59 protein-coding genes and 1 other annotated feature (2 of these 60 cut by a window edge) are annotated in these 57,671 nt (G+C 38.0%); of the genes, 5 read left to right on the top strand and 54 right to left on the bottom strand.

The window, feature by feature from the left end:
- Nucleotides 1–1,194: the 5' portion of a hypothetical protein gene (locus tag EJN67_RS05175; RefSeq protein ID WP_129723250.1), read on the bottom strand. It extends 1,011 nt beyond the left edge of the window; the window shows 1,194 of its 2,205 coding nt (coding positions 1–1,194); its start codon is at nucleotides 1,192–1,194; its stop codon lies off the left edge, out of view.
- A gap of 139 nt (nucleotides 1,195–1,333) precedes the next feature.
- On the opposite strand from EJN67_RS05175, the gene EJN67_RS05170 reads away from it, so the two are divergent.
- A complete protein-coding gene (locus EJN67_RS05170) occupies nucleotides 1,334–1,966 on the top strand; it encodes a CPBP family intramembrane glutamic endopeptidase (RefSeq protein ID WP_129723248.1) in 633 nt (210 codons plus the stop codon).
- Between the two features lie 117 nt (nucleotides 1,967–2,083).
- Here the strand turns inward: EJN67_RS05170 and EJN67_RS05165 are convergent, their stop codons facing one another.
- From EJN67_RS05165 to EJN67_RS05145, 5 genes are all read right to left on the bottom strand, one after another.
- The gene (locus EJN67_RS05165) at nucleotides 2,084–3,262 is read right to left on the bottom strand and encodes a ComEC/Rec2 family competence protein (protein WP_165000743.1); all 1,179 of its coding nucleotides are present in this window, start codon (nucleotides 3,260–3,262) and stop codon (nucleotides 2,084–2,086) included.
- A gap of 86 nt (nucleotides 3,263–3,348) precedes the next feature.
- Entirely contained in the window at nucleotides 3,349–4,002 is a 654-nt protein-coding gene (locus EJN67_RS05160; RefSeq protein ID WP_129723244.1) for an HAD family hydrolase, read from the bottom strand.
- Nucleotides 4,003–4,136: 134 nt separating this feature from the next.
- Entirely contained in the window at nucleotides 4,137–5,306 is a 1,170-nt protein-coding gene (locus tag EJN67_RS05155) for an iron-containing alcohol dehydrogenase (protein ID WP_129723242.1), read from the bottom strand.
- Between the two features lie 67 nt (nucleotides 5,307–5,373).
- Nucleotides 5,374–5,706 carry a GNAT family N-acetyltransferase gene (locus EJN67_RS05150; protein ID WP_279387715.1) on the bottom strand — a complete coding sequence of 111 codons (333 nt, stop codon included), beginning with the start codon at nucleotides 5,704–5,706 and terminating at the stop codon, nucleotides 5,374–5,376.
- Between the two features lie 230 nt (nucleotides 5,707–5,936).
- Nucleotides 5,937–7,346 carry a beta/alpha barrel domain-containing protein gene (locus EJN67_RS05145; protein ID WP_129723238.1) on the bottom strand — a complete coding sequence of 470 codons (1,410 nt, stop codon included), beginning with the start codon at nucleotides 7,344–7,346 and terminating at the stop codon, nucleotides 5,937–5,939.
- 310 nt (nucleotides 7,347–7,656) lie between these two features.
- On the opposite strand from EJN67_RS05145, the gene EJN67_RS13990 reads away from it, so the two are divergent.
- A complete protein-coding gene (locus EJN67_RS13990; RefSeq protein WP_165000742.1) occupies nucleotides 7,657–7,821 on the top strand; it encodes a hypothetical protein in 165 nt (54 codons plus the stop codon).
- Here EJN67_RS13990 and EJN67_RS05140 read toward each other — a convergent pair.
- From EJN67_RS05140 to EJN67_RS05110, 7 genes are all read right to left on the bottom strand, one after another.
- Nucleotides 7,818–9,587 (bottom strand): B12-binding domain-containing radical SAM protein, encoded by a 1,770-nt coding sequence (locus EJN67_RS05140; RefSeq protein WP_129723235.1) that lies wholly within the window; start codon nucleotides 9,585–9,587, stop codon nucleotides 7,818–7,820. The genes EJN67_RS13990 and EJN67_RS05140 overlap by 4 nt on opposite strands.
- Before the next feature lie 6 nt (nucleotides 9,588–9,593).
- A complete protein-coding gene (locus EJN67_RS05135; RefSeq protein ID WP_129723233.1) occupies nucleotides 9,594–10,649 on the bottom strand; it encodes a lysylphosphatidylglycerol synthase transmembrane domain-containing protein in 1,056 nt (351 codons plus the stop codon).
- Nucleotides 10,650–10,928: 279 nt separating this feature from the next.
- On the bottom strand, nucleotides 10,929–11,285 hold the full coding sequence (locus tag EJN67_RS05130) for a hypothetical protein (protein ID WP_129723231.1): 357 nt from the start codon (nucleotides 11,283–11,285) through the stop codon (nucleotides 10,929–10,931).
- A 65-nt stretch (nucleotides 11,286–11,350) separates the two neighbouring features.
- Nucleotides 11,351–11,500, bottom strand: coding sequence for an OadG family protein (locus EJN67_RS05125; RefSeq protein ID WP_129723229.1), 150 nt, complete (start codon nucleotides 11,498–11,500; stop codon nucleotides 11,351–11,353).
- Between the two features lie 15 nt (nucleotides 11,501–11,515).
- Nucleotides 11,516–12,622, bottom strand: a complete 1,107-nt coding sequence (locus tag EJN67_RS05120; protein WP_129723227.1) for a sodium ion-translocating decarboxylase subunit beta — start codon at nucleotides 12,620–12,622, stop codon at nucleotides 11,516–11,518.
- A gap of 238 nt (nucleotides 12,623–12,860) precedes the next feature.
- The gene (locus EJN67_RS05115; protein ID WP_207207971.1) at nucleotides 12,861–13,379 is read right to left on the bottom strand and encodes a tryptophan transporter; all 519 of its coding nucleotides are present in this window, start codon (nucleotides 13,377–13,379) and stop codon (nucleotides 12,861–12,863) included.
- Nucleotides 13,380–13,430: 51 nt separating this feature from the next.
- Nucleotides 13,431–13,678 (bottom strand) — a binding site (T-box leader).
- A gap of 84 nt (nucleotides 13,679–13,762) precedes the next feature.
- Nucleotides 13,763–14,701 (bottom strand): AEC family transporter, encoded by a 939-nt coding sequence (locus EJN67_RS05110; protein ID WP_129723223.1) that lies wholly within the window; start codon nucleotides 14,699–14,701, stop codon nucleotides 13,763–13,765.
- 250 nt (nucleotides 14,702–14,951) lie between these two features.
- Here EJN67_RS05110 and EJN67_RS05105 point away from each other — a divergent pair, with 250 nt between their 5' ends.
- Entirely contained in the window at nucleotides 14,952–15,506 is a 555-nt protein-coding gene (locus EJN67_RS05105) for a helix-turn-helix domain-containing protein (RefSeq protein WP_129723221.1), read from the top strand.
- A gap of 16 nt (nucleotides 15,507–15,522) precedes the next feature.
- Nucleotides 15,523–17,181 (top strand): AMP-binding protein, encoded by a 1,659-nt coding sequence (locus EJN67_RS05100; protein ID WP_129723219.1) that lies wholly within the window; start codon nucleotides 15,523–15,525, stop codon nucleotides 17,179–17,181.
- A gap of 36 nt (nucleotides 17,182–17,217) precedes the next feature.
- On the opposite strand, the gene EJN67_RS05095 is transcribed toward EJN67_RS05100, so the two are convergent.
- The 19 genes from EJN67_RS05095 to EJN67_RS05005 all read right to left on the bottom strand — a co-directional run bounded on the left by EJN67_RS05095 (nucleotide 17,218) and on the right by EJN67_RS05005 (nucleotide 34,634).
- Nucleotides 17,218–18,315, bottom strand: coding sequence for a DUF4855 domain-containing protein (locus EJN67_RS05095; protein ID WP_129723217.1), 1,098 nt, complete (start codon nucleotides 18,313–18,315; stop codon nucleotides 17,218–17,220).
- Between the two features lie 28 nt (nucleotides 18,316–18,343).
- Nucleotides 18,344–19,189 (bottom strand): carbohydrate ABC transporter permease, encoded by an 846-nt coding sequence (locus EJN67_RS05090; RefSeq protein ID WP_129723215.1) that lies wholly within the window; start codon nucleotides 19,187–19,189, stop codon nucleotides 18,344–18,346.
- Between the two features lie 12 nt (nucleotides 19,190–19,201).
- Nucleotides 19,202–20,059: a carbohydrate ABC transporter permease gene (locus EJN67_RS05085; RefSeq protein WP_129723213.1), complete on the bottom strand. Its 858-nt coding sequence runs from the start codon at nucleotides 20,057–20,059 to the stop codon at nucleotides 19,202–19,204.
- A gap of 98 nt (nucleotides 20,060–20,157) precedes the next feature.
- On the bottom strand, nucleotides 20,158–21,462 hold the full coding sequence (locus tag EJN67_RS05080) for an ABC transporter substrate-binding protein (RefSeq protein WP_129723211.1): 1,305 nt from the start codon (nucleotides 21,460–21,462) through the stop codon (nucleotides 20,158–20,160).
- Nucleotides 21,463–21,893: 431 nt separating this feature from the next.
- Nucleotides 21,894–23,372: a stage IV sporulation protein A gene (spoIVA, locus tag EJN67_RS05075; protein WP_129723209.1), complete on the bottom strand. Its 1,479-nt coding sequence runs from the start codon at nucleotides 23,370–23,372 to the stop codon at nucleotides 21,894–21,896.
- 100 nt (nucleotides 23,373–23,472) lie between these two features.
- Nucleotides 23,473–24,060 carry a glycerol-3-phosphate 1-O-acyltransferase PlsY gene (plsY, locus tag EJN67_RS05070; protein WP_129723207.1) on the bottom strand — a complete coding sequence of 196 codons (588 nt, stop codon included), beginning with the start codon at nucleotides 24,058–24,060 and terminating at the stop codon, nucleotides 23,473–23,475.
- 21 nt (nucleotides 24,061–24,081) lie between these two features.
- A complete protein-coding gene (gene der / locus EJN67_RS05065) occupies nucleotides 24,082–25,398 on the bottom strand; it encodes a ribosome biogenesis GTPase Der (protein WP_129723205.1) in 1,317 nt (438 codons plus the stop codon).
- Between the two features lie 14 nt (nucleotides 25,399–25,412).
- Complete coding sequence (locus EJN67_RS05060; protein ID WP_129723203.1) at nucleotides 25,413–26,732, bottom strand: DUF512 domain-containing protein; 1,320 nt, start codon at nucleotides 26,730–26,732, stop codon at nucleotides 25,413–25,415.
- Nucleotides 26,716–27,192 carry a DUF3189 family protein gene (locus EJN67_RS05055; protein ID WP_129723201.1) on the bottom strand — a complete coding sequence of 159 codons (477 nt, stop codon included), beginning with the start codon at nucleotides 27,190–27,192 and terminating at the stop codon, nucleotides 26,716–26,718. The genes EJN67_RS05060 and EJN67_RS05055 overlap by 17 nt, the downstream gene beginning before the upstream one ends.
- Complete coding sequence (locus tag EJN67_RS05050; RefSeq protein ID WP_129723199.1) at nucleotides 27,189–27,638, bottom strand: DUF3189 family protein; 450 nt, start codon at nucleotides 27,636–27,638, stop codon at nucleotides 27,189–27,191. Before EJN67_RS05050 ends, EJN67_RS05055 begins: the two co-directional genes overlap by 4 nt.
- 13 nt (nucleotides 27,639–27,651) lie before the next feature.
- Entirely contained in the window at nucleotides 27,652–27,846 is a 195-nt protein-coding gene (locus EJN67_RS05045; protein WP_129723197.1) for a capping complex subunit for YIEGIA, read from the bottom strand.
- A 1-nt stretch (nucleotide 27,847) separates the two neighbouring features.
- A complete protein-coding gene (locus EJN67_RS05040) occupies nucleotides 27,848–28,741 on the bottom strand; it encodes a YIEGIA family protein (protein WP_129723195.1) in 894 nt (297 codons plus the stop codon).
- 13 nt (nucleotides 28,742–28,754) lie between these two features.
- On the bottom strand, nucleotides 28,755–29,909 hold the full coding sequence (spoIIP, locus tag EJN67_RS05035) for a stage II sporulation protein P (protein WP_129723193.1): 1,155 nt from the start codon (nucleotides 29,907–29,909) through the stop codon (nucleotides 28,755–28,757).
- Complete coding sequence (locus tag EJN67_RS05030) at nucleotides 29,863–30,585, bottom strand: DUF1614 domain-containing protein (protein WP_129723191.1); 723 nt, start codon at nucleotides 30,583–30,585, stop codon at nucleotides 29,863–29,865. The genes spoIIP and EJN67_RS05030 overlap by 47 nt, the downstream gene beginning before the upstream one ends.
- A gap of 73 nt (nucleotides 30,586–30,658) precedes the next feature.
- Nucleotides 30,659–31,315, bottom strand: a complete 657-nt coding sequence (phoU, locus tag EJN67_RS05025) for a phosphate signaling complex protein PhoU (protein ID WP_279387714.1) — start codon at nucleotides 31,313–31,315, stop codon at nucleotides 30,659–30,661.
- A 19-nt stretch (nucleotides 31,316–31,334) separates the two neighbouring features.
- On the bottom strand, nucleotides 31,335–32,093 hold the full coding sequence (gene pstB, locus EJN67_RS05020) for a phosphate ABC transporter ATP-binding protein PstB (protein ID WP_129723189.1): 759 nt from the start codon (nucleotides 32,091–32,093) through the stop codon (nucleotides 31,335–31,337).
- Entirely contained in the window at nucleotides 32,086–32,913 is an 828-nt protein-coding gene (pstA, locus tag EJN67_RS05015; RefSeq protein ID WP_129723187.1) for a phosphate ABC transporter permease PstA, read from the bottom strand. Before pstA ends, pstB begins: the two co-directional genes overlap by 8 nt.
- Complete coding sequence (gene pstC / locus EJN67_RS05010; protein ID WP_129723282.1) at nucleotides 32,910–33,752, bottom strand: phosphate ABC transporter permease subunit PstC; 843 nt, start codon at nucleotides 33,750–33,752, stop codon at nucleotides 32,910–32,912. Before pstC ends, pstA begins: the two co-directional genes overlap by 4 nt.
- A gap of 36 nt (nucleotides 33,753–33,788) precedes the next feature.
- Nucleotides 33,789–34,634: a phosphate ABC transporter substrate-binding protein gene (locus EJN67_RS05005; RefSeq protein ID WP_129723185.1), complete on the bottom strand. Its 846-nt coding sequence runs from the start codon at nucleotides 34,632–34,634 to the stop codon at nucleotides 33,789–33,791.
- 169 nt (nucleotides 34,635–34,803) lie between these two features.
- Between EJN67_RS05005 and ytaF the strand changes: the two genes are divergently transcribed.
- Nucleotides 34,804–35,427 (top strand): sporulation membrane protein YtaF, encoded by a 624-nt coding sequence (gene ytaF, locus EJN67_RS05000; protein WP_129723183.1) that lies wholly within the window; start codon nucleotides 34,804–34,806, stop codon nucleotides 35,425–35,427.
- 67 nt (nucleotides 35,428–35,494) lie between these two features.
- On the opposite strand, the gene EJN67_RS04995 is transcribed toward ytaF, so the two are convergent.
- The 22 genes from EJN67_RS04995 to EJN67_RS04890 form a co-directional block, all read right to left on the bottom strand.
- Nucleotides 35,495–36,769 carry a uracil-xanthine permease family protein gene (locus EJN67_RS04995; RefSeq protein ID WP_129723181.1) on the bottom strand — a complete coding sequence of 425 codons (1,275 nt, stop codon included), beginning with the start codon at nucleotides 36,767–36,769 and terminating at the stop codon, nucleotides 35,495–35,497.
- Between the two features lie 252 nt (nucleotides 36,770–37,021).
- Nucleotides 37,022–38,773: a two-component system histidine kinase PnpS gene (gene pnpS, locus EJN67_RS04990; protein ID WP_165000741.1), complete on the bottom strand. Its 1,752-nt coding sequence runs from the start codon at nucleotides 38,771–38,773 to the stop codon at nucleotides 37,022–37,024.
- Nucleotides 38,773–39,474 (bottom strand): response regulator transcription factor, encoded by a 702-nt coding sequence (locus EJN67_RS04985; RefSeq protein WP_129723177.1) that lies wholly within the window; start codon nucleotides 39,472–39,474, stop codon nucleotides 38,773–38,775. The genes pnpS and EJN67_RS04985 overlap by 1 nt, the downstream gene beginning before the upstream one ends.
- A 28-nt stretch (nucleotides 39,475–39,502) precedes the next feature.
- The gene (pgeF, locus tag EJN67_RS04980) at nucleotides 39,503–40,240 is read right to left on the bottom strand and encodes a peptidoglycan editing factor PgeF (RefSeq protein ID WP_129723175.1); all 738 of its coding nucleotides are present in this window, start codon (nucleotides 40,238–40,240) and stop codon (nucleotides 39,503–39,505) included.
- The gene (nrdR, locus tag EJN67_RS04975) at nucleotides 40,230–40,685 is read right to left on the bottom strand and encodes a transcriptional regulator NrdR (RefSeq protein ID WP_129723173.1); all 456 of its coding nucleotides are present in this window, start codon (nucleotides 40,683–40,685) and stop codon (nucleotides 40,230–40,232) included. The genes pgeF and nrdR overlap by 11 nt, the downstream gene beginning before the upstream one ends.
- Nucleotides 40,682–41,854, bottom strand: a complete 1,173-nt coding sequence (locus tag EJN67_RS04970) for an NAD(P)-dependent malic enzyme (RefSeq protein WP_129723171.1) — start codon at nucleotides 41,852–41,854, stop codon at nucleotides 40,682–40,684. Before EJN67_RS04970 ends, nrdR begins: the two co-directional genes overlap by 4 nt.
- 86 nt (nucleotides 41,855–41,940) lie before the next feature.
- Nucleotides 41,941–42,192 (bottom strand): YlmC/YmxH family sporulation protein, encoded by a 252-nt coding sequence (locus EJN67_RS04965; protein ID WP_129723281.1) that lies wholly within the window; start codon nucleotides 42,190–42,192, stop codon nucleotides 41,941–41,943.
- 114 nt (nucleotides 42,193–42,306) lie between these two features.
- Nucleotides 42,307–43,080: an RNA polymerase sporulation sigma factor SigG gene (sigG, locus tag EJN67_RS04960; protein ID WP_129723169.1), complete on the bottom strand. Its 774-nt coding sequence runs from the start codon at nucleotides 43,078–43,080 to the stop codon at nucleotides 42,307–42,309.
- A 94-nt stretch (nucleotides 43,081–43,174) separates the two neighbouring features.
- Entirely contained in the window at nucleotides 43,175–43,879 is a 705-nt protein-coding gene (sigE, locus tag EJN67_RS04955) for an RNA polymerase sporulation sigma factor SigE (RefSeq protein WP_129723279.1), read from the bottom strand.
- Between the two features lie 42 nt (nucleotides 43,880–43,921).
- Nucleotides 43,922–44,824 (bottom strand): sigma-E processing peptidase SpoIIGA, encoded by a 903-nt coding sequence (gene spoIIGA, locus EJN67_RS04950; RefSeq protein WP_165000740.1) that lies wholly within the window; start codon nucleotides 44,822–44,824, stop codon nucleotides 43,922–43,924.
- A 181-nt stretch (nucleotides 44,825–45,005) separates the two neighbouring features.
- Nucleotides 45,006–46,076, bottom strand: coding sequence for a cell division protein FtsZ (gene ftsZ / locus EJN67_RS04945; RefSeq protein WP_129723165.1), 1,071 nt, complete (start codon nucleotides 46,074–46,076; stop codon nucleotides 45,006–45,008).
- 22 nt (nucleotides 46,077–46,098) lie between these two features.
- Entirely contained in the window at nucleotides 46,099–47,310 is a 1,212-nt protein-coding gene (ftsA, locus tag EJN67_RS04940; protein ID WP_129723163.1) for a cell division protein FtsA, read from the bottom strand.
- Nucleotides 47,311–47,403: 93 nt separating this feature from the next.
- Nucleotides 47,404–47,766 carry a small basic family protein gene (locus EJN67_RS04935; RefSeq protein ID WP_129723161.1) on the bottom strand — a complete coding sequence of 121 codons (363 nt, stop codon included), beginning with the start codon at nucleotides 47,764–47,766 and terminating at the stop codon, nucleotides 47,404–47,406.
- Between the two features lie 2 nt (nucleotides 47,767–47,768).
- Nucleotides 47,769–48,509, bottom strand: a complete 741-nt coding sequence (locus EJN67_RS04930) for a DUF881 domain-containing protein (RefSeq protein ID WP_129723159.1) — start codon at nucleotides 48,507–48,509, stop codon at nucleotides 47,769–47,771.
- 14 nt (nucleotides 48,510–48,523) lie between these two features.
- Complete coding sequence (locus tag EJN67_RS04925) at nucleotides 48,524–49,246, bottom strand: DUF881 domain-containing protein (protein WP_165000739.1); 723 nt, start codon at nucleotides 49,244–49,246, stop codon at nucleotides 48,524–48,526.
- The gene (locus EJN67_RS04920; protein WP_129723155.1) at nucleotides 49,239–50,021 is read right to left on the bottom strand and encodes a cell division protein FtsQ/DivIB; all 783 of its coding nucleotides are present in this window, start codon (nucleotides 50,019–50,021) and stop codon (nucleotides 49,239–49,241) included. The genes EJN67_RS04925 and EJN67_RS04920 overlap by 8 nt, the downstream gene beginning before the upstream one ends.
- Before the next feature lie 22 nt (nucleotides 50,022–50,043).
- Nucleotides 50,044–51,300 carry a UDP-N-acetylglucosamine 1-carboxyvinyltransferase gene (gene murA, locus EJN67_RS04915; protein ID WP_129723153.1) on the bottom strand — a complete coding sequence of 419 codons (1,257 nt, stop codon included), beginning with the start codon at nucleotides 51,298–51,300 and terminating at the stop codon, nucleotides 50,044–50,046.
- Between the two features lie 99 nt (nucleotides 51,301–51,399).
- Nucleotides 51,400–52,536, bottom strand: coding sequence for a stage V sporulation protein E (gene spoVE / locus EJN67_RS04910; RefSeq protein WP_129723151.1), 1,137 nt, complete (start codon nucleotides 52,534–52,536; stop codon nucleotides 51,400–51,402).
- Between the two features lie 4 nt (nucleotides 52,537–52,540).
- Nucleotides 52,541–53,911, bottom strand: coding sequence for a UDP-N-acetylmuramoyl-L-alanine--D-glutamate ligase (murD, locus tag EJN67_RS04905; protein ID WP_129723149.1), 1,371 nt, complete (start codon nucleotides 53,909–53,911; stop codon nucleotides 52,541–52,543).
- An 11-nt stretch (nucleotides 53,912–53,922) separates the two neighbouring features.
- Nucleotides 53,923–54,918, bottom strand: a complete 996-nt coding sequence (gene mraY / locus EJN67_RS04900) for a phospho-N-acetylmuramoyl-pentapeptide-transferase (RefSeq protein ID WP_129723147.1) — start codon at nucleotides 54,916–54,918, stop codon at nucleotides 53,923–53,925.
- A 1-nt stretch (nucleotide 54,919) separates the two neighbouring features.
- Complete coding sequence (locus EJN67_RS04895; protein ID WP_129723145.1) at nucleotides 54,920–56,305, bottom strand: UDP-N-acetylmuramoyl-tripeptide--D-alanyl-D-alanine ligase; 1,386 nt, start codon at nucleotides 56,303–56,305, stop codon at nucleotides 54,920–54,922.
- On the bottom strand, nucleotides 56,302–57,671 hold the 3' portion of the coding sequence (locus EJN67_RS04890) for a UDP-N-acetylmuramoyl-L-alanyl-D-glutamate--2,6-diaminopimelate ligase (RefSeq protein ID WP_129723143.1). 85 nt of this gene lie beyond the right edge of the window; 1,370 of the gene's 1,455 nt are visible here — the last part of the coding sequence; the start codon falls outside the window, past its right edge; it ends in the stop codon at nucleotides 56,302–56,304. The genes EJN67_RS04895 and EJN67_RS04890 overlap by 4 nt, the downstream gene beginning before the upstream one ends.

The following is a 57,671-nucleotide window of genomic DNA, read 5'->3' as shown; positions in this document are numbered from 1 at the left end:
GGCTATTGATATTATTATGTCCCCATATATATATGCAGGATTTAATGTGTGTCGCATATCAAGGAGTAGGACTAACCTTTCATTAAATTCAAGCATTTCATCCACTCCCGCCTTCTCATCTATTGAATATGCATAACTGCCCAGTTGCCCGGGAAGGGGCGGGAGATCAAACATATGAAGTATAGTAGCACCTACATCCATATTGGTAATAACACCTTTCCTACGTGTGGAACTTGAGGTTAAATACCCGTTTCCCATGTTCGGTCCAGTGATTATAACAGGAGCTAGGCGATTGCCACGTCCTATATCCTTGGCGGGAGCTACAGGGGATAAAAACATCACTATATCCTTGTCAAAATTAACTTTTTTTAGGATATTACCTATAAATTTATCCCCTTCCTCCATGGCAATACGTCGATATCGCTCTAGCATTTCTTCCGTGCATTTATTTTTAAAATTCTCAGCCCTGCTTGTATCTCCCAGTTCTATACCAATCACCTGAGCCTCATCCCATGCTTTTTCTATGGCATTCTCAAGCCTTTTATAATCAGTCTTTATGCCAAAGGGTCTTTTGGTATCTATCATATTCATACTTCTACCCACATCTCCCCTTTCAACTACCCCATATCTATCCATAAGGAATGATGCCATGTACCTTTGTGGATTGTCAGGGAGATCGCTATTTCCAAATACTGCTGTTTTGATGCCGTGTCCACGCAATACATCACCTACAGCCCCTATATTTATGTCATATAGCCTATCACTATTTAGATCATATAAGTCTATAATGCCCATATTAACTATATTTTCATCTAAAACCTCCCGCCCCATCATCTGATAGTACAGATCTTTCACCAGCTGTCCGTCATATGTATCATTGGCATCAAGGCATATGGAGGATTTGTCATTTCCCCTGGCCCTAGCCCCGGCCCCAAGGGTCACATAGGCATTTTTTTGTGCAAGGCTGCCACCTGTGTTTGTAGTCATAAGCCCTTTAGCACCCTTTTTTATAATTGCCTCTATATTTATCAAATTATACTCATCTATATCCCTATAGCTTACCCTGTCCATGGATATTATGACCAGTCTTGAACCGGATATCTTATCAGATGGTAATTCCGATGCATAGGTTATAGATTGACCTATAGATAAAAACATCAAAACAACCAACAAAATACACGCTGCCCTTTTCAAAAAAAGTACCTCCTCAAGAAAAACTTCCATAGACTTGATTGTACCCATTTTTTGCTTAAATTAACCAATTGAAATCTTCATTTATTTTATTGGTCTTTAATATAATACTAGGTATATATTAAATTTAGGAGATCGTTCTATGTTGTTTAAATCCCTGTACATAAAGCTAAGAGTGATTTTAAAAAATGAATGGTTTAAAATGTTTGTACTCTTTTTTATTATACCCATATCTGTATTGTCTATCTATATGGAGATATGTCTGCTTTTAGGCCTTAAAAGCAATAGATATATGCCTACCTTTTCATATATACTACTAATTATAGTACTCATAATGGAGCTTATAAAGCATAGATGGAGTCCTAAAATGATGGGCATTATGCATGATAATCTGATATACTCCATGGTGTTTGGAATGGGATTAAGTATATGCATCTGTATCATACTGTATTATCCATTTCATAAGGGGCTAAGACTCGATCCTGAATATATTAGGATATTACTGTATCAAATAGGAATAGTGGGATTTATAGAAGAGCTGTGGTTTAGGGGCATGCTACTCACATGCCTTATTAATATATATCCCAAATATAAGGCAGTGATAATAAACAGCCTTTTATTTGGACTTATGCACATAATGGGTGGAATAGGAGCCATTTTATCGGCATTCTTTATAGGGGTTTTACTCTGTCTGATACGCATTCGCACTAAAAACCTCATTGGATGTATATTAGCACATGGATTTATTAATTTTTTTGGTATTATATTCATATAATTATGTATAAGGTATATATATTTTGGCAACAATACCCATATCACGGGGATATACTGATTCTATAAGTATGTTGGGCAATCTAAATACATAGACTGCCCAGCATATTACATTTTTATTTTATAACTGATTTACTTTTTTATTTTTACTCAACAGTTTATATTTTCTTCTGTATGGTGTAAGCTTTTTCCTTCCATTAGGATAGGTACATGGACGGGTATCAAATACCACATTAGAACCATCGGATATGGCAACTACAGTACCCCTTTTATCCGTTCTATAGAGCACAGCCCCTATATCTTCCAATTTGTTTAGGGTAGACTTATCAGGATGCCCATAGAGGCTTTTTCGTCCCACGCTTATAACTGCATATTTGGGAGATACGGCTTGTAAAAATTCCTTACTAGTAGAGGTATAGCTTCCATGATGCCCTACCTTTAAGACATCGGATTTTAGATTGAAACCTTCTTTTATCATTTCATGTTCCAGGTACATCTCTGCATCTCCAGCAAATAAAAATGCAGTATGCCCAAATACCAGTTTTGTAACTATTGAATAGTTGTTTAGCCTATCATAACGATCTCCATTAGGAGATAATACACTAAAATAGCCCTTGCCAAATTTGTATATGGTATTGGGACAGGCGGAGATAATTTCCGTGTTCCCATCATTTGATATAGATAAAAGCTTTTCTACCTTTTCACGGTGTTTTTGAATGGGATACTTAACCATAGGGAGTATCATCCTATCCACAGGTATATGCCTTAACACCCTAGGCATACCTCCTATATGATCAGGATGTGGATGGGTGACTATTATATAGTCCAATTTTTCTACACCCTTATTCTTTAAATACTTAACTATTGATCTCCCATTTATCCAATACCCTGCATCTATTAACATGGCATTGGAAGCTTGCTGTATAAGTATACAATCACCTTGACCAATATTTAGAAAATGCACCTTTAATGCATTGTATGGTATCTTTTGAGCTATAGGCAGTCGCTTTTTATTTGGATTCATATTAAAAAATGATCTAAACACATCAATTGCCCCGGTAAATAATGCTATATTAGATAGAATAAAGACATATTTGCTATTACCTGCATCCAACCCTAATATGCTTGCCTTTATAATATCTATAAGTGAAAACACTGCAAACGGAAAGGCAATAAAAAAGGTCAAAAGGCTCCAGCTCTGTATGAAGAGATATACTGTAAGGGCATAATATATGGTCGCTATAACCTTTTTCCACAATATACCACTACGAAACCCCGGTATAAGTATTGGTATCTTCATTTTGCCATATCCCTCCATTTTATGTTAACTCATTATCTATATATTATATCATATGATGGGCAAAGACGTGTTAATGAGGAATAAAATTAACCAAGAATAATCTTTTCTATATCCTGAACAGTTTTTGCAATATATAATGGGCTACCCTCATTAATCTCTGTACTTGTACCAAACCCATACAACACTGCAATACAATCTATACCAGCGTCTTTGGCGCCTTCTATATCATATTTTCTATCTCCTACCATTATTGTGCTGTCAAGATCTGTTATATTATTTTTATCCAGTGCATATTTTATTACTTCACTCTTTTCAACCATGGTACCATCAAGATTACTCCCTATCACATCTGAAAAATATTCCATCAGGTCAAAGTGCTCTAGTATCCTCTTAGCAAATACGGTGGGTTTTGATGTAGCCACTATAAGGGTTTTGCCATGACGTTTAAGATTTGACAACATCTCCGGAATACATAGGTACACCTCATTTTCAAATATACCCCTATCCTTAAAATATTCCCTATATTTCACAATAGCAACATCAGCCTTATGATCATCAAAACCATATAATACTTTGAAAGAATCCTTGAGTGGAGGCCCTATAAAGCTTTTGAGCTTATCCATATCATCTTCCACTATGTCAAAGTATGAAAGGGCATGCCTGATAGAATTTATAATCCCTTCTTTAGAATCTGTCAGGGTACCATCCAGATCAAATAGTATGGTGTTATATGTCTTCATATGTAAAAAGCCTCCTTATTTTTTTCATATTTTAGTTTAACATATATTGCATCAAGTTCAAAATAGAAATGCCCTTTTTGATGTATTTATAAATACATCAAAAAGGGCATTATACTCATTTATAGCCTATATATTTACCTAGCCAGTTTATATATATTTAAAACATCTTCCCTGTTTAGCTTTACAAAATTACCCATAGTCTTGCTATCGTTATTTGTCGCCTTATCAGCCATCTCTTCCAATCTATCATCTGGTACACCAAGCTCTTTTAATGTAACAGGCAGTCCGATCCTGCTGAAAAATTCCTCCAGCCTACGTATGCCCTCTAGTGCTGTGCACTCAGGATGTTCAAAATCCATATCCACATTCCACACCCGAACTGCAAACTGTACAAATCTGTCCACATCATGCTTATACACATATTTCATCCAAGCAGGAAATACTACAGCCAATCCTGCTCCATGGGCCACATCGTATATAGCACTTAATTCATGCTCTATGCCATGGGATGCCCAATCCCCTGCCCTTCCACTGTTTAACAGTCCATTATGTGCTATGGTGCTTGCCCACATGATCTGAGCCCTAGCCCCATAATCTTCAGGATTTTCAAGTACTATTGGAACATTGTCTATTATGGTCTTCAATGTAGCTTCGCATAACCTATCTGTAAAATCCACATCTTTGGTATTTGTAAAATATCTCTCCATTACATGGGCCATTATATCAGCTGCGCCACAAATAGTCTGATATGGAGGCAGAGTAAATGTAAGTTCTGGATTCATTATCGCAAACTTAGCACGAATAACATCGGTATTTAACCCCCGTTTGTACCATCCATCCTCATTGGTTATTACACTGCTATTAGACGCCTCGCTTCCTGCAGCAGGAATGGTAAGTACTACCCCTACCGGCAATGAGCGTTCAACAGAGCTTTTCCCTGAATAAAAATCCCATACATCCCCATCATATAGGGTACCTATGGCAATGGCCTTGGAGGAATCTATAACGCTCCCGCCTCCAACTGCCAAAATACAATCCACATTATTTTTTCTACACAGATCTATACCCTCTCTTACCAGACTTAACCTAGGATTTGGCTTAACTCCACCTAGTTCTATAAAATCTACCCCAGCATCATTTAGGGATTTTACAACCCTATCGTAGAGTCCAAATTTTTTTATGCTTCCTCCACCATAGTGGAGCAATACCTTCTTGCCAAGTAGCTTTACCTCTTCCCCTACATGTTTCTCTGCACCCCTACCAAATATAATCTTTGTAGGGCTCTGGAAAACAAAATTATCCAATGCTAACCCTCCTTGTATTTAAACATGATAAACTATATATATATAAACATATTCCATGGCATTGAAACTATGAGTTAAGCTCCTTTTCAAAGCTTGTGATAGAAATTCCAGGCTGTATCTCAACAGTATAGACTGCCCTAAATCCACATTTTGTATATAAGTTCCTTGCAGGTATATTGTTTGTACCGGTGGATACCAGTATGCATTCTATTCCATTGTTATGCTCTTCTATATAGCATAGCATGGCCTGTCCTATACCCATTCTAAAGAAATCCGGATGCACCGCTACCCTATATATATTTAAGCATCTATCCTTTAATTTATACGAAATAATCCCTGCCAACCGATCATCTACAAAATATCCGTAAAACGTTTCATCACATTCCTTAAGGGATGCTATACTATCATTAAGGGGCGGGATATCATGAAATCCAATTAGTTCTGCTTCAATCCTATATTATATCTCTTCAAGATCCAAAACCTCTTTTGCTATACAATCATCTTGCAGATCCAATAATTTTATCATATTAAACCTCTATCTTTTTTTATAAGTATAGCACCAGATAAATGGAAATTCAAGGCATATTTCTATATAAAAAAAGGTCGCAAGCAAAAGCCTGCAACCTCTGTTTATACCCATTTCTTTATACCTTTACGGCTAGATATGGCTTTGTAAAACTCCATATCTATAGATTTTATTATATCCTCTAATTCCTCATCAGATAGCACAGTAGTCCTGTCTTCCTGATAATATTCATCCACCTTATCCTTCATCTGTATTACTACGGGATGCTTTTTATCCACCTTAATGCCCTTTCTTTCCAGATCAAAATAGGTATTTAGCCAATGGGCTATACCGGCAAGACCTGAATGTGGGCCTATAGCCACTAGAGGCGGGCGCTTCAATATAGCTCCTGTATCAAATATGTTATATATTTCTTCATCCTTAAGCAGCCCGTCGGCATGTATGCCTGCCCTTGTCACATTGAAGTTTTTACCTACAAAGGGAGTCTGCGGAGGGATTGTATATCCCATCTCATATTTAAAATACTCAGCTATATCTGTTATAGCCGACAAGTCCATGCCATTTTCATCTCCCCTTAAGGATACATACTCTATTGCCATAGCCTCCAACGGACAATTACCTGTACGCTCTCCTATCCCCAACAAAGAACAATTTACAGAGCTGGCACCATACAACCAGGCTGCCGTAGAATTGGGGACTGCTTTATAAAAATCATTATGCCCATGCCATTCCAAAAGCTCACTTGGAAAACCGGCATGATGTCTCAAACCATATATAATTCCCGGTACACTTCTTGGGAGTGCTATACCTGGAAATGACACGCCATATCCCAATGTATCACATGCCCTTATCTTTATGGGAATACCCGTCTGTTCCATAAGTTTTCTAAGCTCTATTGCAAACGGTACTACAAATCCATAAAAATCAGCCCTTGTTATATCCTCAAAATGGCAACGGGGCTTTATTCCATATTCCAATGCCTGCTTCACTACTGCCAAATATTTATCCATAGCCTGCGCCCGAGACATATTCAATTTTTTAAAAATATGATAGTCAGAGCAGCTGACCAATATGCCGGTCTCTTTAAGACCCATATCCTTTACCAGTTCAAAATCGCCTTTAGTTGCCCTTATCCAACTGGTGATTTCAGGATATTCATATCCCTTTTCCAAACATTTTTCCAAAGCCTCTTTATCCTTACTGGTATAAAGAAAAAACTCGCTCTGCCTTATTACACCATTTGGACCTGACAATCTATGTAGCAGATCATAAAGATCCACTATCTGTTTTACAGTAAAAGGTGCCTGGGACTGTTGCCCATCCCTAAACGTAGTATCTGTTATCCATATATCATCCGGTACATACATGGGCACAACACGATGGTTGAATGATATCCTCGGTACACTTTCATATGGAAATAGATCTCTATATAAATTCGGCTCCTCTATATCCTGCAAAGAGTACTTATAAGCCGATTGTTCCAGTGTATTAGATCTTTTACTAAACTCTAGCATATGATCAACCTCCCTTTCAATGCAAGTTTACAAATTAAGCTATTCATATTATGTATTATTGTATACAATGATACATTTGATGTCAACAACTTTTTTCTAAAAAAATATACATATTATAAAAATTACCCTAATTCATACTCTTGAAATAAATAACAGATATAGATTGTATAAAACTTGAGAACATATAGAGCGTAAGTTTTATACAATCTAATTTAAGTTATGAATTACAGAAAAGTGAAATAATTGATAGATTCTTAACAATTATATGCTATACTAAAAGTGGAACAATATTATGCAAGGGGGTATAGCCATGAATGATAATATAAATAAACCCTATGGAGAAAAAAAACAGGACAAAAAGCATTGTACCGCTTTTTGCCCAGAATGTGGCTCCGATCTATACTATTTAGAAAATCAATGTATATGCAAAAATAAAAATTGCAACTGGACCTGCTCAGGATGTAAGGAAGATTAATCTCTTCCTCTGAATCCTTCCGGAAGTTCTATGACATAATAGATACTCCGTCTTAATGGATGGTTTGTATCATATTTAAAAAGTACTGTAATCTTCTTTTTATCATACCTGCCCGACTCTATACCACCTACCACATCATAGGCAAATAGCTCAATATGTATCCTTCGCATTATTTGTCTGGTGGTAAGTTCATAATAGTCCGGCAGATATTTTTTTACGTTTTCCCAATTTCTTATAAAATCATACGCTGCTTCCCTAAAGTTCTTTGTCTGCATATCTATAATGCCTTCCGGATAATTAGATGGCCTTTGAAAGGTACAGAAATCAAACTTTATTATATCGTTAAATAGCTTTAAGGATACCCCATCAACTTTTTTTGCATATTCAATCAATATCCCGTATAACCTACTCATGCTATGGGATACCTTAAAATATCCTTTTTTAGCCCAATATGACGCAAAGGATTCAAAGAACTTAAATGGACTGTTATCATGGTACTGTATCAAATACTTAAGTGCCCCATCAAACCTGTGGGAGTTATAGTATTTCTCCACCAGCTCCTCTATATCCTTTAAGCAAAGCAAATCCCCATAATATATATACTTGTTTTCAAGCACTTCATATGGAGGATATGAGCGATACTCATATTCATGTTTTTTAGCATCCCTTCTTATACCGGATCCCTTAAGCATTTTTAAAAAACCTAATTGAAGCTTGTCTGGGTAAAGTCTGTATACATCGTCAAATGATTTACCAAAGGAAGTATAGTCCTCCTCGGGCAATCCAGCTATAAGATCCAAATGCATATGTATATTATTATATCCACGTATGATATTTACTGCATGGGCTATTCTTTGAAGATCCGTCTTTCTAGCAACCATCTCCAATGTTTTGGCATTTGTAGACTGTACACCTATCTCAAATTGAAAAAGACCCGGAGGTGCATCCTTTAAAATCTCAAGCATTTCATCATCTATTAGATCTCCTCCCATTTCAAAATGGAAATTAGTCCTCCCGCCAAGCTCGATTATGGTCCTAAATATCTCCTTTGCCCTCTTCACATTGCAGTTAAACGTCCTATCTACCAATTTTACCTGTGGTACTCCCGCCTCTATAAAAATCCTCAATTCCCGCTTTATCCTGTCCATTGGCAGTACCCTTACCCCTTCAATGGTAGATGATAGACAATACTGGCAATTAAACGGGCATCCCCTTGAGGTCTCATAATATATTATCCTGTTTTCAAATGGAGAAAAACCATCCTTATAGGGAAACGGTATATCATTTAGATCCTTTATAAGTGGTCTGTCACCTGTATATACTATGGAGCTACAATCCCTATAGAGGATGCCCAAGACATCCCTGATTGTCATATCCCCTTTTAAGGCATCTAAAAGCTCCTTAAGGGTCATTTCACCTTCTCCGACTATTATATAGTCTATATATGGATGTGCCTGCATAAGCCTATCCCCATCAAACCATACCTCCGGCCCGCCTAATATAATAATGCAATCTGGCAACACCTTTTTTATATTATCTATAAGTAGCATTGTCTGAGAGATGTTCCATATATAACAAGAAAAGCCTATTACTTCAGGCTTTTCCTTGTAGATCTCCCCTAATATCCTGTCTAGATCATCGTTTATGGTAAATTCCCGTATGACAAATTCGTCATCATGATACTGCTCACAGTATCCCTTCAGATAATACACAGCTAGATTGCTATGAATATATTTGGAATTCAATGTGGTAAGTAATACCTTCATCTAATCTCATCCTTGTTTTTTATTTTTACCTGTAACAGGCATTACACTAGGCTTAAAAAGCCCCTTTATACTGTCTGAAAACACCACAACGGCTCCCACCACTATGTTTAAATAGTAGCTTATAATCCTCCAGAAAAACATAGCAAGGAATATAAATTTCTTTGGGAATACCAGTTGATAAAATATATAAAACCCACCTTCCGAAGCACCGGCGGCGCCCGGTGTGGGAAAATAGCATACTGCCAGATACAAAAATGATTGGAGGAATATTATCTTTATCCATCTATCGCCATTTAATCCAAAACCCCTATATATGAAATAGGTGATACTAAACAAAAACGTAAGCTGTAAGGCAGTAGCCATTAACATAATAAACAACGCCTTTCCATCGCCCTTTATCAGATCAAGGCTACTATGAAAATCGTTGACATGGGACATAAGACGCGTTCTAGTATCCTCCACATCCTTTACAACCTTTATCTTATGCAACCAGTCTATTATCTTAAATATTATCTTCTTTACAATCCCTTTGTTGGATGCCAAAAAATATATTAGAACTATGGCTCCTGCATTTATCAAAAATCCCACAAGGGAAATCCAAAAAAGTACTGTGGAATAATGATGCATAAACCTACCCATCACGCAGAATGCAACAAGTGAATATATAGACAGAACCGCCTGATATACAAGAAACTTTATCATAAGTGCAGAGCTGCCATATCCTGCCGGTATACCTGCCTTAGTCATATAATATATCTGAGCTGGCTGACCACCACTTGCAAAGGGTGTAACTGCACTATAGTACTGCCCTATCATTGCAATCTTTAGACATTTCATAAAACTCTTTGGCTCGTAGGTAACCCCTACTGAATAATAGGTAATAAATGCATCGCACAGCCAATACATGAGCATAAATAAAAATCCACCCATCATCCAGGGTAATTTTATCCTATAAAATGCCTTATCAATCTCCTTGAGATTTGGATCTAATACAGCTATTAACACTATCACAGCTATATTTATACATATATATAACAAAGTTAAATTCTTCTTTTTTTTCATAAATATAGACGCAACCAACAATGCCCAAAAGGCATCAGGCTCATCTTTTTTACACCTGCCTTCAGCTATATGCCATTAGACTTAATCTAAATTTTCTCCTAAATCATATTAACACTAAAGTTTAATAGAATCAAGATATTATATGCGTGAGTTTCAGTTCATGGTAGTACCTATAAACCTTTTTCATACTTAAAAGGGGCATTATGCGCGTACTATTACGCTTACACAATGCCCCTTTCATACTATAGTTCCATAACGTCATATTTATTTTTTTCCCCATTAGGAGATAATACCAATATCCTCCATATACTGAATATTATATGCTAAATAGTCGTCTATCATATCCTCAAGTTCCTGATCCTTTATATTTCTGTACTCGTTATTTTGCCTCATATCCTGCAATATAAAGTTAAAGGCATCTTCCTCGTCATATATCACTTCTTCATCTAATGGGTGTGGTGCATTTTCATCGGAAAAAATCCCCGCCTCTTTCATATATTTTTCATCGGACTCCATTGCACCTTGTATAAATTTTTCTAAAAATTCACCATTCATATCGCTGTACAAACCGCTATTTACCATATTGACCTTGATATAGTCAAATGCCTCATGTTCATCATAATTCTTCTCTATCATAGCATTTTGCTCCCTTCTTGTAAATGCATATCTCTAACAGATAATATTGACCATCATTTACTCAATTATTCCTTTTTACACTCATCAGACTCCCTGTATGGAAATAAACGGGTAAGGAGCTTTACCAATGCATAAAATAAAAATAATACCAAAAATACAGTTCCCATACCAGTCCCCATAATCTTCAAGGTCTGGGACATAATATTTTCATTCATCTTATACCTACCTCCCTATGACAGCAGTGTAATTAGTACACTACCTGCAATTACCGAGCCTATCTGTCCTGCTACATTTGCACCTATGGCCTGCATAAGTATGAAATTCTGAGGATCATCCTCCTGGGCCATCTTCTGGATTATCCTAGCAGACATGGGGAACGCTGAAATACCTGCTGCCCCAATCATGGGATTTACTTTTTTCTTTAGAAATAGATTTACAAACTTGGCAAATAGCACTCCCCCAGCTGTATCGAATACAAAGGCTAAAAGACCTATAGCCAATATCATAAGGGTATCCGGCGATAAGAATTTATCAGCTACCATGGTCGAGCCTATGGTAATACCCAAAAGTAGCGTAACTAGATTTGCCAATTCATTTTGAGCCGATTTTGAAAGCCTATCAAGTACTCCACACTCCCTTATAAGATTACCAAACATCAAAGATCCTACTAGTGCAACGCTCATAGGTGCTACTATCCCTGCTACAATAGTAACCATAATGGGGAAAAATATAAGAACCTTTTTTGAAACCTTTACATCATAATCGGCGTCCATCCTTATCTGACGTTCCTTCTTGGTGGTAAGTGCCCTTATGACAGGGGGCTGAATAAGTGGTACAAGAGCCATATAGGAATATGCAGCTACTGTGATCGCACCTAAATAATCCTTTGCAAATTTATTACCTACAAATATGGATGTAGGCCCATCTGCGGCGCCTATAATACCTATTGCTGCTGCCTCCTGTATATTAAATCGACCTGTAGAGGCTGCAAGAAACATGGCTGCAAATATACCAAATTGAGCTGCAGCACCAAAGAAGAGCATAACCGGTTGCTTTAGGAGGGGGCTAAAATCTATCATAGCTCCCACGGCAATGAAAATAAGTATTGGAAAAAGTTCTGTTTTTATACCCACATTATATAGTATAGTAAGAAATCCATCAGGCCCTACTGCAGACGACATGGGTATATTGGTTAGGATTGCACCGAAGCCTATAGGCAATAAAAGCATGGGTTCATACTCCTTCTTTATAGCCAGATAGATGAGTACAAGGCCTATTGTTATCATCACCCAATGCTTATATGTCATGGCTGACAATCCCTGTAATAATGCTTCCATAAAAATATTTTTCCTCCTTTGTAAATATGCTTATATTGAAAAAAACCCCTGTCCAGTGAAAAACCACTGGACAAAGGTCTTATCCCCAAACTTAAAGGTCTGTGCATACACCGGATGCAAATGCATCGTATTGACGATGTATACTAGCATAATGCTACGGACTACTCCCCTTTATCCTTTTTACTATAATATAGTGTAGTTTGCTAATTGTCAAGGAGTGCAAAATATATAGAATTACTTAGATAAACTTAGAATATTTAAGACCTACGGAAACTGCCTTATAGAGTATAAAGGCAGCTACAGTATTTATTACTGTAGCAGGCAATACCACCGTAAGTACCAAAGCACCAAAAGATCCGGGCAATCCTACTATCAGCATGGCTGAGGTCAAAAATACAATACCACTTATTAGAGTCCCTGTAATGCTTATTATGATCATTTTATAGTTATCCCTTATATTCATCCTATTGAGCAATCCATTAATTAGAAATATGATATGGGATGTTACTAATTTATCTATTATATTTGCAACCTGTCCACCGGGAAATGTGGTAGTAGCTGCTGTTAAAAGCCCCGATGCTATCCCTATTACCAGTGCTGTCTTGTAGTCATCTACGATGATGATAGCTATGAACATCATAGCTAATAAAAAATCCGGTTTCATCCCCATAAGTATGGGAGGTGTTGCATAATGAAGTATAAGACCTATAACCAATAACAATGCGCTTAGTATAAATTTTCTTAATTTCATGGATATTCCCCTCTCTGTTTTTATTCTTTAATAGAAAGCAAAAAAACCTTCGTCCTTATATAGGACGGAGGTTACTTCCGTGGTGCCACCTAATTTATGCACATATGCATCACTCTTCATGGGACACTATCATGTCCTGTCCTCTGATAACGGTAGGCTTCCGGTAGATGCTACTCACAAGCATATAGCTTTCGCATTACTTTTTGGAGGTCCATTCATCAAAACCTGTACTGCTAGGATTCCACCAGCCCCAGCTCTCTTTGAGTATCAATGCCTTGATTACTCTTCCTCTTCATCAAATTTAAAATATTATCTATTTACATCATGATACTACATATTGTATAGATATGTCAACTACAATTTTTACATTCTACAATTCGTAATGTGAATTATACAGGGAACAATATCCTGGACATATAGATTACACCTATCATGGTTACTGCACTTAGGATGGTGGATAGCATAACAACCTGTGCCGCAAAATCTTCCTGGTTTTTGCATTCCACAGCAATAAGGGCTGTATTCAATGCAGTAGGCACCGATGAGGATATGAACAAAGCCTGGGCAATTGCACCTTCAAACTTGAAAACATATATAAGAAGCGCCGCAATTGCAGGCCCACCTAGAAGTCTAAAAGCCACTGCTAAGTATACCATGGGATCTTTAACGGAAAGCTTCGATTTGCTTAACTGTACTCCAAGGGAGAAAAGTGCTATGCTTATGAGACCATTTTGTATGTAGGTCAAAGTTGGCCATACAAAGGTGTTGGTTAAATCAATGGGCAATGCCTTAAAGATAAAAACCAGCGGTATTATATATATCGTAGGCATCTTAAATACACGTATTACTGCATCTTTTAAATAGGTTGTCGCCCTACCTGCATTTATGAATCCTATCGTATTGGTGGTTAAATTTTGCACTACCAATATCATTACCTGACATGCAATGGCAATATCCAAATATGGGGTATCGCTAAAAACAAGCGTTATCAATGGTATGCCTATATTTCCAGAATTATAAAACATAAGGGCATTTTGCATTGCTGCTGTCATACCCTTGTCTAGCCTCGCAGCCTTTGTAACTATAAGGCCTATGATAAAATTTACTGCAAACATGGAAAAGCCAAAGATCAAAACATTTATAAGTTCCATTGAGATTTGAGTTTTATACAAATTATAGAAGGTAAAACTGGGAACATATAGATAAAAATTGATCTTGCTTAGGGTATTGATATCAAAATCAAATCTTTTGTTTAAAAAATAGCCTAAAAAGACAATTATAAGAATAGGCAGTATATTATTGGTAAGTATCTTTATAAATATATTCATTTGACCTCACGTCTCCCACTAAATTCTTTACGCCAAATATTTATGTAAGCGCATACATTGCTTAATATTATACAGCAAAATTATAACTAAGTCACTTTTTTATATATAATGCTATTAAAATGCCCTTGCATAAACAGGCATTTTACCATATACTTTAAAAAAGGTTTCATTCTCCAATGTATCACTTTAATAATATAAATTGACGATATAACATCAAAACATGCAATATCATAGAAGGGAGAATTTTTATATGTCTGAAAACATAAAACAAATAGCCAAACGCCTGAAGGCATTAAGGGAGATCTATGGATACAGTATAGAGTATATAGCTTCTGAACTGGGTATATACACAGAAATATATACACAGTATGAAAATGGTGAGCTTGACATTCCAGTAAGTTTTCTCTTTAAAGCTGCAAATCGATACGGAGTAGAACTAAGTGCCCTTTTGACTGGAGAGGATCCAAAGCTTAAGGTCTATTCCCTAGTGCGAAAAGATAAACGCCTAAGCATTGACCGCCGAAAAGAATATAAATATCAGAGTCTTGCCTATAACTTTATAAACAAAAAAGCAGAACCATTCATGGTCACCGTAGACTACGAGGAAGATAAAAAGGAAGTAAGTCTAAATTCTCATCCTGGTCAAGAATTTAACTTTTTACTGGAAGGTACTTTAAAGATAGTAATAGGAAGCTATGAATTGATACTCCATGAAGGTGACTCCATATACTTCGACTCAGGATACCCCCATGGCATGATTGCCCTTGACAACAAACCGGCCAAGTTTCTGGCAATAATCTTATAATAAAGGGGCTGATTATATGCTTTTAGACAAATTTGTAACAAATACGCAGTTTACATCCTATGATGACTTTGTGCAAAGGTTTCGCATAAATGTGCCTGAAAATTTCAATTTTGCATATGATGTGGTGGATTATCTGGCAAAAACCCAGCCTGATAAAAAGGCCCTTATATGGTGCAATGAAGCAGGAAAAGAGGCTACTTTTACATTCTCAGAGCTAAAGTACTACAGCGATAAGACAGCCAATTTTTTTAGATCCTTAGGCATTAAAAAAGGCGATCCTGTGATGCTCATACTTAAGCGAAGATACGAATTTTGGTTTTGTATACTGGCTCTGCATAAAATAGGTGCAATATGCATACCTGCTACACACCTGCTTACCGATAAAGATATAGTATACCGCAACAACGCAGCGGATATAAAGGCAATAGTTGCAGTGGCTGAAGATGAAGTGATGGATCATATAGATAGGGCCCAAGATGATTCCCCTTCTCTCCTATACAAGATCTCAGTAAATGGAAAAAGACCTGGATGGTATGACTTCTCTAAAGAGTTAAAAAGGGCAGATGAGCATTTTGAAAGGCCTACAGGCGAAAACACCACATCAAATGATGATATATCCCTTTTATACTTTACCTCAGGGACAACAGGGCATCCAAAGATGGTGCAGCATGATTTTACATACCCTCTAGGCCATATAATAACAGCAGGTTATTGGCAAAACGTGGAGGATGGAGGATTACATCTCACAGTTGCTGATACGGGATGGGCAAAGGCTGTCTGGGGAAAGATATATGGCCAATGGCTATGCGGCAGCGCAGTATTTGTATATGATTATGATAAGTTTGAACCCTCCCGCCTTTTAGATGTCATATCCTCCCACAAGATAACCACCTTTTGTGCACCACCTACCATATATCGATTTTTGATAAAAGAGGATCTTACAAAATATGATTTAAGCTCCCTTAAATATGCAGTAGTTGCAGGTGAGCCCTTAAACCCCGAAGTCTATAACCAATTTTTTAAGGCCACAGGCTTAAAGCTTATGGAAGGATATGGGCAGACCGAATTAACAGTTGCAGTAGCCACCCTGCCCTGGCTAGAACCAAAGCCCGGTTCCATGGGTAAACCAGTACCCGGCTATCATATAGACATACTAGATGATAACGGTAATCCCTGTGAGGCGGGAGAAGAAGGACAAATAGTGGTATATACGGATCAAGAAAAACCTGTTGGCATGTTTGATGGATATTATCGCGATATGGAAAAGACTAAAAGTGTATGGCATGATGGTATATATTATACAGGCGATATGGCATGGAAAGATGAAGATGGATATTTTTGGTTTGTAGGACGGGCAGACGATGTTATAAAAAGTTCCGGATATAGAATAGGACCATTTGAAGTAGAAAGTGCCCTTATGGAGCACCCTGCCGTATTAGAATGTGCCATAACAGGCGTACCCCATCCCATACGAGGACAGGTAGTAAAAGCCACAATAGTCCTATCTAAAGGATATGCACCCTCTGATGCATTGAAAAAAGAGCTGCAAGATCATGTAAAACGGGTAACCGCGCCTTATAAATATCCTAGAATAGTAGATTTTGTAGAAAAGCTCCCAAAGACCATAAGCGGAAAGATCCGCAGAGTGGAGATACGAAAAAACGATGATATGTAATACAAAAAGCTGTTGGATACCCAACAGCTTTTTGTATTATTTTGCCTTGTAAGTCCCGGAAACAAACTCATATATATCATCATAGTACCCACGTTCCGCCGGATCAACATGATGATATAGTTTGAAAATAGCTTTTCCGCCATCAAACCAGGCACATGCCGATTCCGTCATATATCCAAATTCTATGCCTCCCTCAAGATATCGCCTAAATCTTTTAAGTCGTTCATCCTTTACCTGAATAGGCTCATTAAGGGAAGCATAAAACTCCATTTCTATTCCTGCATTACACCTCTTAGCTGCTTTTGCTGCTTGATCCACATCGGTAATGCTTTTATAAAACATATAATTAGGCTGTAAAAATGCACAATCAAAATAGTAGTTCTGATAATCCTCCAATAAGTGTACATTATATGAACTCCAAAAAGGTATCCAAAAAAACTTCATATCTCTTTTTTGTAATTCATTGTATAATTCCTTTAATAGCCAATGATCATCTATATCCCAACTTCTATATACCGTTTCAAAAGTCCAATAGAATCCTAAAAGATTTATATTTCTATATTTTTTTTCATTAAAGCGCCTTATAATTTCATCCACAAACCATATACATGCCTTTAATCTCTGCCTTGTAGCCATATCAAGGTTCTGTCCAGTGGTACTAAAATTCAGTTTTTGTCCGTCAATCTCACCAAATTGAGTCTGCAATGGTCCAGGATACGGAATGGTAATCACAAGATTTACCTTATGCTCTCTTTTCCCAAGCTTTTGCTCCGCCTCTTCAATTGCCATATCCAAGGCATGGGCAAATATATTTGGCTCAAAATACCAATCTATTATGGATAGCCAATCCTCTTTGGTACCAGGATTTGGAGCAGGAACTGCATAAAAATTACCTTCTCCTACTCTAGTAGTACCAATATTAATGTCCGAATATAGAAATCCCCCTTTTGGAGATTTAAAATGCCAAAATGCAAAAGTATCAAACATCCAGTCATCTGGCTGTCCATCCCTGTCTAAGTGGGTAACATAATGTGCAAAATCTTCTTTAGTCCAAGCTTCATCTGTATTCCCACCCACCAGTATTAGATGTCTCATATGATTAAAGTCTTTTCTATCTGGCTTGAAATATGCCATATCTACACTCCTTATCGTATTATCCAAATCAGCCTTTTACAGCGCTAGAATATGCAGCTTCAATAAAGTATCTCTGGAAAAATAAGAATACAATCAAAATCGGTACGAGGGCAATCATCGCCCCAGATGCTATCAGCCTTGTATTTGCAACAAAAGTCCCCTGCAGCTTGTATAAACCAAGGGTAAGGGGATAGGTATTTGGATCTTTTAAAACCAATAACGGCCATAGGAAATTATTCCATGCCCCTATAAAACTTAAAATAGACAATGTTGCAATATTTGGCTTCACCATAGGCATCAATATGGAAAACCATATTCTCCATACACTCGCACCATCGATTAGAGCCGATTCTTCTATCTCCTTAGGTATGCCAAGGAATGCCTGGCGCATGAGGAATATTCCAAAGGCAGATACTGCAGCCGGAAGTATAATACCCGCATAATTCCCCATTAAGCCTACCTTATTTATTATCAAATATGTGGGGATCATTGTAACTTCTCCAGGTATCATCATGGTAGCCATAATAGTCAAAAAAACTGCCTGTTTTCCCTTAAACTCCATACGTGCTAGGGGAAATGCTGCCATAGAACACAATATAACAGGTAATATGACACCAAATGCTGCTAATATCACACTATTTATAAAGTATCTTGGAATAGGCAAAGTATTCCATACAACTGCATAGTTTTCAAAAGTTGCATTTTCCGGGATAAATTTTGGGGGAATGGAAAACACCGCTTCATTCTGCCCCTTTAATGATGTGGACAAGGTCCACAAAAACGGAGTAATAGTTGCCAACGCAATTATAATTAATACAACATGCAGAATTATATTATTAACCAGCTTTCTCTTGTTTACATGTCTTTTCTCCATAATACCACCTTCCTATACCTGATTATCCTTATCCAGTACTTTTTGATTTAGCAGAGTTATCAATAGGATAATCAAAAACAAAATGCAGGAAATAGCACTGGCATAACCCATCTGCAGCTGCTCAAATGCCTTTTCAAATACTAAAAATACTACAGTCGTTGATGCTCCAATGGGGCCACCATTTGTCATTGTAAGCATAAGAGTAAATTCTTTAAAAGCCGACATGGTTGAAACTACTGCTACAAAGAATATTACCGGCCTTAACAGTGGAATAGTAACATACCACTGCTTTTTCCAAAATCCTGCGCCCTCTATGTCTGCAGCCTCATATAGATCATTGGGAATAGATTGTAATCCTGCAAGATAAAACAGCATATAATACCCTAGGCCCTGCCAAATGGTCACTATTGCTAAGCTAGGTATTACTAGATTTCTACTGGTAAGCCATGCCTTTGGCGCAACTCCGAATAGATGCAATAAATAATTGATGATTCCATCTTCTTGAAACATCCATTTCCATAACATCGCCGTTACAACTACAGAGATTAAAACTGGAAAATAATATATAAGCCTATATACAGAAACGCCCTTTACATCCCTATTTACAAGTACAGCGAGAAGAATTGAAAATATGGTCAATGCAGGAGTTACCAAAATCCAGTAATAGATAGTATTTTTTATCGCACTCCAAAACTTTGCATCGTGTAATATTTTGGCATAATTTTGACCGCCTACCCATTTTGAAGGAGTAAATACATTATAGTCTGTAAAACTCAATCCTACTGCTCCAATAGTGGGAAGCAGGGTAAAGATAATCAAAAATATCCCCGGTATCATTAAAAACATCCATGCATGACGAGGTTTATACATACGATGTCCTCCTTCTATAGAAAAGTAAAACTTACTTCAAATAAAAATATTTCAATTGGCTGTATTTATTACACAGCCAATTGAAACCCTATATTAAGTTATTTTAACAGATCATTAACCTGTTTCTCCGCATCATCCAATGCCTTCTGAGGATCCTTATTATCCAGCATAACCTTATGGAATTCTTCATTTATAACCTTATTTATTTGAGATATGTTTTCAACAGGCACAAAGAAGTCTTCAGCATTTTCAAGCTGCTGTGCAGAATAGTATTTACCCTTTTCTGCAGGATCATCTGAATCTGCACCCTTAGTAAAGAACTCATCCTCTGCCGCTTCAATAACTGATGGTAAGATAGAAACTATCTTACAGAATTCCAGCTGGTTCTTACCATTTGTAATATATTTTGCAAATGCTACAGCTGCATCCTGATTCTTACTTTTGGCAGAAACGGCTACGTTCATAACTGCCATAGAAGATTTGCCCAATGAACCTAATATGGCGGGAGCTGCATCGGATTTATCATATACCTCTGGAGACAAATCCTTAACCTGTCTAAACAACTGGGGACCTGTCTGCCACCATGCTAGCTTTTCCTGAGCATACCATTCTGGTACATTGGCCTGACTCAATAACATCTCATCAGGAATCAATCCCTCGTCATATTTTTCCTTAAAGAATTTGATCTTTTCCAATGCCTCTGGCGTATTAAATGCAGCTTTAGTACCATCTTCCGATACCAACGGTATACCATTCATTGGAAAATAAAGATGTATATCGCCTACAGTATTGCCATAAGCCCCTGTTTTTTCATGAATAGTTTTTGACATCTCCCATGCCTCTTCATCTGTAGCAGGAGGATTATCAAAACCTGCCTCTTTTAATAGCTCTTTATTGTAAAGCATTACACTATTGCTTAGATACCATGGAATTGCATAGGCAGTACCATTTACCTTACCGGCATTCCAGGCACCTTCAAAATAATCATCTTTTACATCAGAAGCAGCTTCATCCATGTTTACAAGTGCCCCTAATGCGCCAAGCTTCTTTAAAAAGTCGGTATTTAGGTTTACAACATCGGCTAAATTCCCTGCTGATGCTGCAGCAAGTGTCTGCTGCTCAGCCTGATCAAAAGGAATATCCTGCCATACAACCTTTACACCGGTATTCTCCTTTTCAAAACTATCAATTACCCCATTGAGATAATCATCAAAGGTAGGACTTAATGACAATGTCCAGAATGTTATCTCACCCTCCATTTTGCCTTCCTTATCAGATACCTGTTCCTTATCAGTCTTATCAGCACCTTGCTGATCCTTTGGTTCTTCGCTCTTGCCACATGCAGTTGTAAATATAAGTACCATGCATAAAACCAAAACTATTGCTTTTTTGAAGTTCTTCATTTATAAAACCTCCTCTTAAGATTATATTTTATAACGAAATGCAGCTATATTTGCCACATCCCGTTATATACCATTGTTTCTACAGTTTTTCCCGTAATCTCCAATATATATTATTAGTATAACAACAAATCTAATGTCTATACATTGTCCCTTTAAAACACACTTGTAATAATGGTATGTGTTATATATTACCCTGAATTAATATAAAATGAATACAACACCTCCATACATAGATTCAAAAACTTTTTGTGAAAAATTAACAGTTAGATAAAAATGCTATTGCATTATTTTGGATTGTTTAGTAATCTATTTTAATATATTATAACATAGAATATTTGAATGTTCTTTGTCCTTTTTTGTAATTCTTTGTTCATTTTTTGCGCAAAAATAAAAGCCATTTCATAAGAAACGGCTTTTATTTTAATTTATTACTATAATATTATACATATTAGCCCGCCACTACCATCATTTATTATGCGCTGCAGAGTCTCCTGAATCTTCATCTGCGCATCATCTGGCATACGCATAAGCTTATTTGAGAGCCCTTCCTTAACAAGCTCATGCAGAGACTTGCCAAATATATTTGAATCCCATATCTTAGATGGATCGGTTTCAAACTCCTCCAATATGTATCTTATAAGCTCCTCACTTTCCTTTTCAGTCCCCACAATAGGCGATACCTCTGTCTCTATATCAGCCCTTATAAAATGCAGCGACGGCGCACTCGCCTTCAATCTGACACCAAATCTATTACCCTGCTTTACTATCTCCGGCTCCTCTAATGCCAATTCATCCATTGAAGGTGGCACCATGCCATATCCCGTCTCTCTCACATCCCTAAGGGCATCCGCTACCCTATCATATTCCTTCTTTGCTGCAGATAATTCCTTCATAAGTCCAATGAGCTGATAATCGCCCTCTATGGTATATCCACACTCTTCACCTAGTACTTTGTAGAACATGCCAGACTTAGTATTTACCCCTATCTCCACTTCACCTGTACCTAAACTGATATTATCTATACTGGGCCTATCAATAAATTCCGACTCTTCAAATGCCAAACTAAGTCCTTCCACATCCCGTACCCTGTAAAGGTTATCCATGGATGCGGTTATAGAATCTAGGATATGCCCTATAAGCCAGTGATCCTCATCCAATGTCTGTACCCATTTGGGTATGTCAATCCTAATCTCTGTAAGTGGAAATTCAAATAATATATTGCTCAATATCTCGTTTATATCCTTTAGCTCAAGGTGTAAAACATCCAAAGCCAGTACAGGCACATCATATTTCTCTTCCAAGGCATCCCTCATGTTAACAGTATCCTGACTATTTGGCTGCCTGGAGTTAAGTATTATGACAAAAGGCTTATTAAGTTCCTTTAATTCCCGTACCACTCTCTCTTCAGCCTCTACATAGTTTGAACGGGGTATATCCGTTATGCTGCCATCGGTGGTAACTACCAATCCTATGGTAGAATGCTCTGCAATAACCTTGCGGGTACCTAGTTCTGCTGCCTCTTCAAATGGAATATCATAATCATACCATGGGGTGCGTACCATCCTTGGATGATCATCTTCCATATGGCCCATTGCTCCCTTTACCATATAACCTACACAGTCTACTAGCCTTATCTTAAGACTGGCATTTTCCTTTAGGCTGATCTCCACCGCCTCGTTTGGTACGAATTTTGGCTGCGTAGTCATTATGGTCCGTCCAGATCCGCTCTGTGGCATCTCATCCTTTGCCCGCTCCCTCTTGAAATCATTATCTATATTGGGCAATACCAGAAGTTCCATAAAACTCTTTATAAGGGTCGACTTTCCCGTCCTTACAGGTCCTACTACGCCAATGTATATATCGCCGTCGGTACGCTCAGCAATATCCCTGTATAAATCAAATTTCTCCATAGCCTTCCTTTCCTCCCCTACATATACAAATGGCAAATACAATACGCTGTTTAGCAATATATATATATTTAAAAAAGAGAAGGATTATGACAAGTTATGGCTAAAAAATTTTAATTTTATTTTCTTTACCCGAAATCAACCTGGATATATTGGATTTATGTCTATAAAGTGCCATAGCAGCTATAATCACTCCATAAACTATATATGCCCTTGAATACCCTCTTATCCATATACATATGGGAAGCAAAATAGTAGTAATTATAGAAGCTAGGGATACATATTTGGTAGTAAGTATTATTACTACACCAATGGCAAACATTATAAGTGCTATATCTGGGGCGAGGATAAACAGTGTACCTAAAGAAGCTGCTATACCCTTCCCCCCCTTAAAGCCCAATACTATAGGCCAGTTATGACCTGAAACGGCAGATACGGCACTTATAATCCCACCGTATTCTCCACCTATCCATCTGCCTATAAATACTGATACTACTCCTTTCAACACATCACATAAAAATACCAATAATCCCATCTTAGAACCTAATACCCTGAATGTATTAGTAGCACCTGCATTGCCGCTACCATGCTCCCTTATATCTATATTTTTTGTACCCCTCCCCAACAAATATGAAGGGGATATATTCCCTATAAGATACCCAATGACTGCACAAAGTATATATCTGGTCATCTTGCCCCTACCTCCATTTCCTTACTTGGTACGCTCCCGCACTATAATACGAATGGGTGTACCTTCCAAATCAAATGTCCTGCGAAAATAATTTTCCAGGTATCTTTCATATGAAAAATGCATAAGCCCCGGATCATTAACAAATAGTACAAACGTTGGTGGCTTTATTGATACCTGTGCCGCATAGTATATACTAAGGCGTCTCCCCTTATCGGAAGGTGGAGGTGTAATAGCAATGGCATCGGCTAAACAATCATTTAAAATTCCCGTAGGTACCCTGTATGTATAATGACTATTTACATCGTCTACCATTTTCATTATTCTATTTACCCTCTGCCCTGTCTTTGCAGATATAAATATATCTGGGGAATAATCCATAAAGTGAAGCTTTGTCTTGAGCTTTTTCCGATATTCATTAATGGTATTGGTCTCCTTATCCACAAGATCCCATTTATTCATCACTATTATGGATGCTTTTCCTTCCTCTTGCACCAGACCTGCTATCTTGGTATCCTGTTCCGTTACCTCCTCTGTCGAGTCTATCACAATAAGGGCAATATCACATCTTCTAATGGCAGATAATGCCCTTATAACGCTATACCTCTCTAAAGGGTGCTCTATTTTGCTTTTACGCCTTATACCGGCCGTATCTATTATTACATACTTCTTACCATCTATTTCAAATGGAGTATCTATTGCATCCCTAGTAGTACCGGGTATATCGCTAACTATTGCCCGCTCTTCCCCAAGTATCTGATTTACAAGGGATGATTTACCTGCATTTGGCTTTCCTACCACCGCTATTTTTATTACCTCATCATCCTCTTCATAGGACATATCCTCCGGAAAATGCCTTACTATCTCATCTAAAAGATCCCCTATGCCTATCTTATGTATTGCAGATATGGAATAGGGCTCTCCAACGCCCAAACCATAAAAATCATATAACACATGTTCTTCATGTGGTGCATCTATTTTGTTAACAGCTAGCACCACCGGCTTTTTAGTCCGTCTAAGAAGATTTGCCACCTCGTAATCTGCTGGCGTCACTCCATCCTTGCCATCCACCAAAAATAATATCACATCGGCAGTCTCTATGGCTATCTGGGCTTGATCACGCATCTCCCCCACCAGCTCATCGTCCTTTATTGTATCTATACCGCCCGTATCCACCAATGTAAACTTATAATTCAACCATTCTGCATCGGCATATATCCTGTCCCTGGTAACACCAGGCCTATCATCTACTATGGATATACGTTTACCTACTAATTGATTAAAAAATGTAGATTTTCCCACATTGGGACGACCTACAACGGCTACTATAGGTTTAGACATAAAAAAACCTCCTTCTATCCATGAATAATGGCGTGCAAAAAAGCCCCGCCGTCTATAGGTATAATACCAACTGGGATATCCAAAGCCCTTTCCACATCCTCTACTGTGGAATCATCTAGAAAGACCCGTTCCCCATATCTAAGCATAACCTCGGGTATAAAAAGCTTACTACCCAATTGTTTATCCTTAAGATAATCTATTATATCCCCTCCTACTACCAATCCGGCTACCGTTACGGTGTTGCCAAAAAACCTATTAGGTATGGCATAGACATGCACCTTTACCCCAAATCTTTCTCCTATTACATGAGCCAGAGAGTTTATAAAATTATAGGCGGAGACACCAGTTGCAATAGAAACCTCCCTATCTGACATATTTTCTTCATCCATAGACTCAATGGCCATTTGAAACTGTGCCCTGAATTTGGATATAAGACCCACCCCATTATCCAACTGTGGAAAATCCTCATAATATTCATATGGGGGAATAGGTCTATCAGCAAGAATAAAGAACTCATCGGCAGGAAATATAAAGGTTCTCCCGCCTTCCATTTTGCAGCGTTTCTGCCACTTATCTATCTGATCCAGCACACAATTGGCCTCTTCCTTACTAAATGGCCGCAAAGGTGCAAGACCTTCCCGATACTTAGTTAGGCCTACAGGCACTGCTGCTACCGACTGAACCAAATCCCGCCTCTCCCATAGATCATTTAAGGTCCTTTCTAACTCCTTGCCATCATTCCATCCTGGGCACAATACTATCTGACAATTTATCATTATTCCCGCTTTTTGAAATCTATCTAATATATTTAATACTTCTCCCGCCTTTTTGTTGTTCATCATGCGCCTTCTAAGCTCCGGATTTGTGGTATGAACAGACACATAAAGTGGACTTATCCTAAGGTTTGTTATCCGCTCTATATCCTCCTCCGATAGATTAGTAAGTGTAATATAATTTCCCATAAGGAATGACAATCTCCAATCATCATCCTTAAAGCACATGGTAGGGCGCACATGAGGCGGGAGCTGATCTATAAAACAGAATATACATTTATTATAGCAGCTTCTATGCCGATCCATTGTGGGGGGATCAAAGGATAGACCCAAATCATCATCAATATCCTTCTCAATGTCAAGTATCCACTGTGCTCCATTACCCTTTTGTATTAGTACTTCCAGCTTTTCCTGACTTATAAGACTCATATAGTCTAATATGTCTACTATCTTTTCACCATTTATAGATAGGAGATAATCTCCCTTTTCAACCCCCATCTCACTGGCAATACTCCCAGGTTCCACCTTTGATATATAGTGTCTTTTATTTTCTGTCTGCATAATTTTCCTTCAAAAACTCCTTAACTTTTAATACTAAATCTAATAACACAGGATATGTGAGCCTTATACCCCATATGGTCATAGGTCGTCCTATAGATACAAGCCCATACTTGCGTGAAGCTACACCCCCAAGGGAAGTTATGGGATGCAATTTCACCAATGCGTTTATAAATATTATATCTTTTGCATCTACATAGCTGGCATTCAGATAGCTCTTTATCGCCGGTATAACCACATCTTTGCCACCTGACATACCCATTACATATATATCATAGCCTAAATCATCTTGCCCCATATAAAGGGGCATGCCCACATCCTCCTTATCCATTTTATCATAAAAAGGCACCGCTTTAAACTCATTAAATCGGGGAATTCTATCATGGGGCAAAAAATTTAGGTGTATAGCAGCGCAGGTGATGGATGTATGGGCACCTCCAAAGCAGTGATAGACTATTTTCATATATCCATTTCCTCCAAATACTCTGTATGATAATGCACTATATCTTTTCCCTTTTTACATGCATCATAAAACCATCTACAAAATAATCTATGGGATAATAGATGAAGGCACCCATGTCGATCTAAAGATTGTACTATTTTAGGAATTTGATCATCAAGTGTTGTTACATCAATATAATAAAGGGCTTCACCTATGTGAAACATCTCGTTCACTCCGGTTTGTGCCCTTTTTATCACTCCACAATATTCCTTACAACCTAGGGCATATATCTCCCTCAGCCCTTTATCCATACCAATATATATCATATTTCCGAATCGTTCGGCATATTTTTGGCAAAATTCATGGTAACTTAAAATATCTATATTATCTACCACACCTCCCGCATGTATATACGCGGCTAAATATGCACCATATGTGCCAAAGTATCCGCAATATATGAGTTTCACCTGCTACCTCCCGTCAATGTTTCACTATAATGTATACGCCATTCTCCAGATCATGAACCATGCCACCGGTTATTTTACTGATTAATCGTGCAGTATGCTCACGTTCATCTTCATCAGTACAGAAAAATGTAGGCACTGAAGACTCCCCTACCTTTTCCTTATCAATCGTTACAATGGCCAATATGGAATTTACTAAACTAACCTCCATATCAATCTGCCGCCTTTCTTCCAAAATATGAATCCAATGGCTGTTTCCTTGATACTTCCACCACTGGTACCCGTTTTATTACCTCTAGCATACACTCCAAATCTGGTTCCATGGTAATAGCTATCATACAGATATAACCATTTTCTGAATTTCGTTTTGCCATAGGCATAAACTCCGGCTCATCATTTTCACGGCAAACCCCTAATATGGATACTACATCATGGAGTATGGCCTGCCTCTGTCCAATATTTGATAGGGTAACCCTGGCATTGTCATCCTTAGGTATGAGGGTAGCTGCCATTCCACGTTCAAGTAATCGTTCCCGGGACTTTTTTAAACCCACGTTTGTAATAACCACATCATCAACCATAAGGAGGGGCCCTTTGAAATGGATATGTCCAGGTCTTACCTCTGCTATATCTCCTATAAGCTCGTTCTTTATAAAGGAACGCATCACAAGCAATGTAACTATACCGGCTACTACACCAAAGCTGGTACGTCCCGTTATATATATTATAGCCGTAGTAGATATTGCCGTTATCATGGCTACATAATTGCGGGATTCAAACTTCTTTGATATATCCTCTATATAAGCATGCCCACGCTTTACCAGCTCATCATCCTCTATACGCTCCAGACTTTCTCGTTCTATCTCCCTTATATCCCTAAACTGCTGTATTGCTATGGCAAGGAATGTAATGGCAGTATACTCCCTATCCAAAATAGCAGGTATGACCACAGCACCTAATCCGGCAGCAATAGCACCAAGGGTAAGGTGTATAGTATACCCTTGAGGATAGCTTGGGTACTGACGATAATCTATCCTCAATAGATAGAACCGTGCTATAGTACCCATAATAGTTCCTACTAATATTATATGGCCTGTATTAGGCATAAATTTCCACCACCTACTTTCGTTTCCTGCCGGAGAACCCTTCACGCAATTCACGACCGCTTGAACTTAGAAATAGGTAAACAACAGCACCTACTATCACAAATATTATCACCCACATAACGCCACGGCCACCACCCTGTTTTTTCTGCTGACCTATGGGCTTTGCGGTATATCTCCTCTCCTGAGGCGTACCGGGATTGCTGGTTACAGTACCACCATACATGCTCTTTGCCACCACATCGGCAAGATATTTTGTAGAGCGTTTAGCAGCTTCCTTATCATTTTCATATGTCCCCACTTCAAAGAGCAATGAACGGGGAGATAATTCCTGATTATATGCACCCCGGCCTATATATATATCCTTTATAAAGCCTGGATATGCCTTATCTGCCACCGCCTTTATCTTATATGCCAGTTCCTGATTTGCCTGCTTGTTTTGATTTCTCCCGCCTAGCACGATCCTTACCTTGGTAACGTTTTCACCATTTATACTAAACTTATAGCCTTCTACCGGTACGGCATCCCGATGTATATCAAAAACAGCGGTTACTGGCATATGCTTTTTTATGAGCTGTACTGCGGTTTGGCGAGAGCGGCGGTATGCCCCTGCATCATGGGGATCATGGGGTGTTTTATCCAATACGGCATTTATGCCATGATTATCTAATGAAGATTTAAAGCTCTCTGCCACATCGAAAATACCTCCACTACCTTTTTTACTAGGGGTACCATCGCTAGGAACATAAGATTCATCACTGTGCGTACAGTAAAGGAGTATATTACCCTTATCTCCCTGTTGAGCGGCAGTATAAATGGCGCTGTCCACCTGTAGTTCAAGCTCTGGGAGCTTCACATCACCTAAATATTTTGCAGTCGCCTTTTTGCCCTTTTTATCAACTTTGTTTATAACGTAATGCTTGTTATCACCACTTATATACTCATCATCCTTAAATATCTGCCGGGCCATCATGGTAAGCTCCTTGCCTGCATCATCTAGTATGGTATAGTATCCGGCTTCCTCATCATACCAATCATCAGCCATTGCAACAGTATATAGACTAGCAAATACAACATTTAGCAGCATGAATATCATGAGTACAACACCAGTAAAAATCATATGTTTATTCTTCCTTTTCATGTTGCTCACCTGCCTTCTTGTTTTCTTCATCCTCCTGATTTAGTTCTTCTGAAAATTCCTGATGCATAAACTCCCCATGATTGAACGTCATATCCTTTTTCTTAGTACCACCTTGCATCTTCTCCCGTATTTCTCCTATAAATTCTGCAAGTATTACGGCTAAAAGTCCTGATATGACTACCGCATCCATTGCTCCTCCTGCACCTAGCCTTACAGGTGTAGGTATATTTAAAACTGCATTCTCTATGCCCTGTGCTATATCAGCTAATATAACACCCATAACACCGGCAATAAACGACGCCCGTCTAGACCTGCCAAATAGATAACCTATAATACCTGCTAATATACCATATATATAGTTTGGATCAAATACCATGGTTTCAGGTTCACTAGGCAGTATTTTACCCATCACATATACAGCAGCACCTGATATGATAGATGCCCATATGGAACGCATCTTTTCCTCCCGGGTTCCTGCCTTTACATATAGATATACAACCAATATAATAGGTACTATTGCACCTCCTATATTTATAGAAAATCTCTTTGTTATGGGGATATCAGGCAACAAGGTGCCTATAAATATTGCAGCTAAAAACAATAATGCTGTCTTGTCGCTCAACCTCATCCTGTCAAGTACTCTATGCCCTACGCCAAATAAGACCAGTATGCTAACAATTACCAGCACTGTCAAACCAAAAGGCATATCATCACCTCTTATTAAAAGTTTTTGTTATTTTATCATTCCCACCATTAAGGGGATGTATGCCTTTTTATACTCATTTTAATTCTTTTTTTTCACCGGTTACTATATATACTATCCATTCGCATATATTAGTAGCGTGATCTGCAATACGTTCTAAATATTTTGCCACTAATAAAAAATTACCTGCTTGATATATATTTTCTTCATCAATTCTTGCATATCCATTGAGTTCTTTGAGTAGTTTTTCATACATTTCATCAATCATATCATCCCTAGCACAAACTTTATGGGCAAGCTCAATATCTCTGTTTACATATGCATCCAATGAATCATTTACCATCTCAATTGCATTATCTCCCATCCTGGGTATATCTATTACCGGTTTCATATAACATTCATTTGCCAGTCTTATGGCTATCTTGCCTATATCGACTCCATGATCTGCCATGCGCTCTATATCAGTAACTACCTTAAGTGAAGTTAGAATTATTCTTAAGTCCTTTGCCACCGGCTGTTCCGTAGCAATCAATCTTACACATCTGTCCTCTATCTCAAACGCAAAATCGTCAATCTCATCATCTCCATCTATTACCCTTTTAGCCAGTTCCACGTCCTGGTTTACCAAGGCAACTATGGAGTTCCTCGTTAATTTCTCCATCATATGACCCATATCAAGTACATATTTTTGGAGATTTTCTAGCTGCTTCGAGTATTCATATCGTGCACTCAAAAAAATCACCCCTTATCAATTATCCAAACCTGCCGGTTATATAGTCTTCAGTCCTCTTGTCCCTTGGATTATAGAATATATCATTTGTAGGACCCATCTCCACCACCATGCCGTTTAGAAAAAACGCAGTAAAATCAGAGATACGGGCTGCCTGTTGCATATTATGGGTAACTATTACTATAGTATAGTTTTGCTTTAGTTCACCTATTAAATCTTCTATTCTGGCAGTCGATATGGGATCTAGTGCAGACGTAGGTTCGTCCATGAGAATTACATCTGGCTCTATTGCTAATACCCTAGCTATACATAGCCTCTGCTGCTGTCCGCCAGATAATGATAAGGCATTTTTATTAAGTCTATCACTTACTTCATCCCATAGAGCAGCTTTTTTAAGGCTGTACTCTACTATCCCATCTAATTTTTTCTTATCCTTTATTCCGTGTACCTTAGGCCCATATGCCACATTGTTATATATGGACATGGGAAATGTATTTGGCGATTGAAATACCATTCCGATTTCTTTCCTAAGGCTTATTACATCATAATCCCTATATATATCAATGCCATTATATAAGATATGCCCCTCTACCCTTGCATCTGGTATCAGATCATTCATGCGATTTATGGTTTTTAAAAAAGTAGACTTGCCACATCCAGATGGTCCTATAAATGCAGTTACATTATTCTCCACTATCTCCATGTTTATATCATCCAGCGCTTTAAATTTCCCATAGAAAAATGTAAGATCCTTTATGTCTAATTTTACTCTATCATTCATGTCGTATTCCCCCATTTCTAATCAGCATATTTGTAACAAAATTTATAACAAGTATGAATATAATAAGCACATTTGCAGTTGCAAATGCCCTGTCAAATGATATGCCCTCCTTAGCTAGCAAATAGAGATGTATGGACAATACCCTAGAAGAGGATGATAAACTATCTGCTAACCTATAATCTGTACCCGTAGTAAATAATAATGCTGCCGTTTCCCCTATAATGCGCCCTACTGCTAATATGATCCCCGCTAGAATACCAGATGAAGCGCTAGGCACCACTACCCGCTTTATGGTATCCCATTTGGTAGCACCAAGTGCTATACTACCTTCCCTATATGATACAGGCACTGCACTTATTGCCTCCATGGATGTCCTTATTATTGTAGGCAATATCATAATGGTGAGGGTAAGGCTCCCTGACAAAAGCCCTATACCCAGTCTTAAATAGGTAGTAAAAAATATAAATCCAAATAAGCCAAATATTATAGACGGTATCCCCGCTAAAATATCTATGCTAAATTTAATTATTGAGACTATCCTGCCTACTCCCGCATATTCTGTCAGATATATAGCAGCTCCTATTCCAATAGGTACTGAAAAGAAAAGGGTAAGAAAAACCATAAACAATGTATTTGCCATTATAGTAGATATGCCGCCACTACGCCCTGCATTTTTAGGCGCTTTAAATAAGAATCCCAATATGCCTTCTTCATCATTTAGTATAAAATTTACGCCATTTACTGCTACATACCCTATTATGGATATAAGTATCCCAATAGTAATGAGTGAGGCTATTAACACAATATATTTTCCCTTCATTCCTTTTTATTCACCTTCCTCTGCATGAGCTGTACAAATATGTTGAGTATCATTATAAATAAGAATAAAATAACACCTGTAGCAAAAAGGGCAGTCCTATGGATCCCCGATGCATATCCCATATCGGTTGCAATGTTCATGGTCAAGGTCCGTACCATCGAAGTAAGTCCCTCAGGCATTATAGGTGCATTGCCTCCCACCATAAGTACCGCTGTTGTTTCTCCTACAGCCCTGCCCATTGCAAGACCAACGGCAGCAAATATACCCGATCGGGCAGATGGTAATAACACCTTCATTATGGTTTGCCATTTTGAAGCACCTAGTGCCAAAGAAGCCTCCCTATACCCTTTGGGTACCGAACTAATAGCTACCTCTGATAAGCTTATGATAGTAGGTAGTATCATTATGGCCAATACAATAGATGCGGATAACACCCCATAGCCGGTACCTCCAAACCATTTCCTCATCTGTGGTGATATGACCATTACTCCAAAAAAACCATATATGACCGATGGTATGCCTGCTAAAAGCTGCACAGCACTACATAATATTCGATTCATCTTAGGGGTAGCCAGCTCTGATAAAAATATGGCAGTTAAAAGCCCCAGGGGAATAGCCAGTATTAAAGCCCCAAAGGTAACATACAAACTACCAATTATAAATGAGAGTATGCCATAACTTGGATTAGTCCGGGAACTTGGGAGCCAATTAGTGCTAAACAAAAAATCCCTTAATCCTACTTTTTTAAACAATGGAAGACCTGCACCAAATATAAATACTATGATCATCACTACCATGGCTACCGATAAAAAAGCACATATAAAAAGTACAACTTCCATATATTTCTGATAGCCTTTTCTCAAATTCTTCACTCCTTATCTAAGCCCTATGAAGCCATTTTCAGATATTATACCCTGGCCCTCCTCAGAAAGGAGAAAGTCTACAAATTGTTTTTCAACGCTCCCGCCTTGCAGCTCTCCCTTGGATACTACATTTAATTTGCGAGCTATAGGAAATCTATTATTAAGGACATTCTCATCAGTTGGTTCCACACCATCAATTTTTATAGCTATGGCACCCTTGGTAACTGCTTCGTTTATATATCCTAATCCACAGTATCCTATAGCCCCTGGAGTAGTACCTACCTTAACCACCATATCACCATTTGAATCTGTTACTACACCTTCAGCGATAAACTGAGTATCTTTATCCTTGCCAAATACCTTATCTAACACCAACTCCTTAAATGAAGATCTGGTGCCTGAGGCTTCATCCCTGTTTATTACTACTATGGGAACATCACTTCCGCCTATATCCTTCCAATTTCTTATCTCTCCAGAAAAAATCTCTGCTACCTGAGAGAGTGTAAGGTCTTCAATACCCGTCTCCCCATTTACTATCACAGCTATACCATCTAATGCTATGGCTTTTTCTACAAGGCCTTCGGCTTTTTCATCATCATTAAGCTCCCTTGATGCTCCAGCAAGGGTATATATGCCATCTGTTACCCCTTTTATACCTGCACTAGAACCCTGTGCATCATAGCTAAGCTTTACACCAACATGCTTTTGTTCAAATACCTCTATTGCAGATGTAATAATGGGCTCTAAGGTAGTGGAGCCACCAAATGAATATTCCCCTATCTCCTTACCCGATGAACAACCACTGATAGAGACGGTAACTAAAATTACAACAAACAAAAAGGTCACATATTTTTTCATATTTCATACCTCCATAAAATTAATTTTATTTGCAAGTCTAATATATAAGTTCAGTGTTAAGTACAAATAAAGCCTATGTTAAATGCACGTTAAATACATATGTGGGGTAACTAAACATGCCCATTTGAATACTATGTTAATAGTAAAATTGCCTTAAAGGAGTGATGTCATGTTAGAGACTCTGCTACTGGTCGCAGTACTATCCATCGATGCATTTGTTGCTAGTATTGCATATGGAACAAGTAAAATAAAAGTGCCTATAAAATCAATCGTCATTATAAATGTGGTATGCTCGGCTTTTCTAGGCTTATCCCTTTTTTTAGGATCTGTAATAAAGCATTTTATACCAGAAAACATTACCATTATAATAAGTTTTTTTATACTCCTATTCTTAGGTATATATTATCTATTTGAAAGCATAGTTAAGAGTAATTTGAGGAAAAAATCGAGGCCATCGAAAATGGTAAAATTCAGAGTATTCGATCTGCAATTTATAATTAACATATATGTGGATGAAACAAGGGCCGATGTGGATAATTCAAAATATCTAAGTTCAAAGGAAGCCTTTTATCTTGCAGTAGCCCTTTCTTTGGACTCGCTAGCTGTGGGATTTGGAAGTAGTCTAGTAGATATCAATTATATCCAAATTTTAATATTATCATTAGTATTCGGTATGATCGCTGTTTGGAGTGGATTATTGCTAGGCAGAACATTTGTAGAAAAATCTAGAATAGATCTGTCATGGCTATCTGGTGTCCTATTGATAATTCTAGCCATTTTAAAACTTCTATAGTAACCAAAATATAAAAATCCCCCGACTAATTGCTTTAAAACAACTAATCGGGGGAATCTATTATATTCTAGTTTTCAGCAGTTCCTTTTCTATTTAATATTGCATTCAATATAACTCCTACTAATGCTGCAAAACTCAAACCTGTAATTTTTATATCTTCATTTATTGGTATGCCTATTGTTATGCCGAATTTTTTTTCAACTATGCTACTTCCCAATCCCAATGCTAATATTGAAACCATTACTATTACATTCCTAGCATTAAACTTTACCTTGTTATTCTTTATGGTCTGCACACCTACAAGGGATATCATACTAAATAACATCAAGCTTATTCCACCCATTACCTCTTTGGGTATTGTAGTTAAAAACGCCCCTATTTTTGATATAAACCCTAAAGCTACTGCAAAAACTGCAGCTAACCTTAATATGGATGGATCATAATTCTTGGTTATAGCAAGTACACCGGTATTTTCCCCATAGGTAGTATTTGCTGGACCTCCAACAATGCCTGCAAATATAGTAGCCAACCCATCACCTAATAAAGTTCTATTAAGACCAGGATCTTCTATGAAATTTTTGCCCACTACCTGCCCGTTTGTAGTTATATCTCCTATATGTTCCATAAATACCGCCAGTACTACGGGAGCTATTATTGCAATGGCACCAATATCAAACTTTGGCAAGCGAAAATTTGGTATTGAAAAGAATGCCGCCTGAGATACAGCACTTGTATCTACAGCGCCTGCAAAGTATGAGATTATATATCCTACAACCACTGCTATCAATATGGAAAGTTGCTTTATAAAACCCTTTACAAACATATTTATAGATAGTGCAACAAGAAGGGTTATACCTGCTATTAGGAAGTTATTTGAAGCCATATCTATGGCACTAGGTATAAGGTTTAAGCCTATAACCACTATCATGGGACCTACCACTTGAGGCGGGAGATATTTTTGTATCCTTTCCACACCTATCTTTTTAATGAATAGGGATACTATTACATATATAAGACCTGCTATTATCATGCCTCCTTGGGCATATGCTAAATCACCATTATATAATTCCTTTACAGTTAGGATAACTGGAATAAATGCAAAGGATGAACCTAAAAATACTGGTACCTTACCCTCTGTACATAGATGAAATATGAGGGTACCTACACCTGCTGAGAATAGAGCAACTGAAGGATCAAGTCCTGTAAGCATTGGCACAAGTACCGTTGCTCCGAACATGGCAATTAGGTGCTGAAGGGCTAATATCACCTTTTTTGAACCGTTTTTCACCTTTGTGCCAGTACTTGCTTTAGCTGCACTAGCTGTACATACATTTTCCACCATAAAAAAACCTCCTCTTTTTCAGTCTCACTGTACTGATTTAAAAGGTAACATCTTAGATTGCAATAAAAACCCATAAAAAAACTTCTTGCGACCAGCAAGAAGTCATAATTTCACCCTTAGATAAAAGATAAAGCTATTATCACAATCTTGCCAGTCTCTCGGGACTGCCTTAAAGATCAAGTTTACCTTTATTAACTTTTCATCATTATATCATGGTATTTTTCATTTTACAATACCCATTCGCCAAATTTTTTAATCAACCTTAGATGGTATTTTATGGTATCTAGGAATATGTATATAAAAACTCGTCCCTTCTCCTACTTTACTATCCACCTCTATATTACCTTCCATGGATTTTACTATATGCTTTACTATAGCAAGACCCAAACCAGTGCCGCCCATCTTTCTAGATCGACCTTTGTCTACCCTATAAAACCTTTCAAATATCCTAGACATCTGATCTTCGGAGATACCTATACCATTATCCTTTACATATATACCTACCTGATCATATAAACTCTCTACTTCTACGTCCACTCTCCCGCCTTCCCTAGTATATTTTATGGCATTATCTATAAGGTTTATCATCATCTGCCTTAGATCATCCCCATTACCCTCCATCCATATAACAGGATTGGAGTATTTAAATTTGAGCTGTATCCTTTTTTGCTCTGCCTGATTTTGCATGATAGTTACCACTTGTTCAATAAGATTTACTATATCTAAAGTTGTAACAATTACTACCCTGTCCTTGCATTCCAATTCTGATAAGCTTAAAATATCGTTTATGAGCCTTGTGAGCCTATCGGCCTCCATATCTATAATATGTAAAAATTTTTCTCTCGTATTCCTATCCTCTATATCTATATGCTGTAACGTCTCTACAAAACCCTTTATGGAGGTTACAGGCGTCTTCAGCTCATGGGATACATTTGCTATAAATTCAGTACGCATCTGCTCAAGCTGTTTAATATCAGTTATATCTTGGATAAGCAATACAACCCCTACATGCATGCTATTATGATTTATATTGGTGGCCGTCACCCTGTATATGCTATTTTTTGAATTACCCGACAAAACCTCTATCGTACCTTCTATACCATGATATATGCAACCATTGATAAGATTATTAATATCCTCATTTTTAACTACTTCACATATATTTTTTCCCTCAATATCATAATCCAGTTGAAACATGGCATACGCAGTTGGGTTTATAAGCATTATCTTCCTATCCTGATCTAGCGCTATTATGCCATTTATCATGCTAGATAGCACTGCATCCATCTTTATATTCTTATCATTAAGCTCACCCATTCTCTTATCAAGCTCATCAGCCATAATGTTAAATGCTGAAGCCAAAGTCTCTATCTCATTGCCAGTGTGTATATTTATTCTCCGTTCAAAATTACCCCTGGCCATATCTTGGGCAAAATAGGTAATATCGGTTATAGGTTTAGTTACCCGTATAGAAAAAATATTGGCTTGCACAATGGCTATTACAGAAGCTATTAAAAGAGCTAGTAAAATTCCTCTACTTTCATTTACTATGCTAGTCTTTATATGTTCTATCTCCATGGACACCCGTATGGCGCCTTTGCCATCCATTGGGATGGCTACATACATCATCTCAGTATCAAATGTACTGCTATATCTTATCTCCCTGCCTTGTTTTCCTTGGAGTGCCGCCCTTATCTCTGGGCGTCCACTGTGATTTTCAAGTTTTTTTATATCGGCATCAGAATCTGCAAGTACTAAACCATTATTATCCACTATTGTTACACGAACATTGAGCTTTTTACCAAATTCTTTAGTTAATACATCAAGCTTATCCATGTTTAAGTTACTCGCTATATAATCCCTTATTATTGTGGCATTGTCCAAAAGCCTGTCCTCTATAGTATCCAAATAATTATCCCTTGTAATCCTTAGAGAGGAAAAACCTACTATGGATATGCATATAATTATAAGCACTATATATGTAATAAATATATTTTTACGCATCATGTTTCACCTTTTAGACTGAATTTATATCCAACTCCCCTTATTGTTTCTATACAGTCAAGATCCTCACCCAGTTTTTTTCTAAGATATCTTATATGCACATCTACAGTACGGGTATCGCCATAATATCCATAGCCCCAGATATTATCTAAAAGTGTATCTCTAGTTAATACCCTGCCCATATTTTCTATCAACATCCTTAAGAGTTGAAATTCTTTCAGCGTCAGCTCCAACTTTTTACCATTTTTGAACACTTCATAGCTAGATATATCCATCACAATAGGACCTACTTCGATAATAGTATTATTTGGATGATCAAGAAGATCCATACGCCTTAGATGAGCCCTTACCCTAGCTATAAGTTCGCGTATACCAAAGGGTTTAGTGACATAATCATCTGCCCCCAGTTCCAGTCCAATAACTTTATCAAGTTCCGTTCCCTTTGCAGTAAGCATAATAATAGGTATAAATCTCGTATCATCCCTTGCTTTCAAGATACGACATACCTCTAACCCATCCATACCAGGCAGCATTATATCCAATATTATGATGTCAGGGGGATTTTTACTGCATAATCTAATACCCTCTTCCCCCGTAGTCGCAGTTAACACATTAAAACCTTCAGTTTCAAAATTAAATCGTAAGAGCTCTAATATATGCTCCTCATCATCTACTACCAAAATTGTCTGTTTTTTATTCATCCTACAGAGCCCCTTAATCTCCAAAATATCACAGCAGCATAATAACAGCTGCCATCCGACTTTTAGTACCATTCTCTCCCCTATAGGAAAAGAATATATCCTGATTACATTTTGTACAATATTTTGCAGTATATATATTATCTTCTGGTACTCCCGCCTCCTTAAGTGCCAGCAAATTAGATAGCTTAAGGTCTATATGATACTTACCATTGTCCTTTTTATCTATCACCTCTGCAGCAAATGAAAAAGCATTATGAAAGGCCTCAGCTACTGGATAGTCTACCTCAAAACAACATCTGCCTATGGATGGACCTATAGCTACCATGCAGTCTTCAGGTCGTGTCCCATATGCTCCTTTCATGGCACATAGTGTATTTTTAGCTATATTTCCTACTGTTCCCTTCCATCCCGAATGACTCAATGCTATAGCATTATTCCTCCTGTCTAGAAAAAACAGTGGAACGCAGTCTGCATAAAATGTAGTCAATGCCACCTTAGGTTTATTGGTCATAATGCCATCGGCAAATCTAGTATCTTCGCTATCCCATTTTACTACCCTATTACCATGTATCTGGGCACAAAATCCTATGTCTTCTGGATATATTCCCATGCCATTACAGAAAGTAAGGGTAGAGCTTGAATCCCCTTTGTCAACAGACCCTACCCTTGTACTAAACCCAGTCCTTACAATTCCCGTATTATCAAATGATGGTATATACATACCCCACATATTTTCAGTTTTCTTTAATCTAAACTCATTCTTCATTTAAAAGTTTTTCAAGCTCCTTCATGAATGTATTTATATCCTTAAATTGACGATATACAGAGGCAAATCTCACATATGCCACTTCATCAAGTTCCTTTAGCCGCTCCATAACCATCTGCCCTATAGTCTCACTCGTTATCTCCTGCTCTAAAGAATTATATAGTGTCTTTTCCACATCGCCTACCAGACCTTCAAGATCCTTTATTGCCACAGGCCTCTTTTCACATGCCTTTAAAAGCCCAGCCATTATCTTGTTGCTGTCAAATACCTCACGCCTCCCGTCCTTCTTTATGATGAAGAGGGGAAGGTGCTCTATCTTTTCATATGTGGTAAACCTCTTACTGCAGTTTATACACTCCCGCCTTCGCCTAATAGTAGATCCCTCGTCCGTTGGTCGGGAGTCTACCACCTTGCTCTCTAAATATCCACAAAAAGGGCATTTCATAATCTTGCCACTCCTGAATCCCTAGCAGCCTTTGCTACAGCCTCTGCTACCTTTTGACTTATCCTCTTGTCTATGGCATTTGGAAGTATATACTCCTCATTTAATTCATCATCCTTTACTATACCGGCGATGGCTTTGGCAGCTGCAATCTTCATTTCATCATTTATCTCTTTTGCCCTTACATCTAAGGCACCCCTAAACATACCTGGGAAGACTAAAACATTATTTATCTGATTTGGGAAATCGGATCGTCCCGTACCAATCACCCGGGCACCTCCTGCTTTTGCCTCATCAGGGTATATCTCAGGCACTGGATTTGCCATTGCAAATATTATAGCATCCCTATTCATACTTCGCACCATATTTTGAGTTAGTACATTGGGGCCTGACACCCCTATAAATACATCGGCACCCTTTATTACATCGGATAAACTACCTTTTTTCATTTTTTTATTGGTGAGAGCAGCCATTTCAGATTGTGCCCAGTTTAGTCCTTCCTTGCCCTTGTATAAAGCACCGTCTATATCGCAAAGTACCACATCTTCCAGCCCCATACTCATAAGCAGTCTGGTACAAGCAATGCCAGCTGAACCTGCTCCATTTACCACCACAGAGATATCATGTATATCCTTTCCTACTATCTTTAATGCATTTAGCATGGCTGCTACTACAACTATGGCAGTACCATGCTGATCGTCATGAAATACCGGTATATCAAGTTCTTCCTTTAGACGTCTCTCCACTTCAAAACATCTTGGTGCCCCTATATCCTCAAGGTTTATACCACCAAAAGTAGGCGATATCATTTTAACAGTTTCCACTATATCATCCACGTCTTGACTAGCAAGACATATGGGAAAGGCATCTACTCCTCCAAAGGTCTTAAATAATACGGACTTGCCTTCCATAACAGGCAATCCGGCCTCTGGCCCTATATTACCTAAACCTAGAACTGCACTACCATCTGTAACTACAGCTACTAAATTCCATTTTCTTGTGTATTTATATACCTTGTCCATATCGCAACTGATTTCCTTGCATGGCTCAGCAACACCTGGAGTATAGGCAAGGGCTAAATCTTCCAGAGATTCTACCTTTACCGTACTCACTACCTCAATCTTGCCCCTGGCCTCTTGATGCAGTTTTAAAGCCCTCTCTTTTACATCCATTTTCACCGCTCCTTACATTAAAATCTATATACTCTTATTATAAACGTTTTGTGGTAGCTAGTCCACATATTTGACAAGGCAAATAGTTAATGGGCAGGCGGGAGATTGTCTACATCTACCAATATTACATCATCACCTATCTTTTTTATCCTTTCCCATGGTATTACAATGTCGCCCTCACCTTTAAAAAAGCCTAAGAATTTTGACGGGCCAGGTACCACTATGGCAGTAACCCTCCCTTGATACAAATCAAATTCCATATCCACTATATACCCAAGCTTCTTCCCATCCTTTATGTTTATAACTTCCTTTTGCCTGAAATCTGATGATTTATTTATCATGCTTAACACCCCTCAAAGGCTAAACTATAGTAAGTATATATTCAAGTCCACATGAAAAAATGAGTAAAAAATATAAAAACCCGGGATTTTCCACCCGGGCCTTTTGCCGCATTATATATATTTCCGCATATGGATAAGGGCTGATTTCTCCAAACGGGAAACCTGGGCCTGAGATATTCCAATCTCCTGAGCCACCTCCATCTGTGTACGTCCTTCAAAGAATCTAAGGGTGAGTATGAGATTTTCCCGTTCATTAAGCTTATCCATCGCTTCGCTTAAAGCAATACCCTCAAGCCAGTTCTCATCAACATTCTTTTCATCACTGACCTGATCCATTACATATATGGCATCTCCTCCGTCATGATATATAGGTTCAAATAATGACACCGGATCCTGTATTGCATCGAGGGCGAACACCACCTCTTCTCTAGGAAGCTCCAAGGCTTCGGCTATCTCTGATATGGTAGGCTCCTTGGAATTCTTACTTATCATTTGATCCCTTACCTGTAATGCCTTATATGCTATATCCCTTAGAGATCGACTTACCCGAATGGGATTGTTATCCCGAAGATAACGCCTAATCTCACCAATTATCATAGGTACGGCATATGTAGAAAACTTTACATTATGGGAAAGATCAAAATTATCAATAGCTTTTATAAGTCCAATACAACCTACCTGAAAAAGATCATCTATATGCTCCCCTCTATTATTAAAGCGTTGAATAACGCTAAGTACCAACCTTAAATTACCTTGAATAAACTCCTCCCGGGCACTTTTGTCCCCGGCATGCATACGTTTAAATAGCTCCCTCATCTGCTCATTTGTAAGTACAGGCAGTTTAGATGTGTTTACACCACAAATTTCAACCTTATTGCTCTGCATGCCAAAATCCTCCATCCGTTTACATTTTTGTTATTAACTAAGAAATATCCCTCATAGAAAAATTATTACCTTGGACGGAGTTTTTTATTCAATATCAAACCAAACGGTTCATTTCCTTTTTTAACCTTTTTATGATTCGTTTTTCCAGTCTTGATATGTAGGATTGGGATATTCCAAGCATATCAGCCACCTGTTTTTGAGTTTTTTCCTCACCATCATAAAGTCCAAATCTAAGCTCCATAATACGTCTCTCCCTATTTGGCAGCTTATCAAGGGCAATCTTTAAAAGTTCCTTATCCACCTGTTCTTCGATAAACTTATATACCAGATCACTTTCTGTTCCCAATATATCGGATAATAATAATTCATTCCCGTCCCAGTCTATATTTAAGGGCTCGTCAAATGAAATCTCAGTTCTATTCTTGCCATTCCGTCTCAAATACATTAGTATCTCATTTTCAATGCACCGTGAAGCATAGGTTGCAAGCTTTATCCGTTTATTTGGGTCAAATGTGTTTACCGCTTTTATAAGTCCTATAGTACCTATGGATATAAGGTCTTCCACGCCTATACCCGTGTTTTCAAACTTCCTTGCAATATATACAACAAGTCTTAGATTTCGCTCTATAAGTGTACTTTTTACTGCATTATTTCCTTCCCTAAGTTGAGATATGAGTTCCCGCTCCTCTTCGTTTGTAAGTGGAGGCGGGAGGGCCTGACTACCGCTTATATAGTATATGGGGGGTTTGTTTCGCCCCTTTATCTTGCGCATAATGTTTATAAGCATCTTATTATACATAATATAAATTTTTTTATAACCAATCATATAATAACCTCCTTACTATTGAATAAGCTGCGGATTTATAAGGGCATGATATTCACTGTCCTTTGACAATTGCCTGGCATATATTCCTATTATTATATCCCTTGTCTCTTGCCAATCCCCGTCCATCAAAATACTTACCTTATCAGGTTTAAAACCTATTAGCATGCCATTTTCCTTGCCTAGAGCCATAAACGGTATCATCCGAAACCGCCCTATCCAAGATGAATTGGCTACTGTTTTTGTAATAAACTCCAAATCATTCTCCTTCGATTTTATAAAGATATCTTGTATGTCACTGGGCAATATATGCCGTACCTCAGCAAACTCCACCACTATTACAGGATTTTGACTAATTGGGTCATATAGTGCATTTCCCGTATCCAACAGACCCTCAACCTCAGCCTTTTCTCCATCGAAATATATACCTATAGTGTATAAAAGTTCCTGATGGTTTAGACGATTACGCATAAAATCCCGCAAGTTTCTCCCTAATGTGATTACTATAATACATGCAAAGGCCAGAATTTTTACAGGATAATTTTCTATATAGAATATACCATCCTGTACCTGAACCCCTTCACCTAGAAAATAGTATATTCCAAATGCTGCACCACCAAATATAAAGGTGGTGCAATAGAAAAAAGCTAGAACCTTTATAAATTGTCCTATATTATTAAATTCAAAGGCTGCAAGGAGCATTATTAATGATAAACATATCTTTAGGGGAATGGTCCGCATAGCTTGAAACTGAGGTAGAAATATAAAAACCGCATATAATGCACCTATGCCTGCTGATACCCATAACCTCCAGGAAACACATTTAATCTTTGATACTTTGACTGTCACCCATAGAATTATATAGTTCATTAATACATTATCTAGCCATAGTATATCGAGATACCTATATTCAGTTACCATATAACTCCCCATCCCTTTTGCCTATACCTGTTTTTATATGTTATTATATAATACTTATTCCTAGAAACTTGTTGAAATGCGCCTTAATATAAAAAAAAGAAACGACAATAAAACACAGTTTTATCACCGTTTCCTTTTTTATATGGTTTATATAATATATTTATTTAAATAATATATCAGATTATTTTAACCTGCCCCTCCTCAAAAAAGTGGGGATATCTAAATCATCGCTGTTATCCTTTGTAACTGCGGCTTCAATAACTTGCTCTACTTTTTTCTTTTCAACCCGAGCAGAAGGTTTGTCATCAAAGCCAGTGGCTATAACAGTTATAACTATCTCATCATCTAGATTTTCATCTATCACTGCACCAAATATAATATTGGCATCAGGATGGGCAGCCTGGGCAACCAGTTCTGCTGCTTCATTGACTTCAAACAATCCCAGATTGTCGCCACCTGTAATATTTAATAATACACCCCTAGCCCCTTCTATAGTAGTTTCAAGGAGGGGACTTTGTATTGCCTGTTTAGCTGCTTCGGTAGCACGATTATCCCCGGTTGAACGGCCTACTCCCATATGGGCCAATCCTTTTTCATTCATAATAGTCCTTACATCGGCAAAGTCCAGATTAACCAATCCAGGTACGGCAATAAGATCGGAGATACCTTGAACACCCTGTCTTAATACATCATCAGCAACTTTAAATGCTTCAAGCATTGAAGTACGTCTCTCCACCACTTGAAGTAGTCTGTCATTTGGTATAGTAATCAAAGTATCGACTTTTTCTTTTAAAATTTCAATTCCTTGTTCTGCATTTTGCATCCGTTTTCGCCCTTCAAACAAGAAAGGCTTGGTAACTACACCTACTGTCAAAATTCCCAATTCCTCAGCTACCTGGGCTACTATGGGCGCTGCACCTGTACCGGTACCTCCCCCCATACCTGCAGTTATAAATATCATATCTGCACCTTTTAGAGCCTGGTATATTTCATCATGGCTTTCCTCAGCCGCTTTTTGACCTATTTCAGGATTGGCACCTGCACCTAAACCTTTAGTCAATTTTTCGCCTATTTGTATCTTTTGAGTAGCCTTTGACAGGCACAGTGCCTGCTTGTCTGTATTTACAGCAATAAAATCTACACCTTTAAGTCCAAACTCTATCATCCGATTAACAGCATTGTTGCCTCCTCCGCCTACCCCTACAACCTTAATCTGCGCAAATTGATTTGTGTCCACCTCAAATTCGAGCACTACAAACCCTCCCCTTCACTAGTTAAAAGAAATTCTTAAACCATTCTATTATTCTGCCCATAAAACTGAGCTCTTTTTCATCATCCTGGTATTCGACATTTTCATAATTTTGCTCATAATCTTTAAGTAAACAATATACACTTGACAGACTTGCCGCATTAGATGCCCCTGCTATACCTGCTTGTCCAATTCTTACTGGGCAACCAAGCAACCCTGAAGTAAAATCCCTTGCCCCCCTTATAGTGGCTACACCACCACCGGTAAGGACACAGGTATATCCATCATCTAGGGATATGGAGCTGTTTTCTTTTATACTCTTTTGTACAAGTTCCATTATTTCCTGTATTCTCCATTCCATTATCTGCTGTACATTCAGCATGGATATATCCTTTATGCCATCGTCTGTTCTAACTGATAATATCATATCCCCCTCGTTTAAAGTTTTTGACAGGTCTATGCCCAATACACATTGTCTTTTAAGTCGTTCAGCTTGCTCCATGGAAATATCCAGACCTATGGATAAATCATTTGTAATATTCCAACCACCAACAGGCAACCAATCCATATGTATTGGCACACCACCTTTATATACTATAATATCAGTGGATTTGCCTCCAATATCTAGAAATATACTGCCATTTTTCTTTTCATGATCTGCAAGCATAGCATCACCGCTACATAGCAATGTGGGCATTATATAATCAACCTCAATATCATACTGCCCAAGCAGTGCCGCTGCCTGTTCAGCAAAAGTACTCTTCACACATACAAGGGATGCCTGTACTTTTAGACTGTTGCCTGTAACATGTATAGGATTCTCTATGGCAGGACCATCATCTACTCGAAAGAAATGAGGAACAGTCCTAAAAACCTGCCAATTCCCAGGCAGATGATAGCTTGCAGCTTGTTTTACAACAAGTGCCCTGTGCTCCTCCGATACGGTACCTTCACCTATAGATATCCTCCCGTTATTTAGCATCAGTCCACAGTAATATCCTGGGATACCTAATATCACCTTGCATATTGAGTGGCCAGTCATACCTTGTACATGCTTAACTGCCTGGGATAAAAAGGGGGTAATACTGCTTATATTATCCCAGTCATAATGCACAGCATCTCCATATGGGATATTGCCCATTCCTACCACTTCTAGCCTGCCCTCTTTATTCATATATCCTACTATTATAACTAATTTAGTAGTACCAAAATCTATAGCTGCAACATATTCATTCAATGTCCCCTACCCCTTTTCAAAAGCCGTTAAGCGAAAACATATTATAAGCATATGTTATCATAAATTTGATGAAATTAAAATCATTTTATAGCACTATTTTTCATCATCTAGGAACGATTTATCTCGAAGGTAACTTAGAAAATGGCGTCTAAGTACGGCAAAGTTGTTAAATAATCTTGTACCAAAGGCAAATATTGCGGCCAAATATATAGGTACATCTAACCTGTCTCCTAGATAAGCCAATCCAGCTGCCAAAAAGGCATTTCCAAAGAAACCTGAAATAAATACATCTGTCTCAAAATTGCCCTCAAGACTTGCCCTTATACCGCCAAACACTGAGTCCAATGCAGCTAGCACAGCAATAGACATATATGACGAGTAAGCTATTGGAACACTTATTGGCAGTACCATACCTAGTACTATACCTATAACTATTCCAATAATGGTCAACCACATTTTTAATCACCTTCTTCCACTATCTTTGCATATTGATACCAAACACTGCCATAATTGGCTGGTACCCTTATATCTTCAACCTTTTTTATATGAAATTCCAGCCCCCAGTCCATAAGTACCTTATAAATACTATCTTCTCGCTGGAATACGGAGGCCAGTTCATCGGGATTACCTATTGCTTTTATTATAAAGGGCGGTGCAAATCTATTTTGACTACCAATATTTATAGTCGGTCCACCACAACTTATCCTGGATGTTTCAATTATCCTAGTATCGTTAATGGATATGGCTTCTGCTCCTGCCGCCCTCAATTCATTTACTATATTTAATAAATCGCTATCATGAACTATATAATTTGAAATCATATCTGGATTTCTGAGTATTACATCATCCCGCTTGCGATCATTTAGCAATATTTCAATACCTGGACCATGTACATCCATAAGGCCTGCTACCATCCTGGCATTTATTATTTCAGCCTTTATATCCTGTCCAAAGCTACTTTGATGGGCGGCCTGTTCCTCTAAAGCATCCATCTTTTTTTCATATTCAGTACGCTTATCCAAAAGTTTATCATGCTGAGCCTTTAGCGCCTCTTGTTCATTTATAAGACCTTCTAATTTTTTTATACCAGTGGTATCTTCCATATTTACTCCCGTCCCACCGTCTGTAAACGTTATATATAGTAATAAACCTAGAAAGACACATATCACTGAAATTACTCTGGCATCCTTTTTATTCATGATTTATCATGCCCCTATTTATTTTCCTGTACAGGCTTTGCATATTCAAATTGCATTGGCCTGGTATATTTCAACACTTTAATATTATCAGATCTTTTTATCTCTATATCAAGCACTGTCGATAATTCATCAGCCACACCGCCTAATAGTTTTAAGGCAGCTTCCAGAGTTTCAGGATTACCTATTGCTTTTATTTCAAATGGTATGGAATATCTATTGGTATTTATCACTATATAATCACCTGCATTTCGGATCTCGCTAGTTGATATTATACGTTCATTGTTTACAGAAATAGCCTCAGCCCCGGCAGCATTTAATTCATTTATCAACTTCAAAAGGTCTTCATAGTTTACATTGGAAACTATTTGGGTATCACCAAATTCCGATTGGTATGTGTAGGGCTTTACGGTTACAATCACTCCCGATCCCTGCAGATCATTAAAACCTGCAAGCATTCTGGCGCGATCCAGCTCCTTATGGAGCGTTTCAGACACCTTACCATCATCCTGTGCTGCGTTTTCATACTCCCAAATACTCTTTTCATATTCCCTAAGCTGTTTTGATATGGCATCATTTTCTTGTTTTAATTTTTGTATTTCACTGGTTAGTTCCTGGGTACGCTGCAGTGAAACATTGCCCCCTACCCTTTGGACATTTTTAAACTGGGACGCTAACATAAGACCCAGTATTATGCTAACTAACAGTATTGCTATTTGTCCACCTATCTTTTTATTCATGGGTCTCACCTCTATTACCATCGTCTTTGTTTTCTTTGTTTTCTTCTTTAATAGGTGTATATATAGCCTTGTTTGGAATGGTTACATCTAACATACCTTTAATATCACTATTATTTAGCTGTATAAATTCTTGAGATTTAAGCCATCTTAGCTTTTTAGGTATATCGATTGCCTGTCCTATCCTTATAACCAATCCAGCTCTTGAGGTCATATATATATCATCTGAGTTTTTCATATTTATTTCCACTATTTCTCCACCTATCTGCTCCTTATCTATCTCCTCTAAAATGCGCTGAAGAGCCTTTAACTGATAATCATCTCCACAATTTATAGGTTGTCCCACTACAAAACTTTTGATATATATATCAGTTATTGTAGGATAGTCATGGCCATCGGAAGCATCTACTACACCCAATATTATCCCTTCAGGGTCTATTATTATATTACTGCCCAAATAGGGAATAACAGCACACGCAGTACGTTCAGATACTTCGATGACCACTTTATCGGGATAATTTCTCCTTATATCTATTACCTTAAGGAATGGATTGGATTCTATCCGTTCCTTTGCCAAGCTCTTATCTAATTTAAAGATATTTTCTCCTATTGGAATACCACTTAAGGTACTAATATCATCAGCTGATATAGTCTTTTGTCCATATGCAGTTATACTCCTTATTTGAAAAAATTCCGTACTTAAAAAGCCTACCGCAGCCACTAGCATGAGTAGAACCAGAAATATTAGTATACCCTTTCCTCTTCGCTTCCTTCTCATAAAATCACCCCAACAAAATAACCTATCCTTTAATACGTTCTATCTTAGCACCTAACCCCTTCAGCTTACATTCTAACCCTTCATATCCTCTATCTATATGATTTATATTACCTATCTCACTAGCACCCTGTGCATCTAATGCTGCAATTACCAATGCGGCACCTCCCCTTAGATCAGTAGCCTCCATCCGAGCACCCATTAGCATGTCTACACCCTGTATTATTGCCGTATTGCTTTCCACCCTTATATTTGCGCCCATCTTTTTAAGCTCCGGAACATGTTTATATCTATTTTCGAATATATTTTCCGTTACTATACTGGTACCATTACACCTTGTAAGCATTGCCATAAGGGGGGCCTGCATATCGGAAGGAAATCCGGGATATGGAAGTGTCTTTGTATGATCTATTGCCTTAAGCTCCGGTATAGATTTTACCCTTATCCCATTATCCTGTAAAAGCACCCCACACCCTGTCTCCCTCAACTTGTATATAATAGATTGCACATGGGATTCTATAACATTATCAATGAATACATCTCCACCGGTTATAGCAGCTGCTACCATAAAGGTACCTGTCGCTATTCTATCAGGTATTACCCTATATTCCACCGGTTTAAATGCCTTTACGCCTTCTATGACTACTGTATCAGTTCCTGCACCACCTATCCTGCCGCCCATTGCATTTATGAAGTCCTGGAGATCTACTATCTCTGGTTCTTTAGCAGCATTTCTTATTACAGTGGTACCCTTTGCCTTTGAAGCTGCCAACATTATATTTTCAGTAGCACCTACACTCGGATAATCAAGATGTATATCAGCTCCCCTTAATGTATCTACTGTACAATTAAGATAGCCATAGGAATCATCTATTTCTACTCCCAATTTTCTAAGACCTTTTAGATGGAGATCTATGGGCCTTTGTCCAATTTCACAACCACCTGGGTATGTAATACCGGATTTCCCCATACGTCCTAGGACAGCCCCTAATATTACTATTGAAGAACGTATCTTTTTTACATAGTAATCGGGTATTCTCCATTCATTGATACCAGAAGGATCCAATATTATAGTGTGGCCTTCCCGTTTTATTTTACATCCCATACTTTTAAGTATAGATAGCATATCATTCACGTCTGAAAGCTGTGGACAATCATGAAGTATCACCTGTTTATCGGTAAGGGCTACACTCGCTAGTATGGGCAGTATTGCATTTTTGGCTCCATCCACTCGGACTATACCATTTAATTTATTGCCTCCATTTATTATATATCTATCCAAGGCTTACACCTCTCTTTAAAACTTTTCATATCACATTATCATATTATGCAGATCTAAAAACAGGTGTGACATTTAAACAAGGTGCAGCCTACATAACGATTAGTTTGCCTTGATGTATTTTGATATATTCAAAAGCACCCCAATACTCGACATAAACAAAAATAATGACGAACCTCCATAGCTTATAAATGGCAGGGGCACCCCAGTTGGAGGCATGGATTTTGTGACAACTGCAATATTTATGCTTACCTGTATGGCTATCATGGATATAATACCTGTCGCTAACAGACTACCAAATAAATCAGGTGCCGATATGGCTACACGAATCCCTCTCCATATAAGTATTAAAAATAGAAGCATAATTATAGTAGCACCTATAAAACCCAATTCTTCTCCTATAACTGCAAATATAAAATCCGTTTCAGAATAGGGCAGATAGAGATATTTTTGTCTGCTCTCACCTAACCCCATACCAAACCAACCGCCTGAGCCCAAGGAATACAATGACTGAATTATCTGATATCCTTTACCATTTGGATCTACCCAAGGATCCTTAAATGCTATATATCTTTTATACCAATATCTTCCGCCCTCCTTGTCTCCAGGACGGAGTATCAGTGCTGCTGCTCCCAATGCTCCTAACCCCACCAGACCCCAAAGATGCTTCATGCTGCATCCTGCTACAAACATCATTATAAATGTAAGTATAACAAGGGTGCCGGCAGTACTGAGATTTGGCTGTTTGATTATAAGTACAAAGAATACGCCAGTTACTAAAAGATAGGGCACAATACCCTGCCAGAAGGATTTCAATTTTTTCTGCCTTCTGGACATACTTTCAGACATATATACTATAAGGGATAATTTAGCCACTTCTGAAGGCTGCACACTTAATTTACCTATACTAAGCCATCTTGTAGCATTGTTTTTTTCATCACCTATAAGTAATACTGCAACTAGCATGGCAATACTGATAAGCAGTAGGGGCTTTGAAAACTTTTTTAACTTCCAATAGTCAAAATTGGCCATAAATATCATTCCACATAACCCAACTATAGCCCACATGCCCTGGCGTTTAAAAAAATAATAGCTATCCCCAAATTTTTGGTTAGCATAATAATAACTAGCACTAAACACCATAACTACGCCAATACATACCAACGTCAAGGTTATAATAAATATTGGATAATCAATTTTCTTTTTAGGATATTTCTTCTTTGTACCCTTCCTTCCCATCCAACTACCTCCTCAACGCTTTTACGGCCGCTTTGAATATCCTACCCCTCTCCTCATAATCCTTGAACATATCCCAGCTGGCACAGGCGGGAGATAATAGTACATTGCCCCCTGGCACTGCCAGATCGTAAGCTTTTAAAACGGCCTGTTCTAAAGTTTCCACTTTGTATACATTGTGAAAACCCTTATCGGATGCTGATTGGATAAGTTTATCCTTTGTTTCTCCCAATACCACCATATCAGTTATGATATCATCGAATGCATCAATAAAATCCGAAAAATCCAAACCCTTATCCATTCCTCCTGCTATGAGGACGGTAGGCCCCTTCATAGCTTGTATAGCCTTTATAGAGGCATCAGGATTGGTTCCCTTGGAATCATTATAGAATTTTATTTCTTCTATATCATCGACAAATTCTATCCTATGTTCCACTCCCTTAAAACTCTTCAAGGTACTTTTGATAGTTTTAGTATCAACTCCTAGTATACTGGTAACTAAGACAGCAGCCAGTGCATTTTCTAGATTATGCCTACCAGGAATGAATATATCGTCCACATGGCATACAGTTTTTTTACCATTTCCCACATCTACTATTACCATACCATCTTGTACCCAAGCCCCCCTATCTAATACCTTACTACTGCTAAAAAATAATACCTTACCCTTTGTTCTGTCATCTAAACTAGCTGATAGGGAGTTGTCACTATTTAGCACTACATAGTCATTTTCATTGGCATTTTTAAATATCTTCGCCTTTGTATTTATGTAGTTTTCCATTGTTTTATGCCTATTCAGATGATCAGGTGTAATATTTAATATAACTGAAATTTTAGGTTTAAAATATTTTATACCTTCCAGTTGAAAGCTACTTATTTCAGCAACTACAACGTCCCCATCTTGTATATTTTTAGTCTGGGCCACAAATGGTTTGCCAATATTGCCCACTATATATGTATTCATATGGGCATTTTTTAATATTTCACCAATCAGGGAGGTGGTAGTAGTCTTTCCGTTGGTGCCGGTAATTGCAACTATCGGCGCACTACACAATCTATACGCCAATTCCACCTCGCTTATGACCTCTATACCATTTTCCTTTGCTTTTTGAACGAAAGGGGTGTATATGGGTACACCTGGACTTATAACCACCATATCCATCTGTTCTACAATATCATCAGGTTGTACTCCAAAGTACAGCTCTATCCCCAATGGACCCAGCTCCTGCTCTACATCCCTTAATTCATCAGTTTTTTTTATATCATTGGCAATGACACGGCAACCAAGTCCTTTAAGTACCCTAGCTGCTGATACTCCACTTCGTGCCATACCTACTACCAAAACTTTTTTGTCCTTTATATCATTTAATCCCTTCAACTACATTCCTCCTATACCGCTAGCAATCCTACTAGGCATAAAACTATGGCTGCCATTATGAACATTGTAACTACCTTTGTTTCATGTATACCTTTAAGCTCAAAATGATGGTGAAGAGGGGCCATCTTAAATACCCTTTTACCGGTCTTTTTAAACGATACCACTTGAATTATCACCGATATGGCCTCTATCATATATACCCCACCTAATATGGGTAAAAATAGGGGAATTTTAAGCAGTACTGCCAGCGCTACTATGGCACCTCCTATACCTATGGACCCTGTATCCCCCATAAAAACCTGAGCAGGGTATGCATTATACTTCAAAAAACCCATACAGGCCCCTAAAAGGGCACCTGCAAACACTGCGAGATTTTGATAATTTGCTCCCAAATACGCCAATCCCTCATCCATCGCCTTAGAGCCAGCAAAATACGCTATTATGCTAAAAGCAGAGGATACTACTAAGGTAACTCCTGCTGCCAATCCATCCAATCCATCAGTTAAGTTAGTGCTATTCACCGTACCTATTATTACAAATACAATAAAAGGTACATACCATACCCCAAGATCCCATTCATTTTGGCTAAAGGGTATATAAATTTTACTACCCACATTTGGGTTATTATATGCATATAATGCAAATATAACGGCAACACCTATTTGGGCTATTATCTTTTGATAGGCTTTAAGCCCAAGCGAACGTTTTTTTACTATCTTTATATAATCATCTAGAAATCCTATAAGGCCAAAGGCCAATGTTACAACCACTGCTACCACTATATAGTCTAAACTATGCCTTGCCAAAATCAAAGAAGACAATGCCAGTGGTATTAAAAATATAATGCCTCCCATTGTAGGAGTACCTTCTTTTTTGTAGTGAGTCTTAGGCCCTTCTCCCCTTACATGCTGTCCCACTTTGAGCCTTCTAAGAGCAGGAATTATTGGCACTCCAAATACTAGCGTGAGTGCAAAAGCCAGGATTATTGCATATATAATTTGCTGCATTTTACTGCCTCCCCTTGCTAAAATATTGCACAATCTCTTCCATCTTCATACCACGAGAACCCTTCACTAATATAGTATCCCCTTCTTTTACCAGCGTGCGTAATAAGTTTATTACATCTTTATTACATTTTAAATGGTGTATGTATTGCTCTGACATTCCATCATCTTTTGCCTGCCTACCTATAAACTCACTAAGATCTCCCTTGGTAATAAGAATATCTATACCTTTTTCAGCCAGATATTTTCCCACTTCCCTATGCCCTCCTTGAGCATATTCACCCATCTCCAGCATATCACCTAAAATAGCTATTTTCCTTTGTCCTTTAAAGTCATGTAAAATATCGATTGCTGCCTTCATAGAAGCAGGACTGGCATTATATACATCGTCAATAACCTTTATACCATCCTGTGTATTAAATACATTAAGGCGCATATCTCCCGTTTCAAAATTCTCCAACGCCTCTTGTATAAGGGACATTGGTACATCAAAAATAAGCCCCGTTGCAATAGCCATGAGACTATTATATACATTATGTACCCCTGGTACCTTAAGACTTATATTATATGATGTATCTCCCATATGCATATCATATGCTATACCTTCTTCACCTTTTATTACTATATTCTCGGCAACTATATCTGCATTGGGGGTTGTGCCCACATATTCTAATCTAAATGGTAATTTTTCTTTTTTTATACTCAAAAGCAATCTATCATCCCCATTTAATATGGCGATACAATCATCTTCGAAGTAGTTTAAAATTTCCATCTTTGCCTTAAGTATATTCTCCTGACTGCCAAGCTTTTCAATATGAGATAATCCTATATTTGTTATTACCCCTACTTTTGGTCTTGCAATACGTGCTAGTCTATCTATTTCCCCAAAACCACTCATCCCCATCTCCAACACTGCCATTTGATAGCTGTTATCCAGATTGAAGATGGTAAGTGGCATACCTATATCATTATTAAAATTCCCCTGTGTTTTAAGCACTTTATATTTACTACTTAAAACAGCATATATCATATCCTTAGTCGTCGTTTTTCCATTGCTACCCGTTATGGAGATGATGGGTATATCAAATAGGCTTCTATAATATGCCGCTAATTTCCACAATGCCTCTCTAGTATCCCTTACTCTTATGACAGATATGGAGGTGGGCATTGATACATCCTGTGCTGTCAATATAGCTCCAGCACCCTTATCTACAGCCTGATCTAAAAAATCATGCCCATCAAATCTCTCTCCTACAATGGGGATAAAAAGATTTCCCTTTTCTATATTTCTACTATCAATGCTAACGCCATTTATAGTATTTTCGGGATTACCCTGAACCAGTCTCCCGCCTACTGCTCCTACTATATCTCCTATGCTTAGTGGCATCATTCAGTATCCCTCCCTAACAGCTCAGATACTATCTCCTTTTCATCGAAGTGTATGGTACGATCTTTTAAAATCTGATATGTTTCATGTCCCTTCCCTGCCAATATTACAACATCTCCCGGCTGAGCATGTTTAAGGGCATAGGATATTGCCTCCCGCCTGTTTTCAATGACAACATATGGACAACCTGTCCTATCTATACCAGGCAGTATGTCCTTAATAATAGCCATAGGCTCCTCTGTCCTAGGATTGTCAGATGTCACTATGCACAGATCTGAAAATTTACCTGCCATCTCTCCCATGATTGGTCGCTTCTTTGCGTCCCTATCGCCTCCACAGCCAAACAGAGTAATGAGTCTCCCCTCTGTTATATTCCTGGCAGTCTCTAATATATTCTTCAGACCATCTGGTGTATGGGCATAATCCACAATAACGGAATATGGTGTATTGATATTTAATAGCTCAAATCTACCAGGCACACCTTGTAAATTTTCCAATCCATCCTTTATATCCTGTGTGGGTACGCCAACTGCATGGCAGGCAGCAGCAGATGCTAGTGCATTATATACGCTAAAATCTCCTGGTATATTAAGGGATATATGTACCTTATCCTTGTTCAATATACATAGGTCAAATTCCGAACCTTTAGCTGTAATATTAATATTTTCAGCCATGACATCGGCATGATTATCTATGCCATAGGTGATACTTTTCCCTTTTATGCCCTCGAGTATTATCTGTCCACTTTTATCATCTATATTGATAACACCTGTTTTGCTTAGATCAAATAGTTTAGCCTTTGCCTTTAAATAATTCTCCAGCGTACCATGAAAGTCCAGATGATCCTGTGTTAAATTAGTAAAGATCCCCACATCAAAATTGCATCCTATAACCCTGTCAAGACTAAGGGAGTGGGATGATACTTCCATAGCCACTTTACCTACACCGCGATTTTCCATCTCCTTTAGTAGTGCCTGTAGATCCACAGACTCAGGCGTAGTATGCTCCGATGGCAATACATCTTTTCCTATCATATTTGTAATAGTACCTATGACGCCAACTGCTTCACCGCTTTTCTCAAGTATGGATTTTATCATGTATGTAATTGTAGTCTTACCATTAGTACCAGTTACACCTATTAAAGTCAATTCATCGCTAGGATGACCATAAAAAGCCGAGGCAAAAAGGGCCATACTATGCCTTACATCCTCTACAAACACCTTAGTGACATCATATGGAAGGGGTATATCCCTTCTCAACACAACTACACTTGCCCCCTTAGATACAGCAGAGCCGGCAAACTCATGCCCATCAACTTTAAAGCCTTCTATGCAAAAGAAAACTGAATTAGGGGTAACCTTTCGTGAAT

The sequence above is a fragment of the Xylanivirga thermophila genome, from assembly GCF_004138105.1.
GTDB lineage: Bacteria > Bacillota > Clostridia > Caldicoprobacterales > Xylanivirgaceae > Xylanivirga > Xylanivirga thermophila.
The sequence above is the reverse complement of the archived record's forward strand: the minus strand, read 5'-3'. Positions and strand labels throughout refer to the sequence as shown.

Coding starts and splice junctions, on each gene's coding strand:
- EJN67_RS04925 (WP_165000739.1), bottom strand. CDS start 49,246: ATGAATAAAAAGATAGGTGGACAAATAGCAATACTGTTAGTTAGCATA.
- pstB (WP_129723189.1), bottom strand. CDS start 32,093: ATGAATGATAGAGTAAAATTAGACATAAAGGATCTTACATTTTTCTAT.
- ytaF (WP_129723183.1), top strand. CDS start 34,804: ATGTTAGAGACTCTGCTACTGGTCGCAGTACTATCCATCGATGCATTT.
- EJN67_RS05120 (WP_129723227.1), bottom strand. CDS start 12,622: ATGGAAGCATTATTACAGGGATTGTCAGCCATGACATATAAGCATTGG.
- pgeF (WP_129723175.1), bottom strand. CDS start 40,240: ATGAAGAATGAGTTTAGATTAAAGAAAACTGAAAATATGTGGGGTATG.
- EJN67_RS05045 (WP_129723197.1), bottom strand. CDS start 27,846: ATGGAGGTTAGTTTAGTAAATTCCATATTGGCCATTGTAACGATTGAT.
- sigE (WP_129723279.1), bottom strand. CDS start 43,879: ATGTATAATAAGATGCTTATAAACATTATGCGCAAGATAAAGGGGCGA.
- EJN67_RS05005 (WP_129723185.1), bottom strand. CDS start 34,634: ATGAAAAAATATGTGACCTTTTTGTTTGTTGTAATTTTAGTTACCGTC.
- EJN67_RS04930 (WP_129723159.1), bottom strand. CDS start 48,509: ATGAATAAAAAGGATGCCAGAGTAATTTCAGTGATATGTGTCTTTCTA.
- EJN67_RS05135 (WP_129723233.1), bottom strand. CDS start 10,649: ATGAAAAAAAAGAAGAATTTAACTTTGTTATATATATGTATAAATATA.
- EJN67_RS05125 (WP_129723229.1), bottom strand. CDS start 11,500: ATGAATGAAAATATTATGTCCCAGACCTTGAAGATTATGGGGACTGGT.
- EJN67_RS05090 (WP_129723215.1), bottom strand. CDS start 19,189: ATGGAGAAAAGACATGTAAACAAGAGAAAGCTGGTTAATAATATAATT.
- EJN67_RS05040 (WP_129723195.1), bottom strand. CDS start 28,741: ATGCCTAATACAGGCCATATAATATTAGTAGGAACTATTATGGGTACT.
- EJN67_RS05060 (WP_129723203.1), bottom strand. CDS start 26,732: ATGCAGACAGAAAATAAAAGACACTATATATCAAAGGTGGAACCTGGG.
- EJN67_RS05110 (WP_129723223.1), bottom strand. CDS start 14,701: ATGAATATATTTATAAAGATACTTACCAATAATATACTGCCTATTCTT.
- EJN67_RS04985 (WP_129723177.1), bottom strand. CDS start 39,474: ATGAATAAAAAACAGACAATTTTGGTAGTAGATGATGAGGAGCATATA.
- plsY (WP_129723207.1), bottom strand. CDS start 24,060: ATGACCAGATATATACTTTGTGCAGTCATTGGGTATCTTATAGGGAAT.
- EJN67_RS04920 (WP_129723155.1), bottom strand. CDS start 50,021: ATGAGAAGGAAGCGAAGAGGAAAGGGTATACTAATATTTCTGGTTCTA.
- spoIIP (WP_129723193.1), bottom strand. CDS start 29,909: ATGAAGAAAACAAGAAGGCAGGTGAGCAACATGAAAAGGAAGAATAAA.
- pnpS (WP_165000741.1), bottom strand. CDS start 38,773: ATGCGTAAAAATATATTTATTACATATATAGTGCTTATAATTATATGC.
- EJN67_RS05085 (WP_129723213.1), bottom strand. CDS start 20,059: ATGTATAAACCTCGTCATGCATGGATGTTTTTAATGATACCGGGGATA.
- EJN67_RS05100 (WP_129723219.1), top strand. CDS start 15,523: ATGCTTTTAGACAAATTTGTAACAAATACGCAGTTTACATCCTATGAT.
- EJN67_RS05165 (WP_165000743.1), bottom strand. CDS start 3,262: ATGAAGATACCAATACTTATACCGGGGTTTCGTAGTGGTATATTGTGG.
- EJN67_RS04995 (WP_129723181.1), bottom strand. CDS start 36,769: ATGGTGGAAAATGTATGTACAGCTAGTGCAGCTAAAGCAAGTACTGGC.
- nrdR (WP_129723173.1), bottom strand. CDS start 40,685: ATGAAATGCCCTTTTTGTGGATATTTAGAGAGCAAGGTGGTAGACTCC.
- EJN67_RS05170 (WP_129723248.1), top strand. CDS start 1,334: ATGTTGTTTAAATCCCTGTACATAAAGCTAAGAGTGATTTTAAAAAAT.
- EJN67_RS05140 (WP_129723235.1), bottom strand. CDS start 9,587: ATGAAGGTATTACTTACCACATTGAATTCCAAATATATTCATAGCAAT.
- EJN67_RS05145 (WP_129723238.1), bottom strand. CDS start 7,346: ATGCTAGAGTTTAGTAAAAGATCTAATACACTGGAACAATCGGCTTAT.
- pstC (WP_129723282.1), bottom strand. CDS start 33,752: ATGGAAGTTGTACTTTTTATATGTGCTTTTTTATCGGTAGCCATGGTA.
- spoIVA (WP_129723209.1), bottom strand. CDS start 23,372: ATGGAGAAATTTGATTTATACAGGGATATTGCTGAGCGTACCGACGGC.
- EJN67_RS13990 (WP_165000742.1), top strand. CDS start 7,657: ATGAATGATAATATAAATAAACCCTATGGAGAAAAAAAACAGGACAAA.
- sigG (WP_129723169.1), bottom strand. CDS start 43,080: ATGCAGAGCAATAAGGTTGAAATTTGTGGTGTAAACACATCTAAACTG.
- EJN67_RS04935 (WP_129723161.1), bottom strand. CDS start 47,766: ATGTGGTTGACCATTATTGGAATAGTTATAGGTATAGTACTAGGTATG.
- EJN67_RS05030 (WP_129723191.1), bottom strand. CDS start 30,585: ATGCCTTTTGGTTTGACAGTGCTGGTAATTGTTAGCATACTGGTCTTA.
- EJN67_RS05160 (WP_129723244.1), bottom strand. CDS start 4,002: ATGAAGACATATAACACCATACTATTTGATCTGGATGGTACCCTGACA.
- spoVE (WP_129723151.1), bottom strand. CDS start 52,536: ATGGGAAGGAAGGGTACAAAGAAGAAATATCCTAAAAAGAAAATTGAT.
- EJN67_RS04895 (WP_129723145.1), bottom strand. CDS start 56,305: ATGATGCCACTAAGCATAGGAGATATAGTAGGAGCAGTAGGCGGGAGA.
- pstA (WP_129723187.1), bottom strand. CDS start 32,913: ATGAAGGGAAAATATATTGTGTTAATAGCCTCACTCATTACTATTGGG.
- mraY (WP_129723147.1), bottom strand. CDS start 54,918: ATGCAGCAAATTATATATGCAATAATCCTGGCTTTTGCACTCACGCTA.
- EJN67_RS05095 (WP_129723217.1), bottom strand. CDS start 18,315: ATGGCATATTTCAAGCCAGATAGAAAAGACTTTAATCATATGAGACAT.
- der (WP_129723205.1), bottom strand. CDS start 25,398: ATGTCTAAACCTATAGTAGCCGTTGTAGGTCGTCCCAATGTGGGAAAA.
- EJN67_RS05080 (WP_129723211.1), bottom strand. CDS start 21,462: ATGAAGAACTTCAAAAAAGCAATAGTTTTGGTTTTATGCATGGTACTT.
- spoIIGA (WP_165000740.1), bottom strand. CDS start 44,824: ATGGTAACTGAATATAGGTATCTCGATATACTATGGCTAGATAATGTA.
- EJN67_RS04970 (WP_129723171.1), bottom strand. CDS start 41,854: ATGGATGTAAAAGAGAGGGCTTTAAAACTGCATCAAGAGGCCAGGGGC.
- EJN67_RS05105 (WP_129723221.1), top strand. CDS start 14,952: ATGTCTGAAAACATAAAACAAATAGCCAAACGCCTGAAGGCATTAAGG.
- EJN67_RS05130 (WP_129723231.1), bottom strand. CDS start 11,285: ATGATAGAGAAGAATTATGATGAACATGAGGCATTTGACTATATCAAG.
- EJN67_RS05055 (WP_129723201.1), bottom strand. CDS start 27,192: ATGAAAATAGTCTATCACTGCTTTGGAGGTGCCCATACATCCATCACC.